This window comes from Streptomyces sp. NBC_00631 (assembly GCF_045206895.1).
Taxonomy (GTDB): domain Bacteria; phylum Actinomycetota; class Actinomycetes; order Streptomycetales; family Streptomycetaceae; genus Streptomyces.
In genome coordinates this window covers 3,651,582-3,709,252 of sequence record NZ_CP107734.1, presented here as the reverse complement: position 1 = coordinate 3,709,252, position 57,671 = coordinate 3,651,582, and the positions used below count along the sequence as shown (strand labels likewise).

Below are 57,671 nucleotides of genomic sequence, written 5' to 3'. Positions count from 1 at the left end.
CAGCGCGACGTCCGGCCGCGCCGACAGCACGAGTTCGACCGCCGTGTCGCCGTCCGCGGCCTGCCCGACGACGCACAGGTCGGGTTCCGCGTCGAGGATCGCCGCGATCCCGGCGCGTACGACGGCCTGGTCGTCCGCGACGGTCACTCTGATCGCCATGGAAACGCCTCCGGGAGCCACACGCGTACCGCACCGCGGCCGGTCGTCGAGAGGGTACCGCCGGCGGCGTCCGCGAGGGCGCGCAGCCGCCGCTCCACCGCGGGAACGGCGGGTGCCGGACCGGAGACCTCCACGCCGTCGGGGAGCGTGCGCACGGTGAGGGTGACGCCCACGGCCATGAGCGCGGAGGCGGTCCGGTACGCGAAGACCTCCACGGCGGCGGGCAGCGGACGGCGTGCTCCGACGTGCCGGACGACGGCGCCGTAGCGCGCGGCCAGCGCGGTGATCCCCGAGACGGTGGGCGGAGGGGCGTCGTCCGCGTCGTCTGCGTCGTCCCCTGTTCGCAGCCCGGACAACAGGTCCCGCAGAGCGGTCAGTCCGGCGCGGGCCTCTTCCCGCACGGCCCGCAGGTCCCCTTCCTCCGTTGCGGCGACGACCGCCCGCGCGTGCCGGAGCGCCGTGTCCCGCAACGCGGTGGCGAACAGCAGACGCTGCGCGGACACCGCCGCGTCGGCGTCCCCGTCGAGCAGGACCCGCCGCCGGGCGTCCGCGGCCCGCAGCCGCTCATGCCGCCGGGCGGTCCGGCACCCCCACGACCAGACGGCGAGGGCGGGGAGGGCCAGCATGCCCGCCAGTACGGCCCAGGCCGCCGTCCGGCTGCCGGTGATGCCGCTGCCGCTCGCCAGCGCGAGCCCGCCCACGGCGGCCACGGCGAGCGGCGCGCACAGGCCTCGGCGCCACGGCAGACGCACCCCGACGCTGTGGACGAGCGTCAGCTCGACCCACCCGTACACCAGGAAGATGTCGCTCACCGGCGGCTGGGTCCAGCCCGCCCGGTCGCAGGCCCACCACAGCAGCAGCGCCGACAGCACCGCCGTGAGCGCGCGGCCGGGCGCCCGTGAGCGCCAGGCCAGCGGCACGGCGTGCAGCCCCGACAGCACGACGGTCACCAGTGCGGGCAGCAGGCCGCCGAACGGAGTCGGTACGTCGGCCGACAGCAGGCTCGCACCGAGCGACAGCGCGATCGCCAGGGCCACCAGCGCGTAGTCGAGCGCGGCCGTCCCACGCCACAGGGGCCACCGGCGGAGGGGAAGAACCGTCGCCGCGGGCAGCGCGGCGCGCACGCTCCAGCCCTCTCCCTCACCATGAGGTCCGGCGCGGAACGTCCCGCCCGTCGCGGTGACCGTGGCCGCCAGTCCCGCGAGACCGCGCCCGGTCCCGAGGCCCGGCTCGACGGCCGTACCGCCGTCGTCCGTGACGGTGACGACGAACAGGTGATCGCCGCCGGCCCGTACGGGCTCGTCCCGGTCGTCCGTCGGCTCGATCCGGACGCGCACGTTCGCGCCCGCGGCGTACCGGGCCGCGTTGGTCAAGGCCTCCCGGACGACCCGGTACGCCGCTTCCGTACTGCCCGGCGGTGCCTTGCCGACCGTGCGCCGGTAGTCCACCGCGTGCGCGGAGGCCAGCGCGTCGACCTCGGTGAAGCCGGCCGCGGTCGCGTCCAGCCCGGTGAGGCGCTCCAGTTCGCGGACGGCCTCCCGGCCCGCCTCGCCGGCGTGGCGCAGCGCGTCACCGGTCCGTACCCGGTCGGCCAGCCTGAGCGCGGCACCCGCGGCCACCACGATCCCGGTCAGCCGATGCGCGGCCACGTCGTGCAACTCCGCCGCCAGCCGGTCCCGTTCCGCCAGCGCCGCGAACAGCGGGACCGCCGCCGTACCGGCCTCGTAGTCCGCCCGCGCGGACCGGCGGGCCGACCGGTGACGGCGGGAGCGGCCCCTCGCCCAGACGACCGCCATCACCCCACCGGCCGTCAGCGCGACCCCCGTCACGTAGTGCGGCGGTTCACCGCGTAGGGCGGGGATCGCGGCGACGGCCAGCGTGAGCACGACGGCTCCCGTGAGGGACGAACCCGCGGTCCTGCGTACGGCCAGCAGATGGACCGTGATCAGCGCGCACACCGCCGCGACGAGGGCGAGGACCCACACGTGCCCCGCGAAGCCGTTCATCGCGCCACGCCGACGGCGGGCGAACGCTCGACGCTCCCCATTCCGGCAGACTAACCGGGCTTTTCCGGCTGGGGTGATGAGACGTCGTCGACCGTCGACTGGCGCGAGACGGAGGGCACTTTCTACGTGCGGGGTATGAGGTTGCGTCCCAAGATCCAGGTCAGTGCCGAGGATCGGGGGGCGGTCGGACATACCGAGGCCTGCACCGACGGAACCCCTCAGCAAGGTTCATCGCCCCAGGTCAGGAAGGCACTTTCGCGTTTCCGCCACAACAGCCGCCGTGCCCGACCGAAACGGCGAAGCCAGGGGAACCCCTGATCCCGGCCTCGGGGCGGCCGGACCGTTGTTCGGGGAAATCCCTTCGTCCCCCGGGTGGATTCGTCGTACTGGCGTGGACGGGCACCATCGTCCACGCCGACGGAGATCACAGGGAACAGCGAGGGCGGGAGAACCATGAGGGGCTCACGATTCGGGACATTGGCACTGCTGACGGCGTGCGCGCTGGTTCCCACGGCGGGCGGCGCGGTCGCCGCACCACCTGCCGTGGTACCGGACGGAACCGCGTTGCAGGCGGCGCTGGACCGGGTGACGGCAGCCGGAGCGATCGGCGCGGTCGCCGAGGTCCGGCAGGGCGACGCCGTATGGCGCGGCAGCAGCGGCAAGTCCAGGATCGGCGGCCGGCAACCGGCCCCCGTCGACGGCCGATTCCGCGCCGGAAGCGTCACCAAGACCTTCACCGCCACCGTGGTGCTCCAACTGGTGGGCGAGGGGCGACTGCGCCTGTCCGACACCGCCGAGCGGTGGCTCCCCGGACTCGTCCCCGCCCCCGGAGGCGACCGGATCACGGTCCGGGACCTGCTCCAGCACGCCAGCGGCCTGCCCGAGTACACCGACGGCCTGCTCGACGGCGACGCCCCGCGTGACCGCTTCCACACCTGGACCCCGGCCGAGCTGGTCCGACGGGCCGTCAAGGACGGCGACCGGGACCGCCCTCTGCTGTTCCCGCCGGGCACCGATCACCACTACTCCAACACGGACTACATCGTGCTCGGCATGATCGTCGAAAAGGTCACCGGCCGTTCGTACCGCACCGAGATCGACCAGCGCATCATCCGGCCCCTCGGACTCCGGGACACCCGTCTGCCGGGCTCCTCTCCCTTCATCACCGGGCCCCACTCCCACGGCTACGAACCGGTGGAGAAAGCGGACGGGACACTCGTCCCGGTCGACTACACCACCGTCAACATGTCCGTCGCCGGCGCCGCGGGCGAGATCATCTCCACCACCGCCGACCTCGACCGCTTCTTCCGCACCCTGCTCGGCGGCGGTCTCCTGCGCCCGGCCGAGCTGCGCGAGATGAGCGCCGACCCCAGCGGCGGCGGCTGGGGCCTGGGCCTGGAGATCGCCACGCTCCCCTGCGGCACGATCGTGGGCCACGGCGGCGGCACCCCCGGCTACCGCACCATCTCCTTCCACACGCTCGACGGCACCCGCCAGGCCACCGTGGACTGGACCGACTGGGGCACCGACGCCGGCGTCGACCCTGCGGCCCTCGCCCTGATGACCGCCGCCCTGTGCCCCTCTGACACCCGGTCCGCCACGGTGTCCTGACGCGGAGGGCGGGACTTCCGCGCCGAGGCTGCCGGACCTCCCGCCACGCCTGTGTCCGCGGCCTGGAACGGTGTGCGCGGCCCGGCGTCCCGCCCCCGTCGAACGCGATGCCGTCGCCCGTCGGTGCGGGTGAACCCGAGCGCGTCGCGGCCTCGGGCTCATCCCGTTGACCCTCGGTACAGGTCTCGGTCACACCGCGCCTAGGCTGCGGGCGTGGATTACAGCGAGCTTGAGGCGGACGTTCTGCGGCTGGTCGTCGGGGCAACCGAGGCCGGCGTTCGTGCCTTCGGCGAGGAGACGGTCACTCGTCTGGTGCGGCCGGAGCTGCTGCGCGGTGCGGCCGAGGACGAACTCACCGAAGCGGCCCGGGCGGCACTGGCCACCGCGTGCGCGAACGTCCTGACGATCAGCGCCGCCGAGCTGCACGACGAGCTTGCGACGATCTATGACGGCATCCTGGTCGACGACGATCTGGACCCTGGAGTCCTCACCGCCATCACCGCGTTGGCGCACTGGAAGAGCTACCTGGAGCAGAACCGGCGCGGCGAGCTCTACGAACTCGCCATCCGTTCCATCGAGGACATCGACCACGAGGTCTCCGCCGACCTCGACGACTTCCTCGCCACACCGGAGATGGCCGCCGAGTACGAGCGCATCCGCCGGCTGCTGGACCCCGGCGCAGGGCAGGAACGCGGGACCCACCAAAAGTAGTTCCGGAACCACGGCGACACGGGCGGCCTGGCGCTCTGCCCGTCGCTGTTCAGTCCCCGGCCCGTATCAGCCCGCTCTCGTAGGCGAAGATCACCGCGTGGATGCGGTCGCGGAGGCCGAGTTTGGTCAGGATGCGGCCGAGGTGGGTCTTGACGGTCGTCTCCCCGACGAAGAGACGGCCGGCGATCTCGCCGTTGGCCAGCCCCCGGGCGACCAGGGCGAGGACTTCCCGTTCCCGGTCGGTGAGCGCGGCCAGGCGGCTGCGCTGGGCCGGCACGGACGCGGGGGAATCCCGGACGAAGCGTTCGACCAGGCGCCGGGTGAGTGAGGGAGCCACCATGACCTCGCCCCGCAGCACCGCCCGGACGGTCACCAGGATCTCCTCGGCGGGGGCGTCCTTGACGAGGAAGCCGTTCGCACCGGCCCGCAGGGCCGCGTAGGCGTACTCGTCGAGGTCGAAGGTGGTGACAACGAGGATCTTGGGCCCATGGGGCTGCGCGCAGAGGTGTTCGGTCGCGGCCAGCCCGTCCAGACCGGGCATGCGTACGTCCATCAGGACGAGGTCCGGTTCCAGGGCGGCCACGCCCGTGATCGCCGCGTGGCCGTCGGCGGCCTCGCCCACCACGGTGAGGTCGGGCTGGCTGTCGACGACCATGCGCAGTCCCATCCGGATCAGTTCCTGGTCGTCGCAGATCAGCACCCGGGACGATGCCGGAGCGGGAGTCGGGGTCGGGGTCGGGGTCGGGCCGGTCACGGGGTCGCCGCGCTGGGCTCGGGCCGGGTGGGGCGCAGGGTGGCGGTGACCCGGTAGCCCCCGTCGGGTGTGGGTCCGGCGTCGACGCTCCCGCCGTACAGGGCGGTGCGTTCGCGCATGCCGGTGAGTCCGTGACCGGAGGAGAGCGGTGGGGCGGGGTGCTCCGGGACGGTTCCCCGTCCGGCTCCGGCCGAGTTCTCGACCCGGACGCGGACCAGCCGCCCGGGCCCGTCGGAACCGGTGTCGACCCGTACGAGGATCGTGGCGTTCGGCGGCGCGTGCTTGACGATGTTGGTGAGCGCCTCCTGCACGATGCGGTACGTCTGCGCGGTGAGATCCGCCGGGAGGCCGCCCCGCTCTCCGCGCAGGTCCAGTCGGGCGCGCGTGCCGCTCGTGTTGAGGCGCCCGACCAGCCGCCGAAGATCGGCCGAGAGGGACTCGGCGGCCCCACCGCCATCGAGGCTGGGGCCGCCCGGGCTACCGGTGGGGACGTCCGTGTCGGGGGTGCGCAGCACGTCCAGCAGCCGGCGCAGTTCGTCCAGGGCCTCGCGCCCGGTCGCGCTGATGACGCCGAGGGTGCGGTCGACGACCGTGGGGTCGGCGTGCCGCATCAGCCTGCCGCCCTCGGCGTTCAGCACCATCACGCTCACGCTGTGCGTGAGGACGTCGTGGATCTCGCGGGCGATGCGCGCCCGTTCCTCGGCGACGGCGACCCGGGCCAGGGCGAGTCGCTCCGATTCGGCGAGCGCGGCCCGCCGCTCGAACTCGGCGGTATAGGCGCGCCGGGCACGGACGTACTCGCCGAACACCCAGGCTCCGGCCAGCAGGAGCCCCACCGCGAGCGGGGTGAGCCAGGCGCCGCGGGCGCCCGGGCCTCCGTAGTCCCGTTGCCAGGCGGGGATCCACAGCAGTACGCAGCCGGCGGTACAGATCACCGTCGCCGCGGCGGCGCGGCGCAGGCCGCGTACCGTGAGGGTGGCCAGGACCGCGGCCAGGGCGACGGCACCGCGTCCCGGTTCCTGTCCCCACACCTGTCCGAGGTACTGCGCCCAGAACGCGGCCGTCACCAGGGCCGCGACCAGCACCGGCCGGTGGCGGCGCCACAGCAGGGGCAGCACCAGCGCCACGTACACGACCGCCTGTACCCAGACGGGGCGCCAGCCCGGCTGCGGGCGGATCACCGGGGGCACGGCCACCAGCACGACCAGCAGCAGGTCCGTCAGCCACGGATGTCCACGCCGCAGGCGTGGCAGGGTCTCGATCAGCCGTTGCACCGCCTCACGCTACGGCCGGGGCCCGCTCCCCGGCATCGTCCTGGCGGGCGTCACGGGGTCCTCCCGCAGTCGTACGGACACCGGCCGGGGATACGACGTGCGGCCACCCCGGGCGCTTCCAGCATGGCCGGCATGTCGATCACCACCGAGTTCCTCAGACGGCCCCTCATGACCGGTGCCGTGGCGGCCAGCTCACGGCGGCTGGCGTACGCGATGACCGAGGGCATCGGCTTGGAGCGGGCCCGGCTCGTCGCCGAACTCGGCCCGGGGACCGGGGTGTTCACCGACGCGATCCTCGCCCGGCTCGCACCCGACGCACGGCTCGTCGCGGTCGAGCTCAACCCGGTGCTCGCGGCCCGGCTGTCGGCCACTCGGCGCGACACTCGGCTGACCGTGGTCCAGGACACGGCCGCCGACCTGGCCGCCGTGGTCGGCGAACCGGTCGACGCCGTGGTCTCCGGGCTGCCGTGGACGGTCATGCCGCAGGACCGGCGCGGGCACATCCTGGACGCCGTGACCGAAGTCCTCGCGCCCGGCGGCCAGTTCACCACCTTCGCCTATCTGCACGCGGCCTGGACCCCGCCCGCCCGTCACTTCACCGCCGAACTCGCCTGCCGCTTCGACCGGCTGGAGCGCTCGAAGGCGGTGTGGGCGAACCTCCCGCCCGCTTTCGTGCACCGGGCCACCCAGAGGCCATGACCGAGACCTGGAGGATCGGCGAGCGGGACGGGAACATCCGCGCGGCGATGGGGCGGAGGCTGCCAGTCCAACGCGCCGTCCGGGGCGCCCTGGCAGTTCGTCACCTGAGACGAGGACGACGCCCTGCGGCAGAGGCGGGTACTTCTAGCAGCCTGCCCCGTCCCGCCAGGGCACATCGCCGATACCCGAGCCAGCGGTACGGCGGCGGCTCTACCGTCCAGCCCGGACACTGATCACGGGGCGTACGGAAGGGGTCGAGCGGCGGGGCGGGATCTGGGGCTGGACGGGGTGCACAAGCACGAGAGATGCGCACGGCGGGCGGACGTCACCGCAGGGTCCTGGGCTCCGGCCCTCGGTCGGGGATGACGGCCGCTGACCGGCTCATGAACAGGCGGTCTGCCGCGGTCGCGAGCGGTTGCCACCACAGTCGTGACCGCAGTCGCGGCCGCCCGCCTCGCGCCTGCGTCCTCAGTGTCGAACAGCCCTTACTCAGGCCGGAGTTGAGTACGTGTGCTCATACCCGGTGACCGTTGCGCGGCCAGGATGGGTGCAACGGCGCAGCCAAGTGCGCCGGGTTGATCCTGCTGAGTGTCGGGGGAATTCTCATGGCGCGTCGTACCGTTCTGGCCGTGACTGCTGGTGTCGTCGTTCTCGGAGGTGCCGGAGCCTTCGCTCTCGCCTACGCCGGGGAGCAGCCCCTCTCGGTGGCGCACAGTGCCGCCCGCTACACGGCCCCCGTCGGTGAGCGCGACGGCTCGTTCACCTTCACCACTGACGTCACGGCGTCCGCCGGCGTCAAGAACCTGAAGGTGCTGGCCTGGCCGGCGAACTCGTCCTTCGCCAAGGAGGGGCTGACCGCCAAGGACATGGCCGCCGTGGAGTCGGCCGTGTGCAAGCCGTCCGGTGGGGACACGGCGCGCTGCACCTACACCGTCAAGGTCACCGGTGCCGACTCCGAGGCGTCCCCGCGCGGTGCGTGGCACGTCGCCGTCCTGGCCACCGCCAAGGACGGCGAAACGAAGCTGGTCACCAAGGCCGCGGACTTCACCGTGGCGTGATCCGCACGGACATGTGATCGTGCGTGTAGATGGGGTGTTGGCGGTTGTGCGAAGTGGGCCGGGGGCACCCGCTCCCTGGTCTTTGGGGTCGGCGGAAGGCAGGTCGTGATGGCCGCGAACGAGCCGTGGCGGATGTCCGTCGACGGTGAGGAGTTCGAGGTCAGCCAGCCGGACGGCCGGCCGGGCGACTACTCCTTCACCTGGCTGACCGGGCCCGACCCCCAGTACGGGTTCGGGCTCAGCACTCGCCCTCCGGTGCAGGCCGGCAGGGCATTTCTGGAGGAGTCCATCCGGGATTTCCTCTCGCAGGTCGACCCCGACACCGGATACATCGAAGGATGAACCTACTTCGGCTGCGTCGCGATCTGGATCAGGTTGCCGCAGGTGTCGTCGAAGACGGCGGTGCTGACGGGCCCCATCTCCAGGGGCTCCTGGGTGAGGCGGACACCGAGGCCGCTCAGACGCTCGTACTCCGCCTGTACGTCGTCGACGGCGAACTGCGACCCGGCCCAGTCCTCGCACCCTCCGACCCGCCGGTGCGTGAGCAAGTCCTCTCCCTGGTCAGGCCTGGGGCACCGGCGCGGGGCACGGTCAGCCCGGGTGTACCCCTCGGCAAGGGTCGCCAAGATCCTCAGAGGACTCATAATCCGTCGGCCGTGGGTTCGAGTCCCACCCGCCCCACCTTTGCAGGTCCCTGACCTGCGGAAACGTTCATTTTTGGGTGTCGGGGCGGCAACTTCGCCTGGACGGACTGAATCCACTGCTCGTGGATTTGGAGTCGGGCGGTGCTCGGGGTCTGGGACCCCTCTGACCTGCGGCTGAGTAGATGATCGAGGGCGTGGCTCGTGGTCCGGGCGACTGCTTCGAGGGCCGAGCCGAGCCCCAGGGGCCCTACGGGGGCCGGGACGGCGCAGACGGGTCCAGGACGACGGTGTCTCGGAGTCGGTTCGGGCAGTGCGACGAACGGGACGCCGAGCTGTTCGAGCTTGTCCTCGGCGAGCTTCTTGTGCCAGAAGTGCGGGACGTGGGGCGTCTGGTCGCTGGTGAGGATGCTGGTCAGGACGAACCGCCGGATGCCGGTGCGGTGGGCGGCCTCGGCGAGGTTGGCGTTGCCGACGGTGTCGATGTCGTGCGCGTTCTTGCCGCCGCGGGTGTAGCCGGCGGCGGTGGTGATGACGGCATCGGCGCCGTTCATGGCGGCGACGAGCGAGTCTAGGTCGAGCATGTCGCCGCGGGCGATCTCGACACCCCGCCTTTCGAGCCTGCTCGCGTCGGTGGTCGGCCGGACCAGAGCGCGGACGTTCTTACCGCGCTTGAGCAGTTCGTCGACGACCTTGCCCCCGAGGGAGCCGGTCGCGCCGACGACGAGGACGGGGAGTGCGGTGGTCATGGGAGTCTCACTTTCCATCAGGTCAGTGGTGGGGGATCAGGTGAGCGAGGCAGTGGTGGCCGCGGACGCGGGCGCCGTCGGCCCGGGCCGCTCAGGGGCCGGCCTGTGGTGGGCGGATCCGCGGCGCGGGTCACCGCCGGCCTGCAGGAGCCGGCCGAGGTCCAACGCGGCCCGGACGCGGGTGCTGCGCCCGTCCTCGATGTGCGGCCGGCCGGCGACAGGGAAGGGCTCCCCGGCCCTGCGGGGTGCTGCCCTGCCCCGGATGAGTCCTGTCCTGCCTCCACCGGGACAGCTCGCGCTTGCCCCGGATGCCGAGGCTCGGCGCACTGGGTCTTTGCGACAGTTGGGGCGGCCGGCTCCGTTCAGCACGGGTCTGAACGAGCCGAGTGCGCTGCAGCACCGTCCACTTCGCGGGAACGCCGGAAACGAAGCGCACTCCAGGCCCGAACCGGGGTGCGGGCCCGGAGGAGTTACTCGGAGTCTTCCCGTGGAACAGCGCGGCCGTTGATCGCGTCGGCGATGGCGTAGGCGGTGCGGACGAAGGACTCTGCCTGCTGCGCCGACAGGTTCACCGCGGAGGTCTCCTCCAGGGCCCGCCACATGGCTGCCAGGGGCTCGCGCATGGCACGGCCCTTGTCGGTGAGGTGGACGACCATGACGCGCCGGTCGTGTGCGGCCGGCTCGCGCACGAGCAGGCCGGCGTCCTGCATGCGGCGAAGGGACTTGGAGACGGTGGAGTGGTCCAGGCCGACGCTTTCGAGCAGCTCGGACTGGGTCTGGCCGTCCCGGTCCAGGAGCTGCATCAGCAGCAGTTCCTGTCCGGGATGCAGATCCATCTCGCGGAGCATGGCCGCGGCGCGGGCGCGGTGGGCGCGGGCGAGCTGGAAGATCGCGTAACTCATCGGCCCCTCGTTGGCCGTAGAGGGGGTGCGGTGGGTGGAGGCGGGCATGATGTGGTTCCTCAGACGGTGTGGGTGGGGTAGTCGGTGTAGCCGGCCACTCCGCCGCCGTAGAAGGTCGCCGGGTCGGGGGTGTTCAGCGGCGCGTCAGAGCGTAGCCGCTCGACCAGGTCCGGGTTGGCGAGCGCGAGGGCGCCGACGGAGACAAGGTCGGCCGTGCCGTTGTCGACGTCCTCGGCGCGGGTGGGCAGGTCGGTGCCGGCCCGGTTGAGGATCAGGGTGGTCGGCCACAGCGCGCGCAGGGTGCCCAGCAGCTCCTCGTCGCCCGCGTGCATCACGTGGAGGTAGGCGAGGCCGAGCGGGCGCAGGGCGTTCAGGAGCGCCGGGTACAGCTCGGCGGTGTCGGACTCGGCGATGTCGTTGTAGGGGTTGCCCGGGGAGATACGGATACCGGTGCGCTCGGCGCCGATCTCGTCGGCCACCGCGGCGGCTACCTCGACGGCGAAGCGGATGCGGTTGTCGAGGGAACCGCCGTAGCGGTCGGTGCGCTGGTTGGTGTTGTCGGACAGGAACTGGTGCACCAGGTAGCCGTTGGCGCCGTGGATCTCCACGCCGTCGGCGCCTGCCGAGACGGCTGCCGCTGCGGCGCGGCGGAAGTCGTCGACGGTCGCCGCGACCTCCCGCGTCGACAGAGCGCGGGGCACGGGCATCTCCTGGGGCCCGGAGGCGGTGAACATCGCGCCCTGCGGCTGGATCGCCGAGGGGGCGACCGGCTGACGGCCGTGCGGGGTGTTGTCGGGGTGGGCGATGCGTCCGGTGTGCATCAGCTGGATGACGATCCGGCCGTCGGCATCGTGCACGGCGTCGGTGACCTTGCGCCACCCGGCGATCTGCTCGTCATTGTGGATGCCGGGGGTGAGGAGGTAGCCCTGGCCGTCGGCGGAGGGCTGGGTGCCCTCGGTGATGATGAGCGCGTGCGAGGCCCGCTGGGCGTAGTACTCGGCGTTCAGCTCGGTCGGTACGCCTTCGGGTGTGGAGCGGTCGCGGGTCATGGGGGCCATGACCAGGCGGTGCGGGAGGGAGATGTCGCCGACGGTGGTCGGTGTCCACAGGGCTTTCAGCATGGGGGGTCCTTCGGTTCGGTGATGATCGGAACAGGGGGAAAGGCGGGCGTGATCAGTCGACGGTGAGGACGAGCTTGCCCCGGACATGCCCGGCGTCGCTGACCTGCTGGGCCGTGGCGGCCTGGTCGAGCGGGTAGGCGGTGACGGTGGTGACGAGCTTGCCGGTCGCGGCGTCCTGCGCCAGCGCGGTCAGGCGGGCGGCCGAGCGTTCCTGGCCACCGCTGGAGAAGGTGATGCCGAGCTGGTGCGCGCGGAAGTCGGCGATGGTGACGATGCGCTCGGTGCCGCCCCGCAGGGTGATGGAGTCCTCCAGGGCTCCCTTCCCGGCCAGGTCGAACACCGCGTCCACGCCGTCGGGGGCGAGCGCCCGGACCCGCTCGACCAGGCCCTCGCCGTAGAGGGTCGCGGTGGCGCCGAGCGAGGTGAGGTAGTCCTGGTTGGCGGGGCCGGCGGTGGCGATGACGCGTGCTCCGCGGGCCGTGGCGAGCTGGACCGCCAGGGTGCCGACCGCTCCGGCCGCGCCGTGCATCAGCACGGTCTCCCCGGCGGTGACGCCGAGCAGGTCCAGGACCCGCTCGGCCGTCTCGGCGGCCACCGGCAGCGCGACCGCGTGCTGCCAGTCGAGGCCGGCGGGTTTGGGGACGACGGTGGTGGCCAGCGCGTACTCGGCGTACGAGCCGGTGTCCGACCAGCCCAGCACCTCGTCGCCCACCTGCACGTCCCGCACGCCCTCACCCAGGGCGTCCACCACGCCGGCGAGTTCGCCGCCGGGGACGGCGGGGAGCGGCGTCGGGAACGCGGCCTCCATGGCCCCGGAGCGGATCTTGCCGTCCAGCGCGTTCAGCCCGGCTGCCCTGACGCGGACGCGGATCTGCCCGGGGCCGGGCTGCGGGACCTCGATGTCCGCCTCGTGCAGCACGTCCGTGCCGCCGAAACGGTCGAACAGGATGGCTCTCATGACGACTCCTCTCGTGCCGCCACCCATTTAGGTGGCTGGACACATAATCAACGTAACAGCAAACATGTGGCTAGCCAAGCATTTGCTGTCGGTGTCGAAAAGGATCAGATCCAGAAGGGGGCGCAGGCGATGGTCCTGTCCACGATCTCCTCGGCCGGGGCGTCGGCCTGCTCGACCGCTCCCGTCGCCTCGGCCCGGCCCTGAGCGCCGTCGAACGGCCTCGAAACCGACCGGCCCGCCGTGGACGCCGGCCTCACCCCGCCCTGCCGCAGCGGCCGCACCGAAGGCGCCAGCCGCACCAAGAGGATCGTGAGACAGATGCAAGGACGCGCCGGATTCGGCCTCCTCCGCCACCGCGTCCTCCTGCCCTGACGGACACCCAGCGACACCACCCACTACTGGCCGGAGCCGTTGGATCTACCAGGTCTGCGGATGGCCGTGAGGGTCTCGGCGCGTTTGACGGCCCGCCTGGATCTCGTCCCCAACGCCGTGGTCCTGGGAACACCCGCCACCTCGACGCCGCCGTCGCCCGGCTCCGCGCCGAGGGCCACGCCGTCGGGGACGAGGGCGTGGCCCGACTCTCGCCGCTCAAGGACCGGCACACGAACTCCGTGGACCGCTACGAAGTGCTGCGACAAGGCGAATCGATCTTTGACGAGTTGCGCGATCAATGGAAACAGCGGATCGGTTCCAGCGAGCTCGCGAGCCTGGAGACGCACCTGGCGGACCTGGTCGGACCGGGAAGCCGAAGGTGTACGCGATCACCCCGATGGCTGTCGCCCGCTCCTTCACGCGATGCGCGTCATCTCGGAGGGCACCGGCCGCGCCGCGCCCCGACAGCCGCACGAGGGCGACGCCGACAGGCATCGCCCGGCGGTGTCGAGGGATGGCCGGATTCTGCTCATCGGCGTGATCGTGCCGGCGATGGAGCCGGCCGTGGGATCGGCCAACGACTGGCTGCCGCCGTTGAGGTCTACGGACTCGGCTTCCTCGGCGACGAGGCCGGCCTGCGCCCTGCCATGGTCGTCGTGCCGGCCTGTGCCGTATGCGTGGCCTTCCGGGCCCCGGCGGTGAACACCGGGGCCCGCGCCGAGACTCCGGCCGCGAGGCACGCCGGCGACTCCGACGTACCCGCCACCGCCGACGACGCGGGCTTCACGGAGCGCACGCCCAACCACCGTCCTTGCTGCGTACCACCGTTGAGGGGCTGCGGCCCGGCCCTGGGGCGGCAGGCGAGACGCAGGAGTCGCCGTGTGCGCGGTGGCCGGAGCCACGGGGGCGCGGGGCGCCACGCCGGTGTGGCCGCCGGATCCTGGTACTGGCCTGGTTCACGTACTGGACGAGGAACGCGGACGGCGAAAGTCAGGAGTCGCAGCAGCCGGAAGACGCCGTCCGGACCCCGTCGGTCCAGCACGGTTCGCACTCGGCCAGAGCCGGTCCGGGCGACCATCCGCGCGGCCGGACCACCAGAGCCGCGGTCATCGTGGTCGCGAGGAACTCCGCGCCGAACTCGCCGAGCCGGGGCTGACCGCCGGTTGTGCCCCCGGGACACGGCCGGGAGGAGGGCGGTGTGCCGTCCGTCCGGCCCGCTCGGGTGTCCCGGCGAGAGCCGCACCGGGGCACAGACCGCGCAGGCTGTCCAGCTTCTCGGCGTCCTCGGTTCCGCTGCCGGCCGAGTAGGCGACGATTCGGAGGTCGGATCCAGGGACCATGAGGACGTCGAGGTCGAGGGCCAGGTCACCGACCAGGGGGTGCTCGATGGTCTTGCGGTCGCCGTCGTGGAGGCCCGCGGTGCCGTTGGACCACAGGTGGGCGAAGCGGGAGCTGGTGTGCAGCAGCCGGTCGACAAGTGTGGTGAGGCGGGCGTCGTGGGGGTAGACCACTGCCGTGACCCGCAGGTCGGCGACGAGGGACTCCTCCTCGGCCTCGTCGCCCGCCCAGGAGCGTATGGGCCAGGCGGCGATGGAATCGACCCGGTGACCGCCGCTGGAACGGAACATTCCGGCGACGAGATTGCCCTGGTCCCAGCCGTAGGTACGAGGGTCGCCGACGGTGGTGGTCCACATCCGGTTCCAGCTGACCAGCGTCCAGTCGGCGGCGTAGACCGCGACCGGCGCATCACTCATCTGCCGCACGAACCGATGCACCCTCGGCGGCACGTGCAGCGGTACATGGCCGCCGGCGGGCGGCGCGAGACTGGCGCAGCGGAACAGGTGGTCGCGCTCGGAGGTGTCCAGCCGCAGGGCTCTGGCCAGGGCGGTGACGACCTGGACGGAGGGATTGCGGGCGCGGCCCTGTTCGAGCCGCACCACGTAGTCGACCGACAGACCGGCCAGATGGGCCAGTTCCTCGCGACGTAGACCGGGAATGCGCCGGGCGGGGCCGGTCTCCAGTCCGCTTGCCAGGGGCGAGAAGCGCTCCCGCCAGCCTCGCAGGGCGACGCCGAAGTGGTTCGTCGATGCCATGCGATCATCATCGTTCGAATTCCCTGCCCGAACAGGACCTCCTTTCTCACTTCTGGGTAAAGCCGGGGAGGTCTCGCGGCTCGGTGCGCCCCCTACCAGGAGCGCGGGCGTTCGTGCAGGTGCGGCGCCGCGGGGCGCGACCGGTCGTGGTGGCAGGTGCCGGTCCCGGCTTTCTGGCCGTAGAAGTCGCTCATGGGGGCGTCGGTGACCAGCGAGTCCTGGTGCGGGGCGGTCGCGCTCACGGCTGGAGTGCGGGGTCCGGTGCGGTGTCCGCCGTGCCCTTCGCGGCCGGGGCCCAGTGGGTCCGGGTGAAGGCGGCGGCGGAGGTCAGCGCCTCGTCGGCTTCGTCGAGGACGGCGGCGAACGACTGGAAGACGTGCGGGACTTGGGGCCAGACCTGGAGTGCGACGGGTACGTCGTGGTTGGCGGCGCGGGCGGCCAGTCGTACGGCGTCGTCCAGCAGGATCTCGTGCGAGCCCACCTGGATGAGCAGTGGAGGCAGGCCCGTGAGGTCGGCGAAGACGGGGCTGGCCAGCGGTTCGGTGCCGGACGTCCGAACGAGGTAGTCACGGGCGCGGGTACGCAGGGCCTGCGGGGTCAGCGCGGGGTCCAGACGGGCCTTGCCCGCCACGCTGGCGCCGGACACCGTGAGGTCGGCCCAGGGCGAGAACACCGTGGCCGACGCAGGCTGGGGCAGGCCCGCCTCCCTGGCCGCGACCAGTGTCGCGACGGTCAGGCCGCCGCCCGCGGACTCGCCGACGAAGGCGATCCGGTCGCCGGGGATCGCCTGGTCGAGCAGCGCGCGGTACGCGGCCACCGCGTCCTCGACGGCCGCGGGGAACGGGTGCTCGGGAGCCAGCCGGTAGTCGACGCAGACGGCACGGGCACCGCAGCGCCGGGACACGTCCGCGGCCAGGCCCGCCGCGTCGGCCGCGGAACCTATGGCGTACGCACCGCCGTGGAGGTACAGCAGCACGCGGGACGGATCGCTGCCGGGTGTGTCGACGGTGACGACGGGCACGCCGCCGAGGTGCCCGGGGGCGGTCGTGACATCCGGAGGCAGCGGTATCGAGGTCATCATCTGGTGGAAGACGGCGCGCGCTTCGGCCACGTCGCCTCCGACGTCGAGCGGCGCGTGGCGGAGCATCTCGTCGAGGGCGCGGCGTTGTTGCCCGGACATGGCGGTGCCTTTCGTACGGGGTGGATGCGCGGAGGGAGCGTGGGGGTGCCGACGCTCAGCGCGGCGGGCCGAGGATGATCTGTCCGTACAGGTCGGCGGCCTCGGCCATCCGGTCCTTGGACATCTCGAATCCTTCGGGCCGGGAGGCCGACAGGTCGCGCCCGGCGTGCCGGAACATGCCCTCGATACCGCCCGGAGTGCAGATCATCAACAGGTCCGCGGTGTCCGAGGTGATCCGGTAGCCGTGCGGGACGTTCCTGGGCAGGTAGACGATGCCGCCCTCCGACAGTTCCATCTCCTGGTCGTCCGACCACAGCAGCGCGGTGCCCTTGATGAGCATGAAGATCTCGTCCTCGCGGGTGTGCATGTGGTAGGGCGGTGCCTCTCCCTTGGAGACGCTGAACCGCCCGACGGTCAGTTGGCCCTCGGTGGCCGCGCTGTCCAGGAGTACCGCGAACTGACCACCGTCGAGCCATTCGAGTTTCTGCTGCTGATCGGGCTGAGCGAGATAGGCCATGCTCATGACAACGTCCGTCCTGTGCGATCGGCGGGCGCTCCGCCCTCGCCTGTGGGAATGAGCGCGACGACGGGGATCACTCGTCGCGTCTTGCGCTGGTAACCGGCGAAGCCCGGGCAACGGCGGGCCTGCTCCGCGAACGCGGTGTCGCGCTCGGTGCCACGCAACTCCTCTGCGCGTACGGCGATTTCGTCGTCATCCGCCTGGATCCGGACATCGGGCTGCGCGAGGTGGTTGTGGTACTGGTCCGGATCGCGGTCGGAGCCCGCCTCGGAGGCGAAGACAAGATGACGGCCCTGATCGGCCAGGTACGTCATCGGATTCACCCGGGCGGCACCTGAGCGCGCCCCTACGGTGTGCAGCAACAGCACCGGGGCCCCGGCGAACCCCCCGCCCAGCTGTCCATGGTTCGCGCGGAACTCCTCGATAGTGCGTTCGTTTAAACCGGCTGTGTCAGCCATTGTCTCTCCGGCGGGGGAGGGGGTGGACGGTCTGCGAGCCGGGCAGCGCGCGGTGTGCCGTGCCCATGCCCTGGCCAGGCCGGGGCTCCGGGCTCGGATCTTCATGGTCCTCTTCGGGGACCCGACGCCGCCAGACGCGAGGCTGAGACCAGCAGTACCACCTGGCGGTTTCGGAGCCTCGGGGCCGACGGCCGGACCAGGACGGTCCTGGCCTTCTCGCCGAACGGGCGCTGGTACGTGAGGAGACCTGCATGCGGGTCTGGCGTGAATGCGCGAGCGGAGAGCGGCAGCGGCGGCTCTCCGTGGGTCTAATTAGGCTCGACACCGCGCTGCGGGAGGCGGCCGAATACTTCGGCGAGATCGGACGCGGGCGGAGACGACCTGATGGGACAGGGAACACCCGCGGTACGGGCTGCCGAACGGCGTCCCGTCGAGTGGTGCAGCCGGTCAGGGCTGTGGAACGCGCGGGTGTCTCCCCGGGGCGTGCACCCGCCGGCCGTTGTCGCTCCCTGAGCGAGGGCAGGCTGCGCACCGGCCTGCCCCTCGCGCCCGCCGACCCGGCCACGTACTACCAGGGCGGCGACGCGGGCTATCTGACCTACCTCACCTACCGGCACACCGCCTGACCGACACGAAGGACGAGGAAGAACCATGAATGCGCCGAACAAGCCCCAGGACGACGCCCGGACGGCCGTCATCATCGCCGGCCGGGTCTTCGCCCCGGTCGAGGACGTCGAGACGTTCGTCGCCGAGGCACGGGCGACGTCGTACCCGCTCCCGCGGCGAACCCGGGGAACGTGCTGATCTCGTTCTCGGTGGCTCACCAAGTGGGGTCCGCGTATACGCAATGAGGTGCGCAGGTTCGAGGTCGGCGAGAAGGACCCCCTGGCCTGAGCCGAGCCGGTCAGCCGTGGGACCCGGCCGTCGCCTGCACGTGCCGGACCTACGGAGCGCAGCCCCGGCATCAGGCAACCCCGTTGGCGAGGTCGGTCCGGAGCGGCATTCTGATCACGGCCGCTGTTCACCGTTTGAGCAGATCATGTGGTGACGGAGGAAGGTCCGGCCGACGTGAGTCCGGATGCTCGCACGGGTGCCGCGTGGCGGCCGGGTGACCTCCGCGCCGGTCGACGCGATCGTCACGCCGTGAGGCGCTCGCTGACCTCCCACAGGCGGGCTGCCGACTCCGGGTCCACAGCGCCCGGCAGCACGCCGGGCGTCTGCTCGCTCTCGTACCAGGCGGCCTCGGTCGAGGGTGTCACCAGGGGGCTGATGTCGCAGTTCTCGCAGTAGACCCCGCCCAGGCCGCCCAGCTGCGGGCTGGTAGCGCACCAGACGCTGGTGGCCGCCCCCTGCTGCACCGTCTTCCACTGACGCTCGGGATCGATGACGGGCCTGCCGTCCTCGTCGACCGTGCCCGACGCCCGGATGATCTCCGGGGCGACGTACTTGACCAGCCCGGTGTCGATGATGATCCCGGGGTGCAGGGAGAAGGCATGTACGCCCTGTGCCGACCCGCGCCGGTCCAGCTCGACGGCGAACAGCGCGTTGGCCGTCTTCGACTGGCCGTAGGCGACGAACGGTTCGTAGGGGCGGTGCTCGAAGTGCAGGTCGTCGAAGTCGACGCCGCCGAAGCGGATGCCCCGCGAGGACACGGACACGACCCGCGCGCCGTCCGCCGCGACGAGCGCCGGCCACAGTCGCCGGACCAGCTGGAAGTGCCCCAGGTGGTTGGTCGCGAACTGCACCTCGTACCCGCGCGCGTCCCGGGTGAGCGGAGTCGCCATGATCCCGGCGCTGTTGACCAGGATGTGCAGCGGCCGTCCGGAGGCCAGGAACTTCTTCGCGAAGGCGTCGATCGACGCCGGATCCAGCAGGTCCAGGTACTCGATCTCGGCCCCGGGCACGTCCCTCAGCGCGGCCCGCCCCCGCTCCGGGTCACGCGCCGGTACGACGATCTCGGCGCCGGCGGAGCGCAGCACCCGGGCCGTCTCCAGACCGATGCCGGAGTAGCCGCCGGTGACGATCGCGACCCTGCCGGTCAGGTCGATGCCTTTGATCACCTCCTCGGCGGTGGACGCGGCGCCGAAGCCGGAGCGGACGGGGTGCTGTGCGGTGGTCATGTCTGGCCTCTCCTCGAAATGAGCCGGCCAGGCCACCGTACGGTCGCGGTTGCGTACGGTGAATGCTTGAGAATGCGCATTACTTGCGTGATAGTTCGAGCATGACAGCGGATCCGCTCTCCGACGCCCTCGCCGTCGCCGACGCCCGCAGTGTGTTCTCCGGTGGTTTCAGGGCCGGAGGCGGCTGGGCGATCCGGCTTGAGGGGCGCGACAAGCTGAAGGTCAACGCCGTGGTGCGCGGCCGGTGCCTGATGGTGCCGCCGGACGGCGGTGAGCCCTTGCCGCTGGTGGAGGGCGACATCGTGGTCTCCGACGGCCGACGGCCGTACGTGCTGTGCAGTGGGCCCGGCATCGAGCCGGTCAGCTCCGACCAGGTCGCGATGGATCCCGGCACCCGCATGGGGCGGCTCGGTGAGGGTGAGGACGTCGCCTGCGTCTCCGGGCACATCGACCTCAGCCGGGACAGCGGCGAGCTGCTGCGCCGGGCGCTGCCGGAGCTGATCCACGTGCGGGCCGGCGCGGCCGAGGCGCCCGTGTTGCGCTGGCTGGTCGGGCAGTTGATGGGGGAGATGAGGACGCGCGGGGCGGGTGCCGAGTTCGCCTCGGCCCAGCTGGCCCAGCTGTTGTTCCTGCAGGTGCTGCGGGTCTGCCTCGCCGAGGCCGAAGGGCTGCCCCCGGGCTGGCTGCGCGCCCTGGCCGACGAGCGGCTCGCCCCGGCCCTGCGCCTGATGCACGCCGACCCGGGACACCCCTGGCGGCTGGAGGAGCTGGCCCGCGCTGCCGCGATGTCCCGCACCACCTTCGCCGTACGGTTCAGGGAGGCGGCCGGGGTGCCGCCGCTGGCGTATCTGCTGAACTGGCGCATGAGCCTCGCGGCCCGCGCCCTGCGCCAGGACACGGCCCCCGTCGCCGCCCTCGCCCGCTCTGTCGGCTACACCTCCGAGAGCGCCTTCAGCAACGCCTTCAAACGGTCCATGGGCGTCGCGCCCCGGCGCTACCGGGACGCCGCCAGAGCCTAGGCCGCTCCAGCGCCCGCTCTGCCGGAGGGGGCGAGCACCCTCCCGAGCCGGGGGGTGAAGCGAGGAGGCGCTGATCTGAGGAGCGTTGTCCTCCGGTTTTCGCGGATCTCCTCGTCCTTGATGACGGTCGTGTCCGCTCGGAGGGCGAATGGCGATGGTCCGATGCCCGTTCCACGCCTGATCCGGGTTCATGGTCATCTCCAGCTGGTCACGCTAATGCGAACCGGGACGGAGGGAGATCCGCCCGGCAACGGCTGTCCGCGCAGCGACCTGCACCCCCGAGCCCGTCGGCGCCGGCCACCGGGAACGGCCGGTCCACGCGCATCCGCCACCATGGCCGGAACGGCGGGTCCGGCAGCCCCGCGAGCACCGTCGGACGCAGCAGTCCGGGCCTGCCGGAGCGCAGCCGGATCCCACCCGCGCGGCCGCGCGCCACGCCGGTCGCCTCCGCCGAGGCGCCGTCAGCACCGTGGCCGGCTGCCCTGGCGTGCGGTCCGCGTCCTGAGCGCTCCGAGGCACCGGCCTTGTCTCGCCCGTGCGCCGTCAGCGGGCGGCACAGCTGAATGCCCTGCTGCGGGCCTGCGGCGCACCGGGGCGGACAGGGACGTCGGGCGGACCGATATGTGGCGCAAGGATCTCGCCACGGTGCATCGAGGGTAGCTGTCATGGGCATGTATTCGGGCGTTTGGTCCCTCCCCCACGAGGAGTGAACGCGTGATGAGCGCCACCCCCACGGCACCCATCCCCACCCCTACGGCCCCCGGCGGACTGCCGCTGATCGGACACGGACTCCGCCTGGTCCGCGACCCGCTGCCGTTCATCACCTCGCTGCGCGAACACGGCAGTGTGGTGCGCATTCGCATCGGCCCCACACCGGCCTACGTGGTCACGGACCCCGCACTGGCCCGCCGTGTCCTGGTGACCGACGCCGCCCACTTCCCCAAGGGCGGCAAGTACTACGACGCGCTGCGGGTCTTCCTCGGTGACGGAGTCGCGACCGTCGCCGACGGCGACACCCATCTGCGCAACCGCCGCCTGATGCAGCCCATGTTCAGCAAGGCGCATATCGCCGAGCGTGGCAACGCCATGATCGATCAGGTGCGGACGATGGTCGGTGCCTGGCCCGCGGCCGAGCCGCGCGACATGTTCGCCGGCATGAACGAGATCACCCTGGCCACGTTCCTCGTCGCCGTGTTCGGCGCGGGCCTGCCCGCACACCTGGAGGGCGAGTTCACCGCCCTCATGCCCGAGATCATGAAAGGAACGATTCGGCAGGTCATTCTGCCGCCCTGGGTCACGCGGCTTCCGCTGCCCGCCAACCGCGCGCACGCCGGCCGTGTCGCCCGCCTGCGCGCCCTCATCGACCAGGCCATCGACCATCACATCGACGCCACCGCACCGGGATCCGCTTCGGCGGACGGTGCGTCCGGCGCCGAGGCCTGCCCGCATGCGGCCGAGGCGCGCCGGCAGCACAAGGGTCTGTTCGAGACCCTGCTCGGTGTCGAAGACCGACTCGGCCGCCGGCAACTCCAGGACGAGGCCATCACCCTCCTGGCCGGCGCGATCGAGACCACCGGCACCACACTCGCCTGGGCGCTGTACGAGATCGCCGGCAATCCCGCCGTCGAACGACGTCTTCGCGAGGAACTGGCCTCGGCGTGCCAGGGCCGGCCGCTGCGCTACGACGACCTCGACCGACTTCCGTACAGCCGACGGGTTCTGCAGGAGGCCATCAGAAAATACGGGGTGTCCTGGATGGTGACGCGGACCGCCGCCCGCGACACCGTCCTCGGCGGACACCTCATACCCGAGGGCGCCGACGTCGTGTGGAGTCCCTATCTGCACCAGCACGACTCCTCCCATTTCCCCGACCCGGACACCTTCGACCCGGACCGTTGGGAGGCGGACCGCGTCGCGACCACCCGAGGGTCCTTTCTCGCCTTCGGCGACGGCCGCCGCAAGTGCATCGGAGAGAACTTCGCGTGGGTCGAGCTCCAGATCATCCTCGCGACCGTCCTCCAGGTCTGGCCCCGGTTCGAGATGACCTCCCGTCCACCGCGTGCCCAGGCCGTGATCACAGTCAAACCCGACGCCTTGGCCATGGCGTTCCATGCGGACTCGGCCGACTGACGGGCCGGCCGAGCAGCCCGCATGCACGGGGCGACCCTCCGCTTTCCGACGCCGGGCCACGTCCATGGAGCGGTACCGGCGTCTCTGGCGCCGCCGCCATGGTTGCGGCCCGCCGTCCCTGGCGCGGCGAGGGGCGAGACGCTGGTGGTGTTGGAGCGTGCTGCGGCTCGCGGACGGTGGTGCGCTGCGGTGGAGCGCGCATGTGGCTTTCTGGAACGGCTCTGGCGCATCCGTTGCGCCACAGAGACGGGCGTCACTTCGGTGCCTGGAAGCCGCCGATCCGCTGTTCGAGCAGGTCGGCCAGGAGCAGTGTGGTGCGGTCCTCGAACATCGGGCCGATGAGCTGCACTCCCACCGGCAGGCCCTCGGAGGACCGGCCCGCGGGTATCGCGGTGGCGGGCAGGCCGGGCATGGTGGCCAGACCGGCCCAGACGAGCTGGTCCAGGTACGGGTACTCGACGCCGTCGATGTCGATCCGGCGTGCCAGCAGGTCGGGGTCGTGGTCGTGCGGGAACGCGGGAGTCGGCGTGATCGGGCACACCACGGCGTCGAACTCGGCGAAGAGCTGCCGCCAGCCGTGACGGTGGAGCTCGCGACGGTCGTTCGCCCGGGTCCGGTCGCGGTGGCTGAACACCATCCCGCGCAGCCGCGCCGCGCCGAGACTCCGGTCGTCCGCGCTCAGTCCGGCCGCGCGGGTCCGCAGCTGCTCGTACGCGTCGGCGGGAAAACGCGCGACGGAGGCCGAGAACAGCAACTGCGTGTAGAGCGTCGCGGCTTCGGCCAGGTCGGGCAGCAGCGGGCTGTGCCGTTCGACGTGGGCGCCGCCGTCGACAAGTGCGTCGGCCACCCGGTTCACGCCGGCCCGCACGGCGGACCCGGTCGGAATGAACGGATGCTCGTCGAGGACCAGGACCCGGAAGTCGCCCAGCCGCTGGTGGCGTGCGGGCGGCAGGGCCAGGTCGTGCGCCACGCCGAGCGTCAGCGGGTCCGGCCCGGCCATGACGTCGAGCAGGAGCGCGAGGTCGCGGGCGGTGCGCGCCATCGGGCCGACGACGGCGAGGTCGAGGTCGACCGGCAATGCCGGCGTGGCCGGCGGGACCATACCGCGGTTCGCCACCAGCCCGAGTGTCGGCTTGTGCGCGTAGACACCGCAGAAATGCGCGGGGGTACGCAGCGAGCCGCCGATGTCGGAGCCGATGGACAACGCGCCGAAGCCGGCCGCCAGGGCCGCCGCCGATCCGCCGGAGGACCCGCCCGGCGTACGACCGTGATCCCACGGGTTGTTGGTGGTGCCGTAGATCTCGTTGAAGCTCTGCAGATCTTGCAGACCCAATGGCACATTGGACTTGCCGAGCACCACCGCGCCGGCGGCTTCGAGCCGCGACACCTGTACCGCGTCCTCGGCCGGTACGAAGTCCCGGTACTGCGGCATGCCCCAGGTCGTCGGCATCCCGGCCACGTTGTAGGACTCCTTGACCGTCACCGGAACACCCAGAAGCGGCCGATCCCCGCCCCGGCCGAGTTCCCGGTCGGCGTGGAGCGCAGCCGCCCGGGCCCGATCGAAGTCGGGCACGCAGATCGCGTTGATCACTCCCTCGTCCCGCTCGATCCCGGCGATCGCCGCCTCGGTCAGTTCCACCGAGGACACCTCACCAGCGCGCAAAGCGGCCGCCAGCTCTCCGGCCGGCCGAAGATTCCCATCCATGAGTCCGAAGCTAACGGACCGTCACAGAGGCCATGAAATCCCGCCTCCCGCAACGGAAAAGTCCGCGAACACCCGCCTGGCGGGGGTCACGGCGTAGTGTCCGTCCACTTCCAGCGCCGCGATGGCACCACAGCCGCCGCTGCCGCCGAGTCGGCGAAAGCCGATGCGGGGTGCCTCGGGAAGCGCGGTCCGCCGTGCCTGCCGTGGCCGGCGGTGGCCGGCCCCGCGTCCGTCAGCCGGCCGAGGCGGCGCCCGATGGCAGAGGTCCGGGTGGCCGCGGCTCCCCTCCGCGCTACATCCCCGAGGCACCGCCGGCGGTGAGACCCGGAGCCAGTGCCGGGAGCCAGAAGACGGCGACGGCCAGGGCGATCGAGGCGATGCCCACGCCGCGGGCCACCAGGCGGCCGGCCGGGGCCAGTTTCTCAGCCGTGATCACGGCGGTCAGTGCCGCCATGGCCCACAGGTTCATCACGCCGAACGCCGCCAGCAGCACCATCAGCGACCAGCAGCAGCCCAGGCAGAAGGCTCCGTGATGGGCTCCGGCCCGCAGATCGCGTGAGGGTCTCGGGTACGAGGCGTAGCGCAGCATCATTCCGACCGGCGAGCGGCACTTCGCCAGGCAGCGGTCCTTGAGGGGCGTGAGCTGGTAGACGCCGTTGACCGCGAACACGGCCGCGGCCACCGCGGTCGCCGCCGTGGCGGGGAGGCCCGCCGCCCGTCCCAGGCCGGCGGCCAGCCCGTACGCGGGCAGCCCGGCCGCGGCCCAGACGAGCAGGTAGGCCATCGTGAAAACGACCATGCGCGGTGTCCGGTGCGCGGTGATGGTGCGTGCGTACAGCGCGGCTACGGGCGCCGTGGCGGGCAGCATCATCGCGGCCGTCATCAGCGTCCACACCACCAGGAAGGCGGGCAGCCCCAAACCCATGGTGCCCGGCATCGCCGGCATGCCGTCCCGGCGTGTCACCAGCCAGAGCCAGGCGGCGGCCGCGGCGACCAGCAGCAGCCCGGCGGGACCCGCCCCACCGCGGACGGTGACCGGCCGACCGGTCACGCGGACCACGTGAAGGGCGCCGAGTGTCCGTTGCCGCCGGAGAAGTCCCAGGACCGGCCGTACACGCCGTCGCCCGTCGCCCGGGTGGAGCGGGCGATGGTCAGCGTGCTGCTCACCGGGTGGAACATGCCGGTCAGGCCCATGACCGGACCGTCCGCGCCGAACTGCGGGGCAACCCGGTCCTCGATCTCGATGTCGATGGCGTCGCCCACCCGTGCGGCGTGGCGGCGGCCGTCGTCGCGGTAGTCGATGGGGACGCGCTCCACGCCCAGGACCTCGCCGATGAGCGGAGTGAGCGCGGCCATCGGCCCACCGGCCTGGCCGGAGAAGACCCTGCCCAGCGCCTCCGCCTGGCCGTCGTCGGCCGAGGCGTCGAGATACAGCGCCACCTGCCAGCCGCCCTCGGCCATCACCCGAGGCGCGTCGATGAAGACGGCGACGCTGCGGTCGGAGACGTCCACGCCGTCCACGTCCCCGCGCTCCACGTGGAACGCGAAGGTCACCTGACAGCGCTCGTGGTCGGCCGGGTCGGTGAGGCCCGAGGTGGTGCAGGGGCACACCACGTCACAGTTGCAGCTCTCCAGATAGGTGCCGTTCAGACTCCAGGGCACGGCTCTTCGCCTCCCTCTTCCACGTCCCCCTCGGTCAGGGGAAGGCATCGGGAGGCTCCGTTCCGTCCCGGTGCCACTCCTGTCCAGGCTATTCCCGGCGACCCCGGTCGCGCAGATCCGCTGCCGGCGACGGCCCGGCCTCCCGCACCGGACAAGATCACGTCCCCTCGACACATGATCATCACGATTCCACCGCAAGGGCGTTCTTTCTGTCGCTCAATGCTCCCTTTTGTTCGCGGGTGTCGTCCGAACTTGTCATGGACTGGTCTTCACGGAATCGCCAATGGCTGACAAGATGCGCCTCCGGTTGGCTGATCTTGAACGGTTGTCAGGAGCTGGGAATGTACGGGGTGTTCGGCAGGCGCGTTCGGGTGCCTGTGGTGGGGATGTCCGGGCTGGTCGCGCTGTGCCTGGCGGCGCAGTCGGTACTGGTGGTGGGTTTCGCGCGGCCCGCCGCCGCAGCCGCCGGCCAGGCGCCCGCGGCGGCGAGCACCAAAGGCGCGGGCCCCGCTCAGGCCCCGGACGCGAAGTCCGCGCGGCTGACCGCCCAGCTCCTCGGGCGGCGCGTCGAGATCCTGTCGGAGCGGACGGCGGACGCCTCGGTCTACGCCAACCCGGACGGCACCACCACCGCCGAGTCGTACGCCGGTCCGGTCCGGGTCAAGCAGGCGGACGGCACCTGGCGCACGGTCGACACCGACCTCACCGACGTCGGCCCCGATCTGGAACCGCAGGTCTCCCCGGCGGCCGTATCCGTCTCGGACGGCGGGGACAAGGCCCTGGTCTCGGTCACCCGGGGCAGCAAGGTCTTCGGTCTGGACTGGCCCGAGAAGCTGCCGGCCCCCACCGTGGACGGGGACACCGCCTCCTACGACGTGGGCGACGACGCCACCCTCACCGTCAAGGCGCTCGCCCAGGGCTTCGAGCAGTCGGTCGTCCTGGACAAGGCACCCACCCAGCCTGTCGTCTACCGAATACCCCTGCACACCGACGGCCTGACGCTCTCCCGGGCCGACTCCGGGCATCTGCTGCTCAAGGACGCCGACGGCAAGCTGGTCGCCGAGGCCCCCGCGCCGATGATGTGGGACTCCAGCGAGGACAAGGCCTCGGGGGAGTCGGCACACCGGGCGCGGGTCGACACGAGGGTGGAGACCGCCGACGACGGTTCGCAGACCCTCGTCCTCACCCCCGACCCGGACTTCCTCGCCGACGGTGACCTCACCTACCCGGTGACCGTCGACCCGACCTCCACCCTGGCGGTGACCACCGACACCTGGCTGCAGACCCCGGACTACCCGGACTCCCAGGTCTCCTCCACGGAACTGAAGTCGGGCACCTACGACGCCGGCTCGGACAAGGCCCGCTCGTACCTGAAGTTCGACGTGTCGAAGTTCGCGGGCAAGCACATCACGGACACCAACCTCGCGCTGTACTCGTACTACTCGTCGACCTGCTCGACCTCCGGATCCGGCACCACCGTCCGCCGGATCACCTCCTCCTGGTCGTCGACGTCGGTCACCTGGGCGACCCGTCCCTCCTCCACCGGAACCGGCGCCGTCGTCAACACCGGCGCGCACGGCTACTCCTCGTCCTGCCCGGCGGCCTGGTCCAACTGGGACATCGACGCCATCGTGCAGGCCTGGGCCGACGGCGCCGACAACTACGGCCTGATGGTCTACGGCACCGACGAGACCGACTCGACGACCTGGCGCCGCTTCCGCTCCGCGAACTACTCCAACAGCGCCTACGCGCCGAAGCTCACGGTCACCTACAACACCAAGCCCGGCACCCCCACCCCGGTCGCCCCCACCGGAGGCACCGCCACCTCCGACACCACCCCCACCCTGCAGGCCAAGGCCACCGACGCGGACGCCAACACCGTCCGGCTGACCTTCGAGGTCTGGGACAGCACCGGCACCACCCGCAAGGCCGTCGGCACCTCCGCGTACGTCTCCTCGGGCTCCACCGCGTCCTGGACGCCGTCAGCGCTCGCGGACGGCACGTACAAGTGGCGGGTCCAGGCCTACGACGGTACGGACTCCGGCAGCTGGTCCGGCTGGAACACCCTGACCGTCGACAGCAACGGACCCACCACCCCGACCGTCACCAGCACCAGCCATCCCTCCTCGTCGTCCTGGTACACCACCGGCGACTTCGCGGGCACCCTGGCCGCCTCCGCCCCGAGCGGGGTCGCCGGGTACGCGGTCAAGACGGACCAGTCGCCGACCACCGCGGCCGGCACCACCGTCACCCAGACCGGCACCTCGGTCACCGCGGCCGGCAAGACCGACGGCACCTGGTACGTGCACGCGGCGGCCAAGGGCAACACCGGACTGTGGTCGGCGACCAGACACTTCGCGTTCAACGTCGACACGACCGCCCCCGGCGCGCCCACCGGAGTCACCTCCAGCACCCACCCGCTCACCACCAGCGCCTACAACTCCCGCACGGCCTCCTTCTCCTGGACCGCCCCCGCGGACCTGTCCGGCGCCGCCGGCTACGCCATCAAGGTGGACACCGCCTCCGGGACGCTCCCGGCGACCACCGACAACTACCAGACCGGCACCTCGTACACGACCTCCGTGAGCGCCGACGGCACCTACTACGTGCACGTCCGGGCCAAGGACAAGGCGGGCAACTGGTCGGCGGGCGCGGCCCAGATGAAGTTCACCGTGGACACCACCCTGCCCGCGGTGCCCACCGTCGGCTCCGACACCCACCCGGACCAGTCCGCCGCCTACCCGTCGGGCGACTTCCACGCCACCTGGTCCGCGCCGACCGGCGGCGCCACCGCCTACAGCCTGCTGGTGGACGGCAGCGCCACCACCGTGCCGGACACCACGGCCGACACCACCGGCACCGAGTACCGCGTCACCAAGGGCGACGGCACCTGGTACCTGCACATCCGGGCCCAGGACAGCGCCGGCAACTGGGGCGCCACCGCCCACTTCCGCTTCGTCGTCGACTCGACCGCCCCGGCCGCTCCCGAGATCTCCTCCGACGACTACCCCGCCGGTGCCTGGGCCGGTGCCGCCGGCACCCCGGGCCTGTTCACCGTCACCCCGCCGGCGAGTGACGCGGTGGCCCTGCGCTACCGCGTCGACTCCGGTGACCCGGTCACCGTCGGCACGGACGGCGACCCGGTCGAGATCCAGGTCATCCCGGCCGCCGAGGGCAGCCACACGATGACCGCCTGGACGCTCGACCTGGCCGGCAACCTGTCCCCGGCCATGGTGCAGACGTTCCATGTCGGCACCGCCGAGATCACCTCGCCCGGCAGCGGCGACCGCCCGGCCAGCAGCGTCGAACTCGCCGCCTCCGGACCCGCCGACCTCACCGGAGTCACCTTCGCCTACCGGGTCGGCGAGTCCGACGTCTGGACCCCCGTCCCGGCCTCCGACACGGTCAAGGCGTCCGACGGGTCCGCGGTCGGCTGGCCGGTCGCCATGACCGACGGCGCCTCGCCGCGCCTGGTCTGGAAGGTCACCGACACCCTCGCCGCCGACGGGCCGATCCAGATCACCGCCCTCTTCGACGGGGCCGACTCACCTCCCGCGGCCGACCCGGTCGACGTCGTCGTCGACCGCGAAGCGGGCGCCGCCGCCACCACCGAGGTCGGCCCCGGCGACGTCAACCTGCTGACCGGCGACTTCCAGGTGGACGCCACCGACGTCTCCGCCTACGACGTCACCCTCAGCCGTACCGCCTCCTCCCGCACCCCCGACAACGGCAGCGAGTCCGACGGACTGGTCTCCCCGTTCGGCCCGCAGTGGACGGTCTCCGGCGTCGCCGAACTGACCTCCGCCGACTACGCCATGGTCCGCACCCCCTCGGCGACCGCCGCCCAGGCCGTCCTCGGCGACGGCACGGTCATCGGCTTCACCCTCGCCAAGGACGGCACCTGGACGCCCGAACCAGGAGCCGAGTCCATGACCCTTGCCTCCGACAAGGCCAAGGGCGTCTTCACCCTCACCGACAGCGACGGCGGCTCGACCACGTTCACCAAGTCGGCCGACGACTCGGTGTACCTCGTGCACGCCAGCACCCCCGCACCCGGCGACGCCACCACCTACGTCTACGACACCGTGGGCAGCGGCGGCTCCGCGCGCCGGCGTCTGGTCCGGATCGTCTCCCCGTCGGCCACCGCCACCACCCCGGCGACCACCTGCGCCACGAACCCCGGCAGCGCCCCGGCGGCAGGCTGCGTGACCGTCGACTTCGGCTACGACACGACGACCACGGCCGGCTCCGGCTCCCTCGGCACCTACAGCGGCCGCCTCCACTCGGTGACGGCCTGGTCGCCCACGCCCTCCTCCGACACCCCTGCCGCCCGGGTGCTCGCCACCTACCGCTACGACGACCGGGGCCGGCTGCGCGAGGCCGCCGTCGCGCAGAGCTCCTCGACGGCCTCCACGACGGCCTACGCCTACGACGACGCCGGCCGCGTCACCACCCTCACCCCGCCCGGCGAACTCCCCTGGACCCTCACCTACGGCAGCGCCGGGGACAGCGCCACGGCCGGACCCGGCATGCTGCTCAGCGCCTCCCGGCCCACCGTGACCGCGGGTTCCCAGAGCGACATCGGCGGCGTGGCCACCACCTCCGTGGTCTACGCCGTGCCCACCAGCGGCAGCGCCGCGCCCTACGCCCTCGGCGCCGCCGACGTCGCCTCCTGGGGCCAGGCGGTGGTGCCCACCGACGCCACCGCCGTCTTCCCGCCCGATCAGACCCCGTCCGGCCACACCGGCGAGGGACATCTGGCCGCCGGCGACTACGGCAAGGCCACCGTCCACTACCTCGACGCCTCCGGCCGGGAGACCGACACCGCCGAGCCCGGCGGCGACATCGCCGGCACCGACTACGACGCCCACGGCAACCCCGTGCGCACCCTGACCGCCGCCAACCGGCGGCTCGCGCTCGGCGGCGACGCCGTCCAGGACCGCCTGGACGAACTGGGCCTGTCCGCGCTGACCACCGCCCAGCGGGCCGACCTGCTGTCGGACACCACCGTCTACGACAAGGACGGCGTCGATCAGCTGGAGACACTCGGCCCGCTGCACCCGGTGACGCTCACCGGGAGCGTCCCGGCCTCCGGCGGCATGCCTGCCCTCGACGCGGGCACCGTCGTCGCCGCCCGCACCCACACCGTCAACCGCTACGACGAGGGGCGGCCCACCGGCGGCACGGCCGTGGTGAAGAACCTCCTCACCTCCCGCACCACCGGCGTCCGCATCCCCGGCTATCTCGCCGACGCCGACACGGCCACCGACAGCACCACCTACGACTGGACCCGCGGCAGCCAGCCCGCGACCACCACGGACACCCTCGGCAGGACCACCTCGTACACCTACGACGGCTCCGGACGCCTCACCCGCACCGGCTTCCCGGACGGCACCGAGACCTCGACGGCCTACAACGACCTCGGCCTGCCGAAGAGCAGCACCGACCAGCTCGGGCACACCACCACCTACGCCTACAACCAGGCCGGCGACAAGATCTCGGAGACCAGCCCGGGCGGCCGGACCACCACCTACACCTACGACAGCGCGCACAACGAGCTGACCGAGACCTCCCCGGCCGGCAACGTCGCGGGCGCCGACCCGGCGAAGCACACGACCACGTTCACCTACGACGCGGCCAACCGTGAGCTGACCCGCACGGACCCGCTGGGCAACACCGCGTCCAGCGTCTACGACGACACCGGGCGGCTGCTGAGCAGCACCGACGAGTCCGGCGGCGTCACCTCGTACACCTACGACAGCAGCGGCCGGACGCTCACCGAGACCGACCCGATGGGCCGGGTGACCTCGCACACCTACGACGCGGCGGGCAACGAGACCGCCACCGTCGAGCCCGGCGGCGCCACCACCACCCGCACCTTCGGCCCCGACCACGACGTCCTGACCATGACGACTCCGGCCGGCAACGTCTCCGGCGCCGACGCCGAGACCAAGCGCGTCAACACGGTCCTGTACTCCTACGACGAGGCCGGACTGCAGGTCCGCCAGCGCCAGGTGGACCCCGAGGACACCAGCCAGTACCTCGACACCGTCACCGCCTACGACGGCCACGACCGCAGCGTCGCCGTCACCGACCCGCTCGGCCACACCTCGACCACCGCGTACGACGCCCTCGACCACGTGCTCAAGCAGACCGACGCCAGTGGCGCGGCGACCGGTTACACCTATGACGCGCTGGGCCGGGTCACCCGGCAGAGTTCCACGGTCACCACGACCAACACCTACGACGGCGTGGGCCGGCTCATCCGCACCGTCACGGGCGGCGGTTCGACCACCACGTACACCTACGACGAGGACGGCCGACGCGTCTCCATGGTCGACCCGCGCTCCAAGACCACCACGTACTCCTACGACGCCGACGGCAACCGGACGAAGGTGACCGACCCGCTGGGCCGGTCGACGACCTCGGACTACGACGCCCTCGGCCGCCTCACCACGAGCACCGACCCGGCGGGCGGCAGCACCGCCTACGCGTACACCCCGGCCGGCAAGGTCGCCAAGGTCACCGACCCCGACGGCGCGGTGACCACGTACACCTACGACAAGTCCGGCGCCCTCCTCACCACCAAGAACCCCAAGGGCCGTACCCAGACCTACGCCTACGACACCGCCGGCCGGCTCAGGACCGCCACCACCCCGGCGGGCCGGGCCACCTCCTACACCTATGACATCAGCGGCCGGCTCACCGAGAAGGCGCTGCCCGGCGGGACCGTCGACTACGGCTACGACACCCTGGGCCGCACCACCTCCGTCACCCACAGCGACAGCAGCGACGACGTGGCCTACGTCTACGACGGCGCGGACCGGCCCGTGGTCACCGTCCAGACGTCCGCCGACTCCACGGTCACCTCGACGGCCACGCAGTACGACGCGGCGGGCCGCGTCACCTCGGTGAACCGTGCCGGTGCCGCCTTCACCTACGCTCGCGACACCCAGGGCCGGATCACCGAACGCGACCTGCCCGACGGCCGCAGCCAGAGCTACGTCTACGGCGACGACAACCTGCTCTCCAGCACCACCCTCACCGCCACTTCCGGCACCACCGCGAAGGTCGACTACACCTACGACGCCGCCGGCAACACCCTCACCACCAGCCGCCAGAACGGCCCGACGACCACCCGCGCCTACGACGCGGCCGGCGAACTCACCTCGCTCACCCACACCCAGAGCGGCTCCACCCTCACCAAGTACGACATCACCTGGAACGACGCCGGCAGCCCGGCCACCCTCACCACCACCCGCAGCTCGACGGCCACCACCACCCTCTACAGCTACGACAACGCCGGACAGCTCACCAAGGAGTGCCGGCCCGCCTCCGGCAGCACCTGCACCTCGTCCGCGCCGGCCACCGCCTACACCTACGACGACGACGGCAACCGCACCGCCATGACCAAGAACGGCGTGGCGACGACGTACGCCTACGACACCGACGACCGGCTCACCACCGAGTCCGCCAACGGCACCGACACCGCCTACACCTACGACGCGAACGGCAGCCTCGCCTCCGAGACCACCGGGACGAGCAGGCGGACGTACACCTACGGACTCGACGGCAACCTCCAGTCGGTGACGCTCGCCGACGGCCGTACCGTCTCCTACGGCTACGACGACAGCGGAGACCGGGTCAGCCGCACCGTCGCCGGCACCACCGACGCGACCTGGACCTGGGACACCGTGGACCAGCTCGCCACCCGCGTCGCCGAGAACGACGGCAGCGGCGGCGCCGTCCACCAGTGGTGGTCCGACCCGGGCAACTCCCTGGGCACCGCCGTCGCCGACACCGGCGCCACCACCGGCACCTTCACCTGGCTGCTGGACGACCCGGACGGCACCATCGAGGACACCGCCACCTCGACGGCGGTCACCGGCACCGCGACCTTCGACGCCTTCGGCGAGCAGCTCGGCACCAGCGGCAGCTACGCGACCGGCAACCCGCTGCGCTTCCAGGGCCAGTACCTCGACAGCGTCACCGGCCTGTACGACATGCGCGCCCGCGACTACGACAGCGGCACCGGCCGCTTCACCGCCGTGGACCCGCTGCCGTCCGCGGAGGGCACCGACTACAGCGACCCCTACGACTTCGCCCTCAACCGCCCCACCGTCCTCAGCGACCCCACCGGCGAGTACCCCGGCTGCGGCACCTGCAAGGACACCGAGGACCGCAAGTACAAGAAGGAGAGGCCGACCTCGCACGATCAGGTCATCTTCAACCGCATGGCCAACGTCTCCCGGGGACTCGCCTACCACGGCTGGGACAACGCCTATGCTCTTCTCGACCACTGGCTCGACAACAAGGGAACCACCTTCCACCTGCACCCCTCCAGCATGCTCAAGGAGATCCCCCGTTTCCGGCACGACGTACGCGCCTACCTCAACGGCAGGAAGCGCGGGGTGTTCGACTCGGGCTGGCGGAAGACCCACGCCGACTACAGCGGCAAGTGGAAGACCCTGGACTGGTACTACGCCCTCAACCACTTCCAGTGGCGGGCGGACGGCTCACTGCAGACCAAGTACGGGTTCACCTACAACCTGAGGGTCAGGAAGCGCTACGACTGGGGAGTCCCGAGCGAGCACCGGGCGAACCTGAAGATCACCATCCCCGGAGTACTCAGCTACAACATCGCCCAGCCGGAGATCGCCCACCTGCACACCGTGGGACTCGCCCGGGACTACGACGTCCGGGGAACGTCCAAGATGAGGAAGAAGCCGTGATGCCGCACACCGCGCGCGAGGAGCGCGTCCCGCGGGGATCCGCCGTCCCGCTGCTGCTCGTGCTCTGCGGTGTGCTGCTGCTGGCCGCCGTCGCGGTGGTGGCCTGGCCGGTGGTGTCCGCCACTCCCCAGCCCCCCGCGGCCTCCTCCGGGACCACGGCGGAGAAGCAGGGCGTCCCCGGCGCCGCACTGCAGAAGACCTTCCGGCTCACGGTGCCGGCCGGTGCCCGGGACGCCTCCTACCTGGTGGTCCCGGGCGACGGCAGCGCGGACAGCGGCCAGGACATCTATCTGCGCTTCCGCACCACCGACGACGGCCTGAAGGAGTTCGTGACCTCCCTGGGCAGGACCACCGGGGACCTGACGACCGGGAACGCGAGCCTGGACCAGGACGACATCGACTCCGTCGGACTGCCCTGGAAGATCGGTACCGAGGGACACCTCACCGGCCTCTACGCGGACATCCCCGAGCAGGGAGGCACCACCGGAACCGCCCTGCTGACCGTCGACGAGACCGACTCCTCCGCGCCGCTGGTCTACGCCCATGTGACCGTCTAGCCGCCGCGCCAGGTGCGGCCCTCGAAGTGGTCCAGGCTCAGGCCGTGCTCGAGTCCTCGCTAGTCGTGTTCGGTGCGCGGTCGAACCTTCGCCCACCGCACCGGGCCGGCGGTCGGGGGCAGCACTACTGGGTCGTCGCGAGCGCTTCCGCCGGGGTCGGGCGGGCCGCTCGGAGGGACGGGCAGACGTCGGCCGGCATGCCGATCAGGACGGCGCCGGCCAGCCCGGCCGTCACCGAGGTGGGAGGGATGACCGGGGGCCAGTGCTGGTCTGCGCTGCCGCCAGGCGGGCGGACAGGTCCTGATCGAGGTCGCCGACACCGACACCGGCACCGGGATCGCCGCCGGCGACCTGACCCGTGTCTTCGACCGCTTCTGGCGCGCCGACAGGTCCCGCGGCCGCCGGACCGGCGGCAGGTCCGTGGGCCTGGACTTCGCCGTCGTGGAGGAGTGCGCCGAGTCGGACGAGTGCGGGCAGTTCGCCGAGGCGTTCGGAACAACCGCGCCCTCACCGGGGGCTGTGGAACCGGTAGCCGAAACCCCGGACGGTCTGGATGTAGCGCGGGTGCCGTGGGGGTTCGCCCAGCTTGGTCCGGAGTCGTCTGACACAGGCGTCCACCAGCCGGACGTCGCCGTGGTTGTCGCGTTCCCAGACGGCCTCCAGCAGCTGCTGACGACTGAACACCCGGCCGGGGGAGGCGGACAGCGACAGCAGCAGCCGTAACTCGGACGGGGCCAGCGGGACCGCGTCGTCCCCGCGGGTGACGCTGAGTCCGGCCCGGTCGATGCGGAGCTCGCCGTACGTCTCGGCGGCCGGGGCGCCGCCGTCGGGGGAGGGCCCGGCGCGCAGGCGGCGCAGTACGGCGCGGATCCTGGCCTCCAGCACCCGGGCCCGGACGGGGCCGACCACGTAGTCGTCCGCCCCGGTTTCGAGTCCGACCACGATGTCCACGTCGTCGCCCACGGCCGTCACCATGATGATCGGCACCTGGCTGTCCGCGCGGATCCGCCGGCACACCTCCAGCCCCGTCGTCCCGGGCAGCATCAGGTCCAGCACCACGACGTCCGGCCGGAACGACCGCAGCAGGCCCAGCACCTCCTCCCCGGTGCCGGCGGTCGCGACGTCGTGCCCCTGGCGGCGCAGGGCCGGCCGCACGCCTTCGCCGACGCCGGGGTCGTCTTCGATGAGGAGGACACGAGGCATGCGCTCAGTATCGGCGGCGATCACCGGGCGGTCGGGGCACTGTTACACGACGATCACATAGCCGAGGCTGTTGCGGTTCGGTCATATTCCGAGCCGGGTTCCGATCACATTGCCGGGTCAGCCTGAACGCTCATGACCACATCTCCGAGGCTTCGCCTCAGATCAACCCGGTCCGCCACCGGAGCCCTGACCCTGGGCGTCCTGCTGACCGCCACGGCCACGCTGGCTGCTCCGGCACTCGCCGCCCAGGAAGCCCTGCCGGGCACGGCGGCCGCGCGGACGACGTCCGCCACCCGGACCGTCACGCTGGTGACAGGCGATCAGGTCATGGTCACCACCACCGGGTCCGGGCAGCGCGTCCTCGCCGTGCGCCCGGCCTCGCACGCCAAGGGCAGCGGTGGGTTCCTGTCCTTCCAGGACGCTTCGGGTGACCGCTATGTGATCCCGTCCCTGGCCCAGCCCTACCTCGGCAGGCAGCTGGACCTCTCCCTGTTCGACGTGACCGCGCTGGCCGCGGGCGCGTCGGCGGCCGACCGCGTCCCGGTGACCGTGTCCTTCGCCCGGGGCGCGAAGCCGAGCACCCCCACCGGGCTGACCCTGACCTCCACCAGCGGCTCGTCCGCGCGCGGTGCCTCCGCCCGCGGGTACACCACGGCCGCGTCCGGCCGGAAGCTGGCGCGGCTGCTGAAGCAGCGGATAGCGGCCGACGTACGGGCCGGTCACCGGCCGGGCAGCACCCCGTTGTTCGCGGGCGTGACCTCCGTCGGCCGGACCGGCGCGACCACCGCGAGAACACCGGCCGCGAACGGCGTGAGCACACCGGCCGTGAACGGCGTGGCGGGCAAGTACAAGCTGAACATCCTCCAGATCACGGCGGAGGACCGGTCCGGTGCCGGGGTCAACGGGGCCGTCCTCCTGACCGACACGGACGACGCGGCGATGATGACCGCGGTCCTCCCGGTGGACGACGGCATCGAGAAGGTGGCCGTCCCGACCGGCCACTACAGCCTGGCCGCGCCCGTGGTGGACTTCGACGCCTCCGGCGATGTCACCGCGCAGTCCCTGGTCACCCTGACCGACCTCGACGTGACCGGCGCGACCACCACGGACCTGGACGCCCGTACGGCCACCGCGCAGGTCGCGGCCGCCACGCCCCGCCCGGCCACCGCGGACTACGCTGCCGCCACCTGGGGGCGCACCGACGCCGCCGACGGCTCGATCGACACGGCCCCCACCGCCTCGGCGGTCTCCACCGACGCCACCCCCGTCTACGTCAACCCCCAGCCGGCCGCCACGACCGGCAAGGTCGCCTACTTCACCCAGTGGTCGGGCCACGGCCCCGGCACCGCCGACCCCTACCGCTACGACCTCACGGGGCGCCTCTCCGACCAGGTGGCGGCCGACCAGCGGATCACGGTCACCGGTAAGCAGCTCGCCACCGTCCGGGAACGGTACGTCCGCGACCCGGCGGCCTCCCCGGACGGCGTCATCACCAGCGGTGAACTCGGCGCCGGACTCCCGGCCGCCTTCTCCGCGGCCGTCACGCAGACCATGCCGGCCCGGGTGACCGACTACCTGAGCGGCAACAACGGCGGCGTCTGGATCCAGCAGTCCTTCCCCGGCACGAGCCTCGCCTTCAACTCCGGCGACCGCACCTTCGCCGCCGGCCGCACCTACACGCAGGACTGGGCCCGCGGCCCGATCGGCCTGGGGCTGGGCCAGTACACGACGGGCCCGTTCGGCGGCTCGGACTGCTCGGCCTGCGTGGCGGACGGCAACCTGCTGGCCTTCCTCGCCATGACCGACAGCGAACCCGACCACTCGGGCGGCCCCAGCGTCTACAGCGAGCAGTCGTACGGCTTCAGGGCCCAGCTCTACCGGGACGGAACACTGGTGGACGACAGGCCCGGCAACACGGCGGTCTACGTCGACGGCCAGACGGCGCCCGACGCCCGCTACCGCATGGTCGCCGACCAGGACTTCAGCGGTGACACCACCCTCAGCCAGTCCACCACCGCCCACACCGAGCTGACCTTCGGCCTGCCCTCGGCGGGCGACACCGACTCCCTGCTGCCGGACCGGTTCACCTGCGAGGGGCAGTCGCCGGCCACGCCCTGCCAGGTCCTGCCGATGCTCACCGCGCGCTTCCGGCCGGCCACGGACGATCTGAACACCAGTCACCGGACCACGCAGAGCATGGGCCTGGACATCGCCCACGTGACCTTCGGCGGAGCCGGTTCCCGGGCCGCGATCACCTCCGCAGCGGTGCAGGTCTCCTTCGACGGCGGCCAGACCTGGCAGAACTCGGTCCTGCACGGTTCGAAGGGCCACTACCGGGCCCGCTGGACCAACCCGGACTCCGCGCGCGGCACCAGCCCGGCCATCCGCGTCACCGCCACCGACGCCGACGGCAACGGCCTCACCGAGACCATCACGCACGCCTACACCGTCGCGGCCACCACCTCATGACGACAGCCGGACCCGGTCAGGAGACCCACGAGAACCAGGAGAACGATCCCCGGATGACCGCTCGCCCGATACGCACCGCCCGCCTGACACGCAGAGCGCGGGCCGCCGTGACCGCCCTGCTCGTCGCCCTCGCGATCCCCGCGGCCGGCACCGCCCGGGCGGCCGGTACCGCCACGGCACAGCCGCACGTCCAGCGCGCCTGCGCCACCGTCCCCGCCGGGCAGGCCCGATGCCTCGCCCTGGTCCGCACCGACGTCCAGGGCGGCCTGGGAGTACGCGGACCGGCCGTCAGGAACCGCGCCAGGGCCACCGCGGCCGACACCGCGCTGCCGGAGGGCTACGGCCCGGCGGACCTGCGCGCGGCCTACAACCTGCCGTCCACCGGCGGCGCGGACCAGACCATCGCCCTGGTCGACGCCTACGACGACCCGACCGCCGAGGCCGACCTGGCCGTCTACCGCGCGACCTACGGACTGCCCCCGTGCACCACGGACAACGGCTGCTTCCGCAAGGTCAACCAGCGAGGCGAGACCGCCCCGCTGCCGCAGTCCGGTGCCGCCAGCGGCTGGGCCACCGAAACGGCGCTCGACCTGGAGATGGCCTCGGCCGCCTGCCCCCAGTGCCGCATCCTGCTGGTCGAGGCCGACGAACCCTACCTGGCGGACCTGGCCGCCGGGGTGGACACCGCGGTCGCCCTGGGCGCCACCGAGGTGTCCAACAGCTACGGCGGCACCGAATCGCACGGCACCACCGCCTTCGCCAAGGACTACAGCCACCCCGGTGTCGCGGTGGTCGCCTCCTCGGGCGACTCCGGCTACACCGTCCCGAGCTTCCCGGCGGCGTACTCCAGTGTCGTCGCGGTCGGCGGTACCTCGCTCACCCGTGCCGACAACGCCCGCGGCTGGCAGGAGACGGCCTGGTCCGGGTCGGGCAGCGGCTGCTCGGCCTGGGTCGACAAGCCGGCCTGGCAGCAGGACACCGACTGCCCCGGCCGCACGCTCGCGGACGTCTCCGTCGTCGCCGACCCCGACACCGGACCCGCCGTCTACGTCACCTCCGTGCCCCGGGGCAGCGGCGGCTGGACGGTCGTCGGCGGCACCAGCGCCTCGGCGCCGTACGTGGCCGGAGTGATCGCGCTCGCCGGTGACCCCGCCGCCCTCCCCGACGCGTCCCGGCTCTACTCCGCCCCGGCGGCAGGCCTCAACGACGTGGTCGACGGCTCGAACGGCAGCTGCGACGGCGACTACCTCTGCACCGCGGTGCCGGGTTACGACGCCCCCACCGGCAACGGCACCCCGAACGGACTGTCGGCGTTCTGACCGACTGCGGGTCCGGCGGTGGCCGGGTCCGGCGGAGCTTGACAAAGCGGGACGCTGTTCCGGATAGTAATCGGGACGGCGTTCCGTTTCGCTTCGTCGCGGCCGGACGCAGAAGGGAACCGTTCCTCATGAGCGCAACCACCGACATCGCCACCGACATCGCCGCCGGCTTCGGCCCGACCGCCCCCGTCCTGTCGTACGGCCCGGTGACCCTGTCCGTGCCCGGACGGCCCGTGGACCTCCAGCTCCGCGTCTCCGCGCCCGCGACCGGGACCGGCCTGCCCGTCGTCCTGCTCTCCCACGGTCACGGCGGCTCCAACAACCTCTCCTCGCTGAACGGTTACGCACCCCTCGCCAACCTCTGGGCGGCCGCCGGATTCGTCGTCGTCCAGCCCACCCACCTCAGCTCCCGGACCCTGGCCCGGCGTCTCGCCGACGCCCCGGGAGGCCCCTACTTCTGGCGCTCGCGCGCCGAGGACATGAGCCACATCGTCGACCGGCTCGACGAGATCGAGAACACCGTGCCGCAGCTCGCCGGGCGCCTCGACCACGAGAAGATCGCGGTCGCCGGGCACTCCCTCGGCGGCCACACCGCGAGCCTCCTGCTGGGCGCCCGGATCGCCGACCCTGACACCGGGACGGCGGTGGACCTGCGTGAACCCCGGATCAAGGCGGGCGTGCTGCTGGCCGCACCCGGCAGGGGCGGCGAGGCTCTCAACGGACGGATGGCCGAGAAGGTGCCGTTCTTCCGCACCACCGACTTCTCCACGATGGCCGCGCCCACCCTGGTCGTCGCCGGCGACAAGGACGACCCCTCGCACTTCACCGACATCGGCCCCGACTGGCACGCCGACCCCTACCACCTCGCTCCCACCCCCAAGACCCTGCTCACCCTGTTCGACGCCGAGCACCTGCTCGGCGGCATATCGGGATACGACGCCGACGAAACCACCGACGAGAACCCCGACCGCGTCACCGCCCTCGGTCAGCTCACCGCGGCCTACCTGCGCACTCAGCTCCAGTCCGACCCGTATGCCTGGCAGACGGCGTGCGAGGCGCTGACGACGGGGGCGGCCGCGGCGGGACGGGTCGAGTGCAAGTAGACCCGCGGACGAACGGAGCGCGGCTCAGGCGGCCGGCCGGCGGTACCGGTTCCGCAAGGCGGTGAGGACCGGGCGGGGGCGGAGGGAGGTCTTCACCAGGAGGTGCACGGCTTCGGCGAACGGCTCCGCAATCCGGTCGTCCCGCCACACGGTCCCGACCATGCTCGTCAACGACCAGAAGGCGTCGGTGAATCGCCCCGCCCGCCGTTGCGCGGTGGCGACAGCCAACAGAATCACGCTCTCCCGGCCGCGCGAGTCGTTCTCCGGCAGACAGGAGAGCACCCAGTGGTACGCGGCCATGGCGCGGTCGGCTCGTCGCGTGTCCCGGACGGGCAGGCCCAGGTCGCCCAGTGCTCTGCGCTCGCACCAGGTGTCGTCCAGTTCGCGGTAGAGGCCGATCGCGGCGGCGGAGGCTTCCGCCGCCTGCGACCGGCGGCGCCCGCGCCGCAGCGCCGTGGCGAGACGTTCCAGTGCCTCGGCCTCCATGTGCCGGTCCCCGCGGGTCCGGAACAGCGCGATCTCCCGTTCGTGCACCTCGGCGGCCTCGGTGGGACGTCCGGCCGCGCACAGGGCGCTCCCCAGGTCGCGCAGCGCACCGGTCAGCAGGCTCTCCTCGTCGCGCTCCTCGTGGATGGCCGCCGCCCTGCGGTGGGCTGTGACGGCCTCGTCGTACCGGCCGAGCCGCTGGAGCCGGTCGGCCAGGGCCTTCAGCGCCAGGGCCTCCAGCCGGCGGTCGAACACCCGGTGGCAGATGGCCACGACCTTCTCGTAGTTGTCCACCGCCTCCTGCGGGCTCAGGTCGCTCACCGCCCACAGGTGCTGCATGGCGATGGCCTGGTGGTGTTCGTCGCCGCGCTCCTGGTAGACGGCGAGGGCGCGGCGGTACGCCTCGACGGCGTCGTCGGACCTCTTCATCGCGAACAACGTGTCTCCGAGCCCTATCAGAGTGAGGCCCTCGGCATGCCAGTCGCCGCTCTCGGCGAAGTGCCGTACGGCCTGAGTGAGCAGACCGGCGGCCTCCTCGTACTCGTGGCGGTCGCGCAGCGTGTCGGCGAGGCCCACGAGTGTCTTGCCGATCCAGCCCTGGTCACCGAGTTCCTCACAGAGCGCCAGGCTCTCGGCATGGGCCTTGACGGCCTCCTCGAACCGCTCGGCCCGGCGGAGCGAGGTACCGAGGATGTGCAGTGCCGCGATCTGGCGCTCCCGGTCGTCGCCGCGGGCCCGGGCGACGTCCAGGCTTCTGGTGGCGGCCTCCACCGCCTCGGGCAGCCGTCCGCAGTTGCCGAGAGCCTGGCTGAGGTGCCCGAGGGCGTTGGCCTCGCAGCACGTGTGGCCGATCGCGCGGGCGCAGCCGACGGCGAGCCGCGCGGCGGTCACGGCGTCGATGGCGTAACTGCTTCGTTCCAGCAGAAACAGCCGTATGTGCTCCTCCAGGTCCAGCACCGCGCGCACGTGTCCGGTGGCCGCGGCCCGGGCGATGAGCGCCACCAGGTTCGCCCGTTCCGCCTCCAGCCAGCGCACGGCGTGCGCCCGGTCCGGGAACTCGCCCGGCAACGGCCCGTCGTCGTGGTTGTGCCGATGCGCGTCCGCCGCCCGCGCGAGCTTCCCGCAGTGCGCCAGCAGACGGGTGAACGCGGCGTCCCGCCACTTGGCGCTGTCCTTCTCGACCAGCGCGGCCGCGTAGACACGGAGCAGGTCGTGCATCCGCCAGCGACCCGAGCGCACCGGCTGCTCCGCCAGCAGTCCGGCCCGGGCGAGCGCGGCCAGGGAGTCCCGGGTCCAGGCTCGGGACCGTCCCACGAGCGCCGCCGCGGCGTCCGTGTCGATGTCCGGGCCGGGACTGAGGGCGAGTTGCCGGAACAGCCGGCGGTGGGGCGACGGCAGGCGCTGGTACGAGAGACGGAACGCCGCCTGGACCGCCGTCGTGTGCCCGCCGTCCTCGAAGCACAGCACGTCCAGGCGGGTCCGGGCGTCGGCCAGGTCGGTGGCGAGCGTGGCGATGGGCCGGCCCGCGTCGGTGATGAGCAGGCAGGCGGCGATCCGCAGGGCGAGCGGATGGTGGCCGCAGTGTCCGGCGAGCCCGGCCAGCGCGTCGGCCTCCCGCTGCGGACGCGGATCGTCGGGCCTGGCATGCCGCAGCGCCTCGGCGATCAGGTCGGCGGCACCCTGCGGGGTCAGTTCGTCCAGGCCGATCAGCCGGGGCTGGAAGGCGGGGCTGGCGAGCAGGTGACGGGAGGTCACCAGCAGCCGGTGCGCGGAGCGGGCGGGAACGAGGCGCTCGATCTGTGCGGCGTCGGCCGCGTCGTCGGCGATGAGCAGGACCGCCCTGTCCTCGTCGGCGAGCCGGTTCAGCGCGGCCTGGCAAAGGCCCGTCTGCTCGTCCGGTGTCCTCGCGTCGTCCACGCCCAGCGCCCGTGCCAGCGCGCCGACCGCCTCGTCCGCGCCGACCGGCCCGGCCGGATCGTAGCCCCGCAGATGCAGGAAGACCGCGCCGCCCGGGAACCAGCCTCGGGCCACGGCCCGGTGGGCGACATGGAGGGCCAGGGCGGTCTTGCCGATGCCGGGGAGCCCGGACAGCAACGAGACGACGGCGTCGGGCCGGCCGCGGGACACGGGGGCGAGCAGCGCCAGTACGGCCTCGGCCTCCTTCTCGCGGCCTGCCAGACGCGTCGGCTCCGCCGGGAGGTGCAGCACCGGTGACCGGTCGGCGGCGCCGGACGCGCAGACCTGGTTGCCGCTGCCGCTGATCTGGATGACATGGCCGTGCCCGGAGGCCGCGGCGGCCTGTGCCCGCGCGGCCGTGCGCCTACCGGTCACGCCCGGGACCTGCCGTGCCGTCGTCCCCGCCGACCTGGGTGACCCGGGCCCGGCCCGCCGCCCTGACGTGCTGGGCCAGCCCTCCGGGACGGTCCGTGGCGGCGCCGGGGCCGGGGCGCCGGTGCCCGGCGACCTGCGTGACCCGGGCGTCGTCGGACGCTGTGACAGCCTGCCGCACGGCCCCTGCTCCCTCGGTCCCCGCCCCCGCCCACCAACCGGCCGCCGCCCCGACCAGCGCGGCCATCGTCGTCGCGAACGCCGTCGCCACCACCCACCGGTCGGCCTCCGCGCGGGGCAGAAAGCCGAACGACGCGGCTCGCGCCGCCCACAGGCAGACCACGAACGAACCGGCCCCCGCGCACACCGCGACAACCCAACGCCCTGCGCGTTGCATGCGTCCCCCCTTGCCTCGACGCGTGCTGCCAGAGGTACAGCGGAGAAGGACCCATCGGGGGCAGAACGTACAAAGCGAGGACAGAGCCGCCGTCTTGGGGTATCTCGTTCGGTGGGTGTGGCAGCGCCCCGCAAGCGGCGCGGGGAACTGCGCGATCAGCCCCCCACGGACCCGCGGACGGCCGTGACGGCCACGGCGGCGGGGGATGGGCAGCGAGGCCCACGCGACCCCGACGGCCCTTGCCGGCAAGGCGGTTCGCAGGCGTGATCTCCCTGTCCCCCGGGTAGCAACGTCCTGCTTCGCCGTCGCTTGCGGGGAGGTGTGTGAAGGGGGATCACGGGGTGTCGGACGACGGCTTGCCGGACGGATGGGAGGCCCACGAGCGTCGGCTCTGGGAGGCGTACCGGCGGGGCGAGTGGTGCGAGGACGTGCCGGAGGTGCGGGCCGAGGTCCTGCGGTGGCTGCTCGTCGCCGCCGCGCCCGGTGCCGGGGCGGCCGGCTCTGCTCTCCGGCCGAGCGGCGGCAGCGGCATCGGACCGGACTCGGTGAACACGGTCGGAACACCGGGGCAACCGTGACCGACCCTCACATGTCTAGCGGGTGTGACACAGCATCAGGACTCGCCGTCCGCAGACGGCGAGCCGTCCATCCCTAAGGGGGATCCCATGCGCATCCGCCCGGCCGTCACCGCCGTATCCCTTGCCACCGGCCTTTTCGCCCTTGCCACGTCGGTGCTGCCGACTGCCGCCCAGGCGGCGGACCGGGCCGTGCCGAGCGACACCGTCTTCTCGAACGTCGTCGTCAACGGCGGCAAGGACCTCGTCCTCGGCCTGACCACCAAGAAGACCGTCACCATCACCTGGACCGCGACGGACCCGGACGGCGTCGCCTCGTCCTGGGCCTACCTGTGGCACGGCCCGAACACCGACGACGAGGACGGCCACCTGCCGCTGTACCCGCCGACGGGTGCGTGCACGGTGTCGTCCACCGACCCCACCACCTCCGCCTGCGAGGTGAGCATCGCCGTGGACGCCGCACGGGACCTCGACCACAACGGCCTCGCCGGTACCTGGAAGGTGCTCGCCGGGGCCCAGGACCGCACCGACGACTGGACGGAGATCGACGCCGCGGGCACGGCCCGGATCAAGCGGCTGGCCAAGGTGACGGTGAACGCCTCGCCCGAGCCGGTGAAGAAGGGCAGGACCGTCACCGTCACCGGCAGACTCAGCCGCGCGAACTGGGAGAGCGGTACCTACACCGGCTATCAGGGGCAGCAGGTCAAGCTGCAGTTCCGCAAGAAGGGCAGCAGCACCTACACCACCCTGAAGACCGTCACCAGCGGCAGCGCCGGTGCGCTGAAGACGACCACCAAGGCCAAGGCCGACGGCTACTTCCGGTTCGTCTTCGCCGGCACCGGCACCACCGGTCCGGCCACCGCCGCCGGCGACTTCGTCGACGTCAGGTGAGGCCGGCCCTCGGGTGAGCACGACGGCCCCCGGTACGGGGGCCGTCCGCTGGTTCGGCGGGTGGCGTCAGCCGAGGAGCTTCGTCGCCAGGGTCGAGGCGTTGTACGAGCCCCAGCCCGTGGTGAAGTCCCAGCCGGTGGCCGCGGAGTAGGCGCCGTTGCTGCCGCTGGTGATGTCGTGGAAGCCGGTGCCGCTCGCCGCGTACAGGGCCGGGTCGGCGAAGCCGAGGTTCGCCTTGCCGGCCGCCGCTGCCTGCTGGTTGTAGAGGGCCGCGAACGCCGCCCACTCGGGGGCCGCCGCGCTGGTGCCGCCGACCGAGGACCAGGAGCCCTGCGAGTAGATGGAGACACCGGGGCTCGGGTTGGCGTGCGCCGAGACGTCCGGGACCTGGCGGTAGCCGCCGCCCGCGCTCTTCTGCACCGCCGTCTGCCAGCTCGGGATCTTGAAGACGGAGGACTTGCCGCCACCGCCGCCGGACCAGGCCACCTCCTTGCTCCAGACGTTGGCGGAGGTCACGGTCAGCTTGGTGCCGCCGACGCCCGTGACGTACGGGTCGCTGGCCGGGTAGTCGACGGAGGTCCCGCCGTCGCCCGCGTCGTCGGAGCCGTCGTCGCCGGAGGCCGCGTAGAAGCCGAGGCCCTCGGCGGCGCCCGTCTTGAAGACGGCGTCCACCGCGTTGATGTTGGAGGTGGTGCGGGCGGACTCCGCCGCGCCCCAGCTGATCGAGGTGGTCGGGATGCCGCTGTCCACGATGGCCTGGTAGGTGTCGACCTCACCAGCGTCGGAGTTGGGGCCCTCGAAGACCGTCACGTTCGCCTTCGGGGCGATCGCGTGCAGCACCTCGATGTCCAGCTCGACCTCGACCTGGCCGTCACCGAGCGCGCCGGAGCCGCCGTCCACCTTGGACACGGTCGGAGTGGGCGAGCCCAGGCTGTAGTTGGTGTCGTACTTGGTGATGTTGGACTGCTGGAAGCCGTCGAACTCAAGCAGCGCGATCTTCTGGCCGCTGCCGGTGTACGTGCCCGAGACGTTGTAGCCGCCCTTGAGCTGGGCCGGGGTGTAGCCGCCGCCGGGGCCGTTGTGCGGGGAGACGGTGTGCGGGGTCGCCTGGTGGTGCAGCTGGACCCGGTTGTTGAGGCCCGCCACGTCGCTCACGATGGAGGCCAGCGAGGACGGCAGGGTCGGCGCGCTGTCGTTGGCGTAGAAGGAGCGGCCCGTCGCGGCGTCCTTCCAGGTCGACAGCTGGGTGCCGAAGGCCTTCTGCAGCTGGGCGGCGGTGCCGCTGGCGTCGACGAGCAGGTTGCCGGAGTGCACCTTGCCGACGGTGACGCCCTGCGAACGCAGGTAGTTCTTCAGCTTCTTGACCTCGGCGTCGGTCCGGCCGAACCGGGCCGCGAACTGGCTCCTGGTCAGGTAGTGGCCGTAGGAGGCCGAGTGGGGGTCGCTGACCTTCGCCACGAAGGTGTCGAGTGCCGTACCGCCTCGGGGAGCCAGGCTGATCGCCACGGATATCCGCTTGCCGGACGCCACCTCGCCGGTGCGGGCGGCGCTCTGCTTCAGGTGCGGCAGGACGTCGCCGGCGACGGCGGCCCGGGCGGTGTGCGGGGCGTCGGCCGCGTAGGCGGCGGGGACGACCGCCGTCACCATGGCCGGCGCGGCGATCAGGCCGAGCAGTTTCAGGCGTGACTTCACTGGGGTCCTCCGGACAGGGAGAGTGGGGGGTGGGGATGCGTCCCGGAGACGGAACGGGATCACCGTAGGAACTCCGGCCCCCTCCCCGTAAGCGGGGGAACCCTTGCGTCACGTGTTAACTGCGGATGTCACGTCAACGGCGTGTGTCGAGAGGGCGGGGCAGCCGGGGCCGCACCGCCTGGCTGACCGTCACCGTCTGTGCGGCCGGACCGGGTTGCTCGTCGTCGCCGGTGTCCACCGCCGCGCCCGCGGCGATGACGGCGACGGCCATCGCGTGCGCCAGCGCGGTGCGCGAGCGGACGCCGAACTTGCGGTAGACCCGGGACAGCGCCCCCTCCACCGTCTTGACGCTGATGAACAGCTCCGCGGCGACCTCCCTGTTGGTCGCCCCGCCACCGACCAGTTCGGCGATCCTCGCCTCCGTGGGCGTGAGTTCACGTCTGCCCGCGCCCGCCTCGCCGCCGCGCTCCGCGGCCGCCAGCCGGGCCAGTTCGTCCCTGGCCCGGGCCGCGAGCGGGGCCGCGCCGATGCGGGTCGCCGTCTCCAGGGCCTCGGCGAGCGCTGCGCGGGCCGCGTTGCGGCGGCGGGCGCGGCGCTCGACCGCGCCGAGCGCGATCAGGGTCCGTACCAGCTCGACGGGGAGCGGCAGCGGGCGCAGCCGGTCGACGGCGGTACGCAGCCGTACCGTTCCTTCCCGCGCCCGGCCGAGACCCGCCTCGCGCAGTCCCTCCGCCCGGTCCAGCGCCGCCAGGACGCTGCCGGGCGCGCCGTCCGGCACGCGTGTGCGGGCGTCGTGCAGCACGGTCCCGGCCGCCTCCGTCTCGCCCAGCACGACCAGGGCCTCCGCCAGGTCGCCGTACCAGTGCAGCAGCGGCGGGTCGGCGGCGCACATGGCCTCGCCGAGTTCCCGGACGCGCTGCAGCGCCTCGACGGCGGCCGCCGCCCCGCGCGGATCGCCGCCGAGCAGTTCGGCCTGCCCGAGCACGGCGAGCGCGCGCAGCAGGAACAGCCGGTCGCCGTCGGCCTCCGAGGCGCGGACCGCCTGCGCGGCCAGCCTCCGGGCCTCGTCGGCGGCCGAGCCGGCGGTCGCGGCGAGGGCCGCCGCGTACAGGGCCGGAGCCGACTGGGCCAGCGCCCGCGAGCAGCGGGCCGCGGTGCGCAGCGCCTCCCGGCAGTGCCCGGCGCGCACCTGGATACGGGTCAGCGCCACCAGGGTCGCGACGTTCTCCTCGGCGCCCGCCGGTTCGCCGGTCGCGGCGAGCAGCGGGACGACCTGGTCGCGGGCCTCGGTCACCCGGTCGGAGTCCAGGGCGAGGATCGCCCGCATCCGGATCAGCCGCCGGCTCTCCGGGCCGCCGTCGGCACCCCCGACCAGGGTCAGCGCCTCCGCGAGCGCGGCGTCGGCGGCGACCGGATCCCCGGCCAGGGACCGCACCCGGGCGAGGGTGGCGAGCGCGTCGATCCTGGTGCCGGTGTCACCGGCCGCGCCCGCCTGCCGCGCGGCCCGCCGGGCGTGCCCGGCCGCCTCCGCCAACTCCCCGCACAGCAGGCCCCGTACGGCGGCCCAGTGGTGCAGCCGGGCCTCGGAGCGCGGATCGCCGGCCGCGTCCCGCAGGCCGTCGGCGATCAGGTCCTCGGTGCCCTCCAGTGCCTGCCCGGCGCCGCGCAGCAGGACCAGGCGGGCCCGCACCCGCCGGGCCGCCGAGCCCGACCGGGCGAGCACCGCCCCGGCGGCCTCGGCCGCCTCCTCGGTGCGCCCGGCGTCGCAGGCGTACTCGGCCGCGGTCAGCAGCCGTTCGGCGCGCTCCGCCGGGTGGCGGGCCGGGGTGCGGCGGGCGGCGAGGGCGGCCAGTTCGAAGGCGGTGCCGGGGGCGCCGTCACGGCGCGCCGAGCCGGCCGCCGCCATCAGGGTGCGGGCGGTGTCCTCGTCCTCGTACGGGTGGGCGAGCGCGAGATGGCGGGCCCGTTCCACCGGCTCGGGCACCGCGCGGGCGAGCAGTGCGTGCGCCTCCCGCCGGCCGTGCTCGGAGGCGTCGGCGTGCACGGCGGCCCGCAGCACGGGGTGGTGGAAACGTACGGCTCCGTCGGCGTCGGCGGTCGCGATGCCGAGCCGTTCCGTCTCCGCGAGGTCGGCGGCCGGGTCCGGCAGGCCGGCGGCGCGCAGCAGGGTGAGGCTGGGGCGGGCGGCGGCGCTCGCGACGAGGAGGGTGCGCCGCACCGGCTCCGGCAGCGAACGGGCCTGCTCCAGCAGGAGGGTGCGCAGTCCCGGGGGCACCGGCGGCAGCGTGCCGAACCCGGCGGGCGTCGGCGCGTGCCGGGCGGCGCGCCCCAACTCCCGTGCGTAGCAGGGGTTTCCGGCGGCGGTTTGCTGGATCGCCCGCAGCATGGCCGGGGGCAGGTCGGTGCCGAGGTCGGCGCGGACGAGGTGGGCCGTCTCGCCGTCCGTCAGGGGCGGCACGGGGAGTTCGAGGGTGCCAGGCGGGCAGCAGCGCAGCCGTCCGGGCCGGTCGCCGTCCGTCACCCGTTCGGTGGCGAGCATCCGGACGCCGGGGCCGTCGAGCCGTCGTACGGCGAAGGCGAGGATCTCGGCGGTCGGTTCGTCGAGCCACTGGAGGCCGTCTACGACGAGCAGGACCGGACCGCCGGCGGCCAGGGCGCGCAGCGCTTCGAGGACGGCGACGCGCACGGCGAGCAGGCCGCGGCCGTCCGCCGGTCCGCCGCCGCGCAGCAGGGCCGTCCGCAGCGCCGCCCGGGGTTCCGGCGGCAGGGCCTCCAGCAGGCTCTCGGGGACCGGGTCGAACAGGTCGACGAGCCCGGCGAAGGGAAGCCGGGCGTCCGCCTCGGCGGGCGAGCAGCGCAGTAAGGTGCCGCTCTCCGGGGTGTCGGCGGTCAGGGCCGCCAGGAGTGTGGACTTGCCGATGCCGGCGGGGCCGTGGAGGAGCACTCCGGGGCGCGCCGCCGCCTGGACCCGGACGGCGTCGAGCAGCGTACGGCGCCCGGTCAGTTGCATGTGTTCATGACAACCTCCGTGATCCGGTGTGTCAATGACGTTCGTCACCTCTGGGCGCCCGACGCCTTGCCCGACATGGCGTAACAGGTCATGTCTTCTTCCTGAATCCCTCGTTACGGAACGCGGAAGGCTCTTCCGCCCTCCTCCTGTGCGGAAGCAACGAAGCACGGGCAGGGAAAACAGGGACTGAGTGACATGGGTTTGACCAGTCGTACGACGGTATACGCGCTGGTGGCGCTGGCCGCCCTGTGTGTGGCGCTGCTGGTCTGGCTGTGGCCGCGGTTCGCCAGGCCGGGGCTGTGGCCGGTGCTGGGGCGGCTCGGGGCCATCGGGGTGACACAGGTGACGATCGTCGCGGCGTTCGCGTGCGCGGTGAACTCGTCGTACCAGTTCTTCGGCTCCTGGAACGAGCTGTTCGGCAACGTCGACACCGCTCCCGTCGGCGTGACGCAGGCGGCCGGCGGGAACGGCGGCGGCTCGGTGAACGGCATAAGCAGTGTCCACGGGGCCTCGCTCGTACAGCCCGCGGGTGACCAGCAGTTGAGCCGGGTCAGCGGGCTGCCCGACGGGCCTGCCGCGGCCGTCGGCCGGGTGGAGTCGGTGAAGATCATCGGCCGGCGCACCGGCGTGGTCGACCCGGCCTTCGTCTACCTGCCGCCGCAGTACTTCCAGAAGGCGTACCACCGCATGCGCTTCCCGGTGATCGTCGCGCTCAGCGGCTACCCGGGCAGCATCTACAACCTCGCCCAGCATCTGCGGGTCTCGCAGACCGCCGGCGAGCTCCAGCGCAAGGGCCAGATGCAGCCGACGATCATGGTGATGATCAGGCCCACCATCGCGCCGCCGCGCGACACCGAGTGCGTGGACGTCCCCGGCGGACCGCAGACCGAGACGTTCCTGGCCAAGGACCTCCCGGACGCGATCAAGTCCGTCTACCGGGCCGGCCACGACGCGAACTCCTGGGGTGTCATGGGGTACTCCTCGGGCGGCAGTTGCGCCCTCCAGCTCACGATGCGCGACCCCGGCGTCTACACCACGGCCGCCGCCCTGTCGCCCGACTACCGGGTCAAGGACGACCCCACCACCGGCAACCTCTTCGGCAGCGGCCCCGGCCGCCAGGCCCGGATCGACGGCCACGACCTGATGTGGCGGCTGAAGCACCTGCCCGTGCCCCAGGTCTCGGTCCTGGTCGCCAACAGCAAGCACGGCGAGAAGGGCTACCCCGAGACCCAGGCCTTCATCAAGGCCGTCAGGGCGCCCATGCGGGTCGTCTCCATCCTCCCCGAGAGCGGCAGCCACAACTTCCCCACCTGGGTGAGGGAGATGCCGGCCGCCCTGAAGTGGATGAACGACCAGCTGACCTTCCCCCAGGACGTCGTGCCCCGCCACCACGCCAAGAAGCCGGCCACCGAGGCGGCGGGCAAGCCCACCCCCGGCCCCACCCCCGGCCACGACCACCGCTCGCTGCGCGCGGAGGGCCCGGAGCCCAGCCCTACGGCCACGGCGCACCGCTGACTGCGGCTGTGCCGTACACCTGACATGTCCGATTCACCGGATCATTGCCGCTATCGACACCGATGGCGCATTTACCCATTGTGATCATGTAATTTCGTATAGCGTGCTGCCCGCCGTGACCACAGCGAAGTTCAGGTTCAGGGGGGTGGGCGGTGCGGTGGGCTTTTCCGCATGCCGAACGTGGTCGTCATGCCGCGGTCGCCGGGTTGCTCGGACTCGCCTGTACGGTCGGGCCGGTCCTGCTGAACCACTCCAGTGGCACCGCCGCCCCCCGCTTTCACTCGGGTACCGCATGGCTGCTGTCGTCGTCCGAGGGACTGCTGACGAAGATCGACGGTGGATCGGCCCGGCCGGTGGCGCAGCTCTCCCTGCCTGCGGGCACCGGTCCGGGCCCGGTCGCGCTGAGCGAGCGGGGCAGCGGCGTCGTCCTGCTGTCCGGCCGCAGCGTCTGGAGCGTGGACGACGCCAACGAGCGGTTCGCGGTACAGGACCTGGGGCTCGACGCGGACTCCGTCACCGTTTCCGGGCCGCGGGTCTACGGCATCGCCACGCACCCGCGGAACCTGGGCGCTGGAGCGAAACGGCATCCCTACGCCGTCGAATCGGTCCCGGCCGCGTCCCGGACCCTGACCAGCCCGCAGGCGGTGACCTTCGACTCTCCGGTCGTGTCGGCGGTCGCCGGAAGCGACGGTTCGCTGTGGGCCGCGCAGGAGTCGTCCGACAGCGTGCTGCGGATCAAGGGCAACCACGTCGTGGCACGGGTCCGCGTCGGTGACGGCCAGGGTTCCTTACGGCTGACCGCCGCCGCGAACACCGAGGCGGTCGTCCTCGACACCCGGACTCTGCGGCTGACCGTCCTGCCCGCGCACGGCACGGCCAGATCCTTTCCGACCGGCGACCGTGCCGAAGCGGTCACCGACGTCGAGCTGGGCATCCCGACCACCGCCTCGGCCCTCGTCCCCCTGGTCCTGCGCCCGTCACAGACCCTCGTCACCGTGAACACGGCGACCGGGGCGCTCACCAGCACGCGGCTCCCCGTCGCCCGGACGGATTCGCTGGGCCGACCGGTGGCGTCGGGGGCACTCGTGTACGTACCCGACGACACGACGGGCACGGTGCTGGTCGTGGACACCGCCTCAGGCCGCTTACGTGCCCCGGTCCAGCTGTCCCGTCCCGAGGGCCGCGCGCGGCTCGGCGTCTTCGTGCAGAACGGACTCGTCTGGGGCAACGACGAGACGGGGCCGTACGCGATGGTCGTCTGCCAGGGAACGACGCGTGTCTTCGCCAAGTACGGGCAGAGCGCGCAGCCGTCACCCACGTATTCCGGCGGCCCCTCCGTCGCCCCCCACCCGTCCGCGACCACCACCCCGACGCCGAGCCCGGACACGTCCTCGCCGACGCCGAGTGCCGGCCACCCCCGGCTCTCCCCCTCGCCGTCGCCGGCCGGGAGTCCGCTGCCCTCGGTCCGGCCGTCGGTATCGGGTCCGGCCCCGTCCGACGCACCGGGGGGAAGCGGGCCCACGCTGCTCAAGACGATCACGGTGGCGTCCAGCCCGGACCGCGCACGGACCTCCCTCGCCTGGGACCCGGCCGCCGCCCGGCTGGTCACCGCCCACGGTCCGGACTCCGGCGAGCTGTGGGACGTCTCCGCACCCCGCACCCCGCGCCCCCTGTATCCGGTGACGGACAGTCCGGGAGGCGCGACGTGGGGCACGGTCTTCGCGGCTGAGGGCAGCCTGCTGTTCGTGACGGGACGGCAGACGACGACCAACGCCCAGGACTTCACCATCTACTCGGGCGGTGGGCAGCCGCGCGTGTTGTCCAGCAAGGTGATCGGCGGAACCCAGGACCGGGGCCTCGACACCATCCTCGCGGTCCGGCCCGACGGAGGAGCCTTCGCGCTCGACGACGGTGGCCTCGGCGCGAGCCATGTCTCTCTCTGGAGCAGCGCCGACCCGACGGCACCGGTCCAGGTGTCGGACCTCGCACCGTTCTCCGGTGGTGACCACGTCGACGGTGTCGCCTTCAGCCCGGACGGCGCGACCGTGGTGGTCCACGTCTGGCGCGGCCACGCCGCCCAGGGGACGGCCGCTCTCTACCTGTACGACGTCTCCGACATCCGCCGTCCCACCGGCCCGGTCTCCGTCACCAATGTCGGCCAGGCCTACGCCCCGCTTGCTTTCAGCACCGACGGACGCCTGCTCGTCGCCCCCGGGATCGGCGCCTCGGCCGCCCTGTGGGACGTACGGGACCTCACCAGTCCGGTGGGCAGCCTGCCATCGGGCTCCACCGTCACCGCCGCCGCGTTCAGCCACAACGGGTCCGTCCTCGCCACCGGCGAGAAGAACGGCACCGTGAAGCTGTGGAAGGTGGGGCCGGGACAGCGGCCGGTTCTGCTGCGCACCCTCACTCGGCGGCCCTCCGCCATCGACCAAGTCTCCTTCGACACCCGCACCGGGCTGCTCGGTGTGGCCGATGCCACCACCGTGCAGCTGTGGAAGACCGACTGAACCAAGGAAGTTGCATGTCCTACCGGCGTGGTCCGCACTCCGACCCCTACGGTCAGTTCGCTGACGGCTTCAGCACCCTGGCCGAGCATGTCGGGCGTGTCATTCTCGGCAAACGGCAGGAGATCGAGCTCGCGTTGACCGCGATGCTCGCCGAGGGGCATCTCCTCATCGACGATTTCCCCGGCCTCGGAAAGACCTCACTGGCCCAGGCCGTCGCGCGCTCCGTGGAGGGGAAGTTCCAGCGGATCCAGTTCACGCCGGACATCCTTCCGTCCGACATCACGGGCTCGATGATCCTCAACGAGAGCCGAAGTGAGCTGGTGTTCCGGCCCGGCCCGGTCTTCGCGAACGTCGTGCTGTGCGACGAGGTCAACCGCGCCTCGCCCAAGGCGCAGTCGGCCCTCCTCGAAGTCATGGAGGAACGGCAGGTCACCGCGGACGGCGAGGCCGTTCCCGTACCCCGGCCGTTCATGGTCGTGGCGACACAGAACCCGGTCGACTTCGCGGGCACGTACCCGCTCCCGGAGTCACAGCTGGACCGGTTCATGATCTGTATGCGGATCGGCTATCCCGATGCCGCGACCGAGCGGGAGATCCTGAAACAGGAGAGTGTGCGCAGGTCGGTCGACACCTTGTGGGAGACCACCATGGGCGCCCGGTTGAAGGAGATGATCGAGATCGCCCGGGAGGTGCGGGTCGACGACGAGATCCACGATTTCGTCGTCCGTGTGCTCGGGCGCACCCGTGACAGCGATTCGGTACGCCTGGGCGCCAGCCCGCGGGCCGGCATCGCGCTGATCCGCGCGGCCCGGGTACGGGCCGCCAGCCAGCGGCGGCACTTCGTCGCCCCGCAGGACGTGCAGGCGCTCGCCGGCCCGGTGCTTGCGCACCGGCTCGTACTCGACAGCGGCGCGGCATACCGCGACACGACCGCCGAGGAGATCGTCGAGCGCGCCGTCGAGAGTGCCAGGCCGACCAGGTGAGGATCACCGGCACCGGACTCGGTGTGCTGGCCACGTCCCTCGTACTGGGCTGCTGCGCGGTCCTGTTGGCGGCACCGGCGCTCGGCCTGGCGGCCGTGGCCGGGCTGCTGGCGCTGGCCTCGGGGGTGTTGTCGACGATCACCGCGGCAAGGCCGACCGCGGTCCTTTCGCTGGACACGGCAACCGTGCGCAGGGGAGGCCTCGTGACCGCGCGCATCCGCTTCGCTCCCACGAGGCTCCTGCTCCGTACCGGAGTGGATCTGGGCAGCACGGCGTTCGGCCTCAGCGCGGTGCCGGCCGTCCCCGCGGCGGTCGGGCCTTCGGAGACCGCGAGCGGCCCGGAACGGATCCTGGTGCTCGGAGCGACGAGACACGGAGCGATGACGGTGGGCCCACCTGTGCTCACGCAGACCGATCCGCTCGGCCTCTGCCGGCGTGTGACCCGCACGAGCGGGACGAGTGCGCTGCTCGTCCGTCCCGCGCTGCTCCCTGTCGGCCGGGTGCGGCCGCCCGGCCGGGCGCGGTCGTCGGTGGGCGGCCGCGGCACCGCGGCCGACCGGGGCGAGTCGGACACCCTGCGCCCGTACGAGCCCGGAGACGACATCCGGCTGATCCACTGGCCCAACAGCGGTCGTACCGGGGAGATCCTGGTCCGCAGACAGGTCACTCCGCCCGCACCGGAAGTCGTCGTTCTGCACGACACGACAGAGGCCTCCTACGCCGCCGTCGAGGACTTCGAGGAAGCCGTGGACTTCTCGGCCTCGGTCGTCGCGGCCGCCACCGCCGTCGGTCTGGCCCTGCGACTCGGCACGACGAACGGCTCACGGGTGTGGACGTGGTCGGCCGGCGACCGGTGCACGGAACACGACGTCGCGAGTGCCTTCGTCTCCGTGCAGCCGCGGGCCACCGTGCCGGGCGCGATTCCCGGCGGGGCGCATGTGCTCGGCCGGTCGGTCCGCGGAACGCTCGTGGGCGCCGCCGCCTGCACGATCGTCACCGGCGCACCGGGGGCGGAACTGCTGAGCGCCCTGCGGGACTCGGCGCTTCCCATGCGGCTCACCCTGGTGTGCATCGGGCCGCGTCGGCCGGCCGAACCGGTGGAGCGGTGGGCGCGGGCCCGCGGCGCGTCCCTGATCGACGCCGCCGACGCACGGGGGGCGATCTCCCAGTGGACGGCGAGGACCGAGGTGTTCCGATGAGCGGGTCACCTTGTCGCCGGCTGCCCTTCCTGGTGGTGGCGATCGCGGCCTCGGGGTTCGCGTTCGGAGCGGCCTTCCGCTACGCGGACCTGGCCCTTCCCGTGCTGGTCGGCGTCGCCGTGCCCACGGCGGCGGTCGCCGCCCTGCGACGGGTCCGCCCGGGATGGGGCCCGGCAGCCGACCTGCCCCTTCTGACGGTCCTCGGATGCGCGGTCGGCACCGTACTGCTGTTCCACGACGTCCTGGCGGCGCACGGGCTGTTGCGAGCAGCGCGGGACGCCGCCTCGGCGGAGGCCGGGGTGTGGTCCAGCCTGGGAGTCAGTCTTCCGGCCTCCGGCGACGCGGAGGCCCTGGTAGCGCCCTTCACGCTGACCTGGGCGGTGACCGTGTCGGCCGTCGAACTCCGCCTGCGGGCCAGGGCGGACGCCCTGGCGCTGCTGCCGCCGACCGGAGCGCTGGTCGTCGGTGTGCTGATGTGCGCGCCGCAGACTGCGGGCGCGATCGTTCCGGGCGTCGTGTTCGCACTCGCCGTCGCGGCCGACCTCGCCGGCCGGGAATCCGGGCCGCTGCCGGGGAACTCGCGGTGGCGATGGGGCACCGTCCTGCCGGCAACCGGATGCGTGGTCCTGGCCACAGCGCTCGCCACCGGTACCCCCTGGCTCACCGAACGGCTGCCCCACGACGTCGTCCGCCACGCCGGCGGAGCTCCGCAAAATGCCCTGGACCCGCTGGCCCAGGCCGCGACCTGGGTGTCCCGGCCGCGCCAGACCCTCTTCCGTGCGACGGGAACCGCCCCCGAG

At 72.5% G+C, this 57,671-nt stretch carries 42 protein-coding genes and 4 pseudogenes (2 of these 46 cut by a window edge); 23 read left to right on the top strand and 23 right to left on the bottom strand.

Annotated features, from left to right (window positions below; all coding sequences use genetic code 11):
* Both OHB00_RS16980 and OHB00_RS16975 read right to left on the bottom strand, forming a co-directional pair.
* Nucleotides 1-159, bottom strand: partial view of a response regulator gene (locus OHB00_RS16980; protein ID WP_406435743.1) — the beginning only. It extends 501 nt beyond the left edge of the window; 159 of the gene's 660 nt are visible here — the first part of the coding sequence; it begins with the start codon at nt 157-159; its stop codon lies off the left edge, out of view.
* On the bottom strand, nt 144-2,165 hold the full coding sequence (locus OHB00_RS16975; RefSeq protein ID WP_406435742.1) for a histidine kinase: 2,022 nt from the start codon (nt 2,163-2,165) through the stop codon (nt 144-146). Before OHB00_RS16975 ends, OHB00_RS16980 begins: the two co-directional genes overlap by 16 nt.
* A gap of 453 nt (nt 2,166-2,618) precedes the next feature.
* Here OHB00_RS16975 and OHB00_RS16970 point away from each other — a divergent pair, with 453 nt between their 5' ends.
* Nucleotides 2,619-3,776: a serine hydrolase domain-containing protein gene (locus OHB00_RS16970; protein ID WP_406435741.1), complete on the top strand. Its 1,158-nt coding sequence runs from the start codon at nt 2,619-2,621 to the stop codon at nt 3,774-3,776.
* A 213-nt stretch (nt 3,777-3,989) separates the two neighbouring features.
* Nucleotides 3,990-4,487, top strand: coding sequence for a hypothetical protein (locus tag OHB00_RS16965; RefSeq protein ID WP_406435740.1), 498 nt, complete (start codon nt 3,990-3,992; stop codon nt 4,485-4,487).
* Nucleotides 4,488-4,536: 49 nt separating this feature from the next.
* On the opposite strand, the gene OHB00_RS16960 is transcribed toward OHB00_RS16965, so the two are convergent.
* Nucleotides 4,537-5,241 (bottom strand): response regulator, encoded by a 705-nt coding sequence (locus tag OHB00_RS16960; protein ID WP_406435739.1) that lies wholly within the window; start codon nt 5,239-5,241, stop codon nt 4,537-4,539.
* Complete coding sequence (locus OHB00_RS16955) at nt 5,238-6,515, bottom strand: sensor histidine kinase (protein ID WP_406435738.1); 1,278 nt, start codon at nt 6,513-6,515, stop codon at nt 5,238-5,240. Before OHB00_RS16955 ends, OHB00_RS16960 begins: the two co-directional genes overlap by 4 nt.
* Nucleotides 6,516-6,647: 132 nt before the next feature.
* Between OHB00_RS16955 and OHB00_RS16950 the strand changes: the two genes are divergently transcribed.
* The 3 genes from OHB00_RS16950 (at nt 6,648) to OHB00_RS16940 (ending at nt 8,614) form a co-directional block, all read left to right on the top strand.
* The gene (locus OHB00_RS16950) at nt 6,648-7,214 is read left to right on the top strand and encodes a class I SAM-dependent methyltransferase (protein WP_406435737.1); all 567 of its coding nucleotides are present in this window, start codon (nt 6,648-6,650) and stop codon (nt 7,212-7,214) included.
* Nucleotides 7,215-7,819: 605 nt separating this feature from the next.
* The gene (locus tag OHB00_RS16945; protein WP_037717249.1) at nt 7,820-8,272 is read left to right on the top strand and encodes a DUF5707 domain-containing protein; all 453 of its coding nucleotides are present in this window, start codon (nt 7,820-7,822) and stop codon (nt 8,270-8,272) included.
* Between the two features lie 108 nt (nt 8,273-8,380).
* Nucleotides 8,381-8,614 (top strand): hypothetical protein, encoded by a 234-nt coding sequence (locus OHB00_RS16940; protein WP_406435736.1) that lies wholly within the window; start codon nt 8,381-8,383, stop codon nt 8,612-8,614.
* A 2-nt stretch (nt 8,615-8,616) separates the two neighbouring features.
* Here the strand turns inward: OHB00_RS16940 and OHB00_RS16935 are convergent.
* The 5 genes and pseudogenes from OHB00_RS16935 to OHB00_RS16915 form a co-directional block, all read right to left on the bottom strand.
* A pseudogene (locus OHB00_RS16935) lies at nt 8,617-8,775 on the bottom strand (VOC family protein); the annotation flags it as partial.
* A gap of 137 nt (nt 8,776-8,912) precedes the next feature.
* Nucleotides 8,913-9,662: an SDR family oxidoreductase gene (locus tag OHB00_RS16930; RefSeq protein ID WP_406435735.1), complete on the bottom strand. Its 750-nt coding sequence runs from the start codon at nt 9,660-9,662 to the stop codon at nt 8,913-8,915.
* 470 nt (nt 9,663-10,132) lie between these two features.
* Entirely contained in the window at nt 10,133-10,612 is a 480-nt protein-coding gene (locus OHB00_RS16925) for a MarR family winged helix-turn-helix transcriptional regulator (RefSeq protein WP_406435734.1), read from the bottom strand.
* A gap of 11 nt (nt 10,613-10,623) precedes the next feature.
* The gene (locus OHB00_RS16920) at nt 10,624-11,685 is read right to left on the bottom strand and encodes an alkene reductase (protein ID WP_406435733.1); all 1,062 of its coding nucleotides are present in this window, start codon (nt 11,683-11,685) and stop codon (nt 10,624-10,626) included.
* A 52-nt stretch (nt 11,686-11,737) separates the two neighbouring features.
* Nucleotides 11,738-12,643 carry an NADP-dependent oxidoreductase gene (locus OHB00_RS16915; protein WP_406435732.1) on the bottom strand — a complete coding sequence of 302 codons (906 nt, stop codon included), beginning with the start codon at nt 12,641-12,643 and terminating at the stop codon, nt 11,738-11,740.
* Between the two features lie 213 nt (nt 12,644-12,856).
* Here OHB00_RS16915 and OHB00_RS16910 point away from each other — a divergent pair.
* Nucleotides 12,857-13,015: pseudogene (locus OHB00_RS16910) on the top strand (ISL3 family transposase); the annotation flags it as partial.
* Nucleotides 13,016-14,121: 1,106 nt separating this feature from the next.
* Here the strand turns inward: OHB00_RS16910 and OHB00_RS16905 are convergent.
* The 5 genes from OHB00_RS16905 to OHB00_RS16885 form a co-directional block, all read right to left on the bottom strand.
* A complete protein-coding gene (locus OHB00_RS16905) occupies nt 14,122-15,108 on the bottom strand; it encodes a helix-turn-helix domain-containing protein (RefSeq protein WP_406435731.1) in 987 nt (328 codons plus the stop codon).
* A gap of 92 nt (nt 15,109-15,200) precedes the next feature.
* On the bottom strand, nt 15,201-15,350 hold the full coding sequence (locus tag OHB00_RS16900) for a hypothetical protein (RefSeq protein ID WP_406435730.1): 150 nt from the start codon (nt 15,348-15,350) through the stop codon (nt 15,201-15,203).
* On the bottom strand, nt 15,347-16,288 hold the full coding sequence (locus OHB00_RS16895) for an alpha/beta hydrolase (RefSeq protein ID WP_406435729.1): 942 nt from the start codon (nt 16,286-16,288) through the stop codon (nt 15,347-15,349). Before OHB00_RS16895 ends, OHB00_RS16900 begins: the two co-directional genes overlap by 4 nt.
* 55 nt (nt 16,289-16,343) lie before the next feature.
* Nucleotides 16,344-16,811, bottom strand: a complete 468-nt coding sequence (locus tag OHB00_RS16890) for a cupin domain-containing protein (RefSeq protein WP_406435728.1) — start codon at nt 16,809-16,811, stop codon at nt 16,344-16,346.
* Nucleotides 16,808-17,266 (bottom strand): nitroreductase/quinone reductase family protein, encoded by a 459-nt coding sequence (locus OHB00_RS16885; RefSeq protein ID WP_406435727.1) that lies wholly within the window; start codon nt 17,264-17,266, stop codon nt 16,808-16,810. Before OHB00_RS16885 ends, OHB00_RS16890 begins: the two co-directional genes overlap by 4 nt.
* Before the next feature lie 521 nt (nt 17,267-17,787).
* On the opposite strand from OHB00_RS16885, the pseudogene OHB00_RS16880 reads away from it, so the two are divergent.
* Nucleotides 17,788-17,892: pseudogene (locus OHB00_RS16880) on the top strand (alkene reductase); the annotation flags it as partial.
* Between the two features lie 25 nt (nt 17,893-17,917).
* Nucleotides 17,918-18,070: a hypothetical protein gene (locus OHB00_RS16875; RefSeq protein ID WP_406435726.1), complete on the top strand. Its 153-nt coding sequence runs from the start codon at nt 17,918-17,920 to the stop codon at nt 18,068-18,070.
* Nucleotides 18,071-18,402: 332 nt separating this feature from the next.
* Here the strand turns inward: OHB00_RS16875 and OHB00_RS16870 are convergent, their stop codons facing one another.
* Complete coding sequence (locus OHB00_RS16870; protein ID WP_406435725.1) at nt 18,403-19,386, bottom strand: oxidoreductase; 984 nt, start codon at nt 19,384-19,386, stop codon at nt 18,403-18,405.
* A 101-nt stretch (nt 19,387-19,487) separates the two neighbouring features.
* Between OHB00_RS16870 and OHB00_RS16865 the strand changes: the two genes are divergently transcribed.
* On the top strand, nt 19,488-20,405 hold the full coding sequence (locus tag OHB00_RS16865) for an AraC family transcriptional regulator (RefSeq protein ID WP_406435724.1): 918 nt from the start codon (nt 19,488-19,490) through the stop codon (nt 20,403-20,405).
* A gap of 717 nt (nt 20,406-21,122) precedes the next feature.
* Nucleotides 21,123-22,535, top strand: coding sequence for a cytochrome P450 (locus OHB00_RS16860; protein ID WP_406435723.1), 1,413 nt, complete (start codon nt 21,123-21,125; stop codon nt 22,533-22,535).
* 253 nt (nt 22,536-22,788) lie between these two features.
* On the opposite strand, the gene OHB00_RS16855 is transcribed toward OHB00_RS16860, so the two are convergent.
* From OHB00_RS16855 to OHB00_RS16845, 3 genes are all read right to left on the bottom strand, one after another.
* Nucleotides 22,789-24,240 (bottom strand): amidase, encoded by a 1,452-nt coding sequence (locus OHB00_RS16855; protein WP_406435722.1) that lies wholly within the window; start codon nt 24,238-24,240, stop codon nt 22,789-22,791.
* Between the two features lie 292 nt (nt 24,241-24,532).
* On the bottom strand, nt 24,533-25,291 hold the full coding sequence (locus OHB00_RS16850) for a DUF2182 domain-containing protein (protein WP_406435721.1): 759 nt from the start codon (nt 25,289-25,291) through the stop codon (nt 24,533-24,535).
* Nucleotides 25,288-25,902, bottom strand: a complete 615-nt coding sequence (locus OHB00_RS16845; RefSeq protein ID WP_406435720.1) for a DUF1326 domain-containing protein — start codon at nt 25,900-25,902, stop codon at nt 25,288-25,290. Before OHB00_RS16845 ends, OHB00_RS16850 begins: the two co-directional genes overlap by 4 nt.
* A gap of 341 nt (nt 25,903-26,243) precedes the next feature.
* Here OHB00_RS16845 and OHB00_RS16840 point away from each other — a divergent pair, with 341 nt between their 5' ends.
* The 3 genes and pseudogenes from OHB00_RS16840 to OHB00_RS16830 all read left to right on the top strand — a co-directional run.
* Nucleotides 26,244-34,634 carry a DNRLRE domain-containing protein gene (locus OHB00_RS16840; protein WP_406435719.1) on the top strand — a complete coding sequence of 2,797 codons (8,391 nt, stop codon included), beginning with the start codon at nt 26,244-26,246 and terminating at the stop codon, nt 34,632-34,634.
* Entirely contained in the window at nt 34,634-35,191 is a 558-nt protein-coding gene (locus tag OHB00_RS16835; RefSeq protein ID WP_406435718.1) for a hypothetical protein, read from the top strand. Before OHB00_RS16840 ends, OHB00_RS16835 begins: the two co-directional genes overlap by 1 nt.
* Before the next feature lie 270 nt (nt 35,192-35,461).
* A pseudogene (locus tag OHB00_RS16830) lies at nt 35,462-35,638 on the top strand (ATP-binding protein); the annotation flags it as partial.
* A 60-nt stretch (nt 35,639-35,698) separates the two neighbouring features.
* Here OHB00_RS16830 and OHB00_RS16825 read toward each other — a convergent pair.
* Nucleotides 35,699-36,394, bottom strand: a complete 696-nt coding sequence (locus tag OHB00_RS16825) for a response regulator (RefSeq protein WP_406435717.1) — start codon at nt 36,392-36,394, stop codon at nt 35,699-35,701.
* Between the two features lie 132 nt (nt 36,395-36,526).
* Between OHB00_RS16825 and OHB00_RS16820 the strand changes: the two genes are divergently transcribed.
* The 3 genes from OHB00_RS16820 (at nt 36,527) to OHB00_RS16810 (ending at nt 41,285) form a co-directional block, all read left to right on the top strand.
* Nucleotides 36,527-38,863: a hypothetical protein gene (locus OHB00_RS16820; protein WP_406435716.1), complete on the top strand. Its 2,337-nt coding sequence runs from the start codon at nt 36,527-36,529 to the stop codon at nt 38,861-38,863.
* 53 nt (nt 38,864-38,916) lie between these two features.
* A complete protein-coding gene (locus tag OHB00_RS16815; protein WP_406435715.1) occupies nt 38,917-40,182 on the top strand; it encodes a S8 family serine peptidase in 1,266 nt (421 codons plus the stop codon).
* 128 nt (nt 40,183-40,310) lie between these two features.
* Entirely contained in the window at nt 40,311-41,285 is a 975-nt protein-coding gene (locus OHB00_RS16810) for an alpha/beta hydrolase family protein (protein ID WP_406435714.1), read from the top strand.
* A gap of 24 nt (nt 41,286-41,309) precedes the next feature.
* Here OHB00_RS16810 and OHB00_RS16805 read toward each other — a convergent pair whose 3' ends face one another.
* Both OHB00_RS16805 and OHB00_RS16800 read right to left on the bottom strand, forming a co-directional pair.
* A complete protein-coding gene (locus tag OHB00_RS16805; RefSeq protein ID WP_406435713.1) occupies nt 41,310-44,102 on the bottom strand; it encodes a tetratricopeptide repeat protein in 2,793 nt (930 codons plus the stop codon).
* The gene (locus OHB00_RS16800; RefSeq protein ID WP_406435712.1) at nt 44,092-44,496 is read right to left on the bottom strand and encodes a hypothetical protein; all 405 of its coding nucleotides are present in this window, start codon (nt 44,494-44,496) and stop codon (nt 44,092-44,094) included. The genes OHB00_RS16805 and OHB00_RS16800 overlap by 11 nt, the downstream gene beginning before the upstream one ends.
* A 341-nt stretch (nt 44,497-44,837) precedes the next feature.
* Here OHB00_RS16800 and OHB00_RS16795 point away from each other — a divergent pair, with 341 nt between their 5' ends.
* Both OHB00_RS16795 and OHB00_RS16790 read left to right on the top strand, forming a co-directional pair.
* Nucleotides 44,838-45,074, top strand: coding sequence for a hypothetical protein (locus OHB00_RS16795; RefSeq protein WP_406435711.1), 237 nt, complete (start codon nt 44,838-44,840; stop codon nt 45,072-45,074).
* An 87-nt stretch (nt 45,075-45,161) separates the two neighbouring features.
* Nucleotides 45,162-45,962: a hypothetical protein gene (locus tag OHB00_RS16790; RefSeq protein WP_406435710.1), complete on the top strand. Its 801-nt coding sequence runs from the start codon at nt 45,162-45,164 to the stop codon at nt 45,960-45,962.
* A 66-nt stretch (nt 45,963-46,028) separates the two neighbouring features.
* Here the strand turns inward: OHB00_RS16790 and OHB00_RS16785 are convergent, their stop codons facing one another.
* Nucleotides 46,029-47,654: a protease pro-enzyme activation domain-containing protein gene (locus tag OHB00_RS16785; RefSeq protein WP_406435709.1), complete on the bottom strand. Its 1,626-nt coding sequence runs from the start codon at nt 47,652-47,654 to the stop codon at nt 46,029-46,031.
* A 133-nt stretch (nt 47,655-47,787) separates the two neighbouring features.
* Nucleotides 47,788-50,664: an AAA family ATPase gene (locus OHB00_RS16780; RefSeq protein WP_406435708.1), complete on the bottom strand. Its 2,877-nt coding sequence runs from the start codon at nt 50,662-50,664 to the stop codon at nt 47,788-47,790.
* Between the two features lie 195 nt (nt 50,665-50,859).
* On the opposite strand from OHB00_RS16780, the gene OHB00_RS16775 reads away from it, so the two are divergent.
* The 5 genes from OHB00_RS16775 to OHB00_RS16755 all read left to right on the top strand — a co-directional run.
* Complete coding sequence (locus tag OHB00_RS16775; protein ID WP_406435707.1) at nt 50,860-52,179, top strand: alpha/beta hydrolase; 1,320 nt, start codon at nt 50,860-50,862, stop codon at nt 52,177-52,179.
* 206 nt (nt 52,180-52,385) lie between these two features.
* Nucleotides 52,386-54,689 carry a WD40 repeat domain-containing protein gene (locus tag OHB00_RS16770; protein WP_406435706.1) on the top strand — a complete coding sequence of 768 codons (2,304 nt, stop codon included), beginning with the start codon at nt 52,386-52,388 and terminating at the stop codon, nt 54,687-54,689.
* 14 nt (nt 54,690-54,703) lie between these two features.
* Nucleotides 54,704-55,672, top strand: coding sequence for an AAA family ATPase (locus OHB00_RS16765; RefSeq protein ID WP_406435705.1), 969 nt, complete (start codon nt 54,704-54,706; stop codon nt 55,670-55,672).
* Nucleotides 55,669-56,871, top strand: coding sequence for a DUF58 domain-containing protein (locus OHB00_RS16760; RefSeq protein WP_406435704.1), 1,203 nt, complete (start codon nt 55,669-55,671; stop codon nt 56,869-56,871). Before OHB00_RS16765 ends, OHB00_RS16760 begins: the two co-directional genes overlap by 4 nt.
* Nucleotides 56,868-57,671: the beginning of a DUF3488 and transglutaminase-like domain-containing protein gene (locus OHB00_RS16755; RefSeq protein ID WP_406435703.1), read on the top strand. 1,434 nt of this gene lie beyond the right edge of the window; 804 of the gene's 2,238 nt are visible here — the first part of the coding sequence; it begins with the start codon at nt 56,868-56,870; its stop codon lies beyond the right edge, outside the window. The genes OHB00_RS16760 and OHB00_RS16755 overlap by 4 nt, the downstream gene beginning before the upstream one ends.

Coding starts and splice junctions, on each gene's coding strand:
- OHB00_RS16970 (WP_406435741.1), top strand. CDS start 2,619: ATGAGGGGCTCACGATTCGGGACATTGGCACTGCTGACGGCGTGCGCG.
- OHB00_RS16940 (WP_406435736.1), top strand. CDS start 8,381: ATGGCCGCGAACGAGCCGTGGCGGATGTCCGTCGACGGTGAGGAGTTC.
- OHB00_RS16945 (WP_037717249.1), top strand. CDS start 7,820: ATGGCGCGTCGTACCGTTCTGGCCGTGACTGCTGGTGTCGTCGTTCTC.
- OHB00_RS16765 (WP_406435705.1), top strand. CDS start 54,704: ATGTCCTACCGGCGTGGTCCGCACTCCGACCCCTACGGTCAGTTCGCT.
- OHB00_RS16920 (WP_406435733.1), bottom strand. CDS start 11,685: ATGCTGAAAGCCCTGTGGACACCGACCACCGTCGGCGACATCTCCCTC.
- OHB00_RS16905 (WP_406435731.1), bottom strand. CDS start 15,108: ATGGCATCGACGAACCACTTCGGCGTCGCCCTGCGAGGCTGGCGGGAG.
- OHB00_RS16950 (WP_406435737.1), top strand. CDS start 6,648: ATGTCGATCACCACCGAGTTCCTCAGACGGCCCCTCATGACCGGTGCC.
- OHB00_RS16800 (WP_406435712.1), bottom strand. CDS start 44,496: ATGCAACGCGCAGGGCGTTGGGTTGTCGCGGTGTGCGCGGGGGCCGGT.
- OHB00_RS16790 (WP_406435710.1), top strand. CDS start 45,162: ATGCGCATCCGCCCGGCCGTCACCGCCGTATCCCTTGCCACCGGCCTT.
- OHB00_RS16855 (WP_406435722.1), bottom strand. CDS start 24,240: ATGGATGGGAATCTTCGGCCGGCCGGAGAGCTGGCGGCCGCTTTGCGC.
- OHB00_RS16780 (WP_406435708.1), bottom strand. CDS start 50,664: ATGCAACTGACCGGGCGCCGTACGCTGCTCGACGCCGTCCGGGTCCAG.
- OHB00_RS16890 (WP_406435728.1), bottom strand. CDS start 16,811: ATGAGCATGGCCTATCTCGCTCAGCCCGATCAGCAGCAGAAACTCGAA.
- OHB00_RS16820 (WP_406435716.1), top strand. CDS start 36,527: ATGACCACATCTCCGAGGCTTCGCCTCAGATCAACCCGGTCCGCCACC.
- OHB00_RS16865 (WP_406435724.1), top strand. CDS start 19,488: ATGACAGCGGATCCGCTCTCCGACGCCCTCGCCGTCGCCGACGCCCGC.
- OHB00_RS16975 (WP_406435742.1), bottom strand. CDS start 2,165: ATGAACGGCTTCGCGGGGCACGTGTGGGTCCTCGCCCTCGTCGCGGCG.
- OHB00_RS16775 (WP_406435707.1), top strand. CDS start 50,860: ATGGGTTTGACCAGTCGTACGACGGTATACGCGCTGGTGGCGCTGGCC.
- OHB00_RS16885 (WP_406435727.1), bottom strand. CDS start 17,266: ATGGCTGACACAGCCGGTTTAAACGAACGCACTATCGAGGAGTTCCGC.
- OHB00_RS16875 (WP_406435726.1), top strand. CDS start 17,918: ATGAATGCGCCGAACAAGCCCCAGGACGACGCCCGGACGGCCGTCATC.
- OHB00_RS16895 (WP_406435729.1), bottom strand. CDS start 16,288: ATGTCCGGGCAACAACGCCGCGCCCTCGACGAGATGCTCCGCCACGCG.
- OHB00_RS16825 (WP_406435717.1), bottom strand. CDS start 36,394: ATGCCTCGTGTCCTCCTCATCGAAGACGACCCCGGCGTCGGCGAAGGC.
- OHB00_RS16930 (WP_406435735.1), bottom strand. CDS start 9,662: ATGACCACCGCACTCCCCGTCCTCGTCGTCGGCGCGACCGGCTCCCTC.
- OHB00_RS16815 (WP_406435715.1), top strand. CDS start 38,917: ATGACCGCTCGCCCGATACGCACCGCCCGCCTGACACGCAGAGCGCGG.
- OHB00_RS16810 (WP_406435714.1), top strand. CDS start 40,311: ATGAGCGCAACCACCGACATCGCCACCGACATCGCCGCCGGCTTCGGC.
- OHB00_RS16860 (WP_406435723.1), top strand. CDS start 21,123: ATGAGCGCCACCCCCACGGCACCCATCCCCACCCCTACGGCCCCCGGC.
- OHB00_RS16915 (WP_406435732.1), bottom strand. CDS start 12,643: ATGAGAGCCATCCTGTTCGACCGTTTCGGCGGCACGGACGTGCTGCAC.
- OHB00_RS16835 (WP_406435718.1), top strand. CDS start 34,634: ATGCCGCACACCGCGCGCGAGGAGCGCGTCCCGCGGGGATCCGCCGTC.
- OHB00_RS16840 (WP_406435719.1), top strand. CDS start 26,244: ATGTACGGGGTGTTCGGCAGGCGCGTTCGGGTGCCTGTGGTGGGGATG.
- OHB00_RS16870 (WP_406435725.1), bottom strand. CDS start 19,386: ATGACCACCGCACAGCACCCCGTCCGCTCCGGCTTCGGCGCCGCGTCC.
- OHB00_RS16925 (WP_406435734.1), bottom strand. CDS start 10,612: ATGCCCGCCTCCACCCACCGCACCCCCTCTACGGCCAACGAGGGGCCG.